Origin of the sequence: Bacteroides sp. AM23-12 (assembly GCF_003434395.1) — a bacterium.
GTDB classification, from domain to species: domain Bacteria; phylum Bacteroidota; class Bacteroidia; order Bacteroidales; family Bacteroidaceae; genus Bacteroides; species Bacteroides thetaiotaomicron.
On the sequence record NZ_QTLF01000001.1, the window covers coordinates 1 to 57671 of the forward strand.

The window sequence follows — 57671 nt, forward strand, 5'->3', positions numbered from 1 at the left end:
ATGCAGGATCACGGTGATGACGTTTGGTTCCGCAATATCCGCGTGAAAGTTCTGGACTGATCACATAAATAATTCAAAGATAGGCTGTGTCAAAAGTAACATCAACATGGCATTTAGTTCTGAATGACAGAATGATATGCCCGACGAACTTCTGACACAGCTTTTTTATTTTAATACATGAACCCCTTTATCTACAAACATGAAACTCCAAATAAATCTATGTGCGCTGGCTCTTCTTTTAATGATTCCGTTTACGGCCATGGCACAGTCTAAAACAAAAGCGAAAGCTAAAAAAGAAGTAGCGATTCAACTCTATTCTGTCAGGGATATATTGAATAAGGTAGACAATAAGGACGGCAAATGTGACGCCGCTTATATTACTCTTCTGAAGAACTTGGCGAAAATGGGATATACCAGTGTGGAAGCCGCCAATTATAATAATGGAAAGTTTTACGACAGAACTCCCGACCAATTTAAAAAAGATGTTGAATCTGCCGGGCTGAAGGTTTTATCCTCACATTGCACAAGAGGATTGTCGAAAGAAGAATTAGCTTCCGGTGATTTTTCAAGTTCACTTCAATGGTGGGACCAGTGTATTGCTGATCATAAAGCTGCCGGTATGAGTTACATTGTAGCTCCTTGGATGGATGTGCCTAAAACACTTAAGGAGTTGGATACATATTGTGCTTATTACAATGAAATAGGCAAACGTTGTAAACAGCAGGGGATGTCGTTCGGATACCATAATCATGCTCATGAATTTCAGAAGGTAGAAGATAAAGTGATGTATGATTACATGATTGAGCATACCAATCCTGAATATGTTTTCTTCCAGATGGATGTTTATTGGGTAGTTCGCGGACAAAACAGTCCGGTCGATTATTTTAATAAATACCCCGGTCGTTTTAAAATGTTCCATATCAAAGATCACAGAGAAATCGGGCAGAGCGGAATGGTTGGTTTCGACGCTATTTTCAAGAATGCAAAGACAGCTGGTGTGAAGCATCTTGTTGCAGAGATAGAAAGCTACAGCATGCCCGTAGAGAAAAGTGTCGAGGTAAGTCTGGATTATTTGCTGGATGCTCCCTTTGTGAAAAGCTCATACGCTAAATAAGGCATAAAAAAAAGTCTGTGCATGCTTTTAGCATGTCAGACTTTCAATTCTCTCTAGGCTGTTCTGAATTATTCAGCTACAGCTTCAGTTGCAGTGCTATCTGCATTCAAAGAGTCAGCTGCTGCCTGAGCTGCTGCTTGTTCTGCTTCAGCTGCTGCTGCTTCTACAGCTGCGATTGAGTCAGCGATGCGGATAGAATCTTGTTGAGCTTTTGCTGCGTCAGCTGCTTTGTTACCACAAGATGCGAATGATACTGCTACGATAGCTACGGCCATCAAAACTAATTTTTTCATTTTCTTTGCTTTTTAAAAACGTAATACAATCAATTGCTTTATTAAAACGCTGCAAAGTTATGTACTTTTTCAATATGTTGTTCTCGAAAAGCCAACTATTTTTATAATTTTTTTTAGAAGCTTGTTATATTACGCCTTCAATCCATGTTTTAAAACATACTAATCGACAGCTATACTGTTATATAGATACCTTTTGATGCTTCTTTTCGGGGTTTTCTCAAATTCCGTAGGATAAAGCTGAATCTTGCTGACTTTTTCATACGCAGCTACATTATTATTTAAGTTCTTCAGATTTTCATCCATGATGGTTTTCAGGTTATCCGGATTGTTCAATCCGAGAGAATCAAGCGCTTCGTAATCCGCATAGACCAGTGCCACCAGTTTCTTGTTACGTTCGATGACGAGGCTTTCAAGAATGAATGGCAGGTTATTGAGTTTGGCTTCCAGCTCTTCGGGGAAGATGTTCTGTCCGCTCGAACTCAGAATCATGCTTTTGAGTCGTCCGCGGATGAAGATATTTCCGCTGGCGTCCATAGTACCAAGGTCGCCGGTGCGCAGCCAGCCGTCTTCGGTAAACACTTCCTGCGTGGCTTCCGGATTCTTATAATATCCCACCATCACGTTTTCACCACGTACCTGAATCTCTCCGGTTTCCGCTTCCGGATTTTCTTTATAGATGCGTGCCTCCATGATATCCAGCACTTTGCCGGAAGAGCCTAAAATAAATTCATTCCAGGGAGCATAGCTGATCAGTGGTCCGCACTCGGTCATACCATAACCGATGGTGAAAGGGAACTTTATTTTGTAGAAGAACTCTTCCACTTCCTGATTCATGGCAGCGCCTCCGATGATGATTTCTTTGAAACGTCCGCCTAGGGCGTCTATCAGCTTTTTCCGTATCTGATTATAAATCTGGGTGTCGAGCAAAGGAATGTTTAATGCCCATTTCATACCTTTCTTATTAATGAGCGGCTGGATGACATTTTTATATATTTTCTCGATGACCAGCGGAACAGTGATAATCAGGTTCGGTTTTACCTCCTCAAAAGCCTTCATGATAATTTTGGGAGAAGGCGTTTTACCGAGCAGGGTGACATGAGTTCCGACAGCAGTTGCAGTCAGAAAGTCGAAAGCGCAACCGTAGGCGTGTGCCAGTGGCAGGAAAGAAAGCACTTTATCTCCTTTTTTAAGTAACTCCGTGCGGATGCCGAAAGTGACATTGCCGGCAAGATTGTTGCCCGTCAACATTACCCCTTTGCTGAAGCCGGTAGTTCCCGATGTGTAGTTCAACAGCATTACCTTATCATTGGATAACGTAGTGTATTGAATGTCCTCGCGCGTGAATCCTTTCGGATAGGCGGCGTACATTTCATCATTGAGGTGTACCAGAAACTTCTGAATAGTTTCTCCGTCCCGCTGATAGAGGCAGCGGAAGTCGGTGAGCGAAAAAACTCCGCGCAGTCCGGTCAGCTTTTCTTCTTCCAGGTTTTCCCAGATGCTGTCACTGGTAAAGAGGAAAACGGACTCGGAATGGTTGACGATATGATGCACATCGTTGGGCGTAAAGTCTTGCAGGATAGGGACGATGATGGCTCCGTAGGTGATGGTTGCCATGTAGGCGATGCACCAGTGGGCATTATTTTTGCCGATAACGGCTATTTTATCTCCTCTACGCAGGCTGCAGTGTTTGAAGAGCAGGTGCATACGGGCGATTTCTCCGGCTACCTGGCCATAAGTATAATGAACGGATTCACCATAATCGGTATAGCAAGGTAAATCCCAATTTTCCCGAAAACTATTTTCGTATAGTTTAATGAAATTCTCTTTAATCATTGCACGTTTTTTAGTGAATTGTGCAAAAATAGGAATAAACTTTCGTATCCTAAAGTGTTTTACTAATAATAATGTGTAACTTTGCAGGAAATATGCGTTATAACAGATTATGATAGATACCACTGTATTTCAAAATAAGACAGCCGTTTATTATACGTTAGGCTGCAAATTGAACTTTTCAGAGACTTCAACTATCGGCAAAATCCTGCGGGAGGCAGGAGTCCGGACTGCACGTAAAGGGGAAAAAGCAGACATCTGTGTAGTAAATACTTGTTCGGTGACGGAGATGGCAGACAAGAAATGTCGTCAGGCTATTCATCGGTTGGTCAAGCAGCATCCCGGAGCTTTTGTGGTAGTGACCGGATGTTACGCGCAGTTGAAACCCGGCGACGTGGCAAAGATAAAAGGAGTAGATGTAGTGCTGGGTGCCGAGCAGAAAGGAGACTTGTTGCAGTATCTCGGCGACCTCCATAAGCATGAAGAGGGAGAGGCATTTACTACCACCACCAAAGATATCCGTTCGTTTTCTCCTTCGTGTTCACGGGGCGACCGTACTCGTTTCTTCCTGAAAGTACAAGACGGATGCGATTATTTCTGTTCTTATTGTACCATTCCTTTTGCCCGTGGACGCAGCCGTAACGGTACTGTTGCCTCTATGGTGGAGCAGGCAAGGCAGGCTGCTGCCGAAGGCGGAAAAGAGATCGTACTGACAGGCGTGAATATCGGCGATTTTGGTAAGACTACCGGTGAGACTTTCTTTGATCTGGTGAAAGCGCTGGATCAGGTGGAAGGCATCGAACGTTACCGCATTTCTTCTATCGAGCCCAATCTGCTGACTGATGAAATCATCGAGTTCGTTTCCCGTTCCCGTAGATTTATGCCTCATTTTCATATCCCGTTGCAATCCGGTTGCGATGAAGTGCTGAAATTGATGCGCCGTCGTTATGATACGGCTCTTTTTGCCTCTAAAGTAAAGAAAATCAAGGAAGTGATGCCGGATGCCTTTATCGGAGTCGATGTGATTGTAGGTACTCGCGGAGAGACGGAAGAGTATTTTGAACAGGCTTATCAGTTTATTTCCGGACTGGATGTGACACAGTTGCATGTGTTCAGCTACTCCGAACGTCCGGGGACGCAGGCCTTGAAGATAGATTATGTGGTTTCGCCGGAAGAGAAACATCAGCGCAGCCAGCGCTTGCTGACACTTTCTGATGAAAAGACACGGGCTTTCTATACCCGTCATATCGGGCAGACCATGCAGGTATTGATGGAAAAATCAAAAGCAGGTACACCGATGCACGGGTTTACCGCTAACTATATCCGCGTAGAAGTGGAGAATGACGAATCATTGGACAATCAGATGATTAACGTCCGACTGGGAGAATTTAATGAAGACATGACAGCGCTTAAAGGCACAATTCTGATGAATTATGAAGTCTAGATTTATCTATTGGCTGGTATATAGCGGGATGTGGCTGTTTTCGGCGCTTCCCTTCCGGATATTGTACTTACTTTCGGATTTCAATTACCTGTTGATGTACCGTATAGGGAGGTATCGCCGGAAAGTAGTACGGGAGAATCTGAAGAAATCATTTCCCGAAAAAGACAAGAAAGAAAGGCTGCAGATCGAACGCCGTTTCTATCGTTACCTTTCCGACTATATGCTTGAAGACTTGAAAATGCTTCATATGTCACCCGAAGACCTTTATAAGCGGATGACTTATAAGAATACGGAACAATATCTGGAACTGACCGAGAAATATGGCGGAATCATCGTAATGATTCCTCATTATGCCAATTATGAATGGCTGATCGGGATGGGATCTATTATGAAACCGGGTGATGTACCGATGCAAGTCTATAAACCTCTGAAAGATAAATACTTGAACGAATTGTTCCAGCGCATCCGTTCCCGCTTCGGAGGATATAACGTTCCGAAACATTCTACGGCACGCGAAATTATCAAGTTGAAGCGTGAAGGCAAAAAGATGGTTGTCGGTCTGATTACTGACCAGTGGCCCAGCGGAAACGAAAAATACTGGACTACTTTTTTGGGGCAGGAAACCGCCTTTCTGAATGGTGCGGAGCGCATTGCGAAAATGATGAACTTCCCTGTGTTCTATTGTGATCTGACAAAACCCGGCAGAGGGTATTGTGTAGCTGAGTTTAAGCTGATGACAGAGAAACCGAAGGAGACGGGTGAAGGAGAAATTACGGAAATGTTTGCTGATTATCTGGAACAGACGATTCGCAGGGAACCGGCTTATTGGCTGTGGTCTCATAAACGTTGGAAAGCTTCTAAGGCTGAATGTGAAAGGGGGTAAGGATGAAAGTGTCAGTGGTTATTCTGAATTGGAACGGGTGCGATATGCTTCGTACTTTTCTTCCGTCCGTGATCCGCTATTCGAAGAGCGAAGAAGTAGAAGTCTGTGTGGCCGACAATGGCTCTACGGATGCTTCTGTGGAAATGCTTCGGGAAGAATTTCCTTGTGTCCGGATCATTGTGCTGGATCAGAATCATGGATTCGCAGATGGATATAACCTGGCTTTGCAGCAGGTAGAAGCGGAGTATGTGGTACTTCTGAATTCTGATGTTGAGGTGACCGAACATTGGCTTGAACCGATGATCTCCTATCTTGATGGCCATCCGGAGGTAGCTGCCTGTCAGCCGAAAATCCGTAGCCAGCGGCAAAAAGAGTATTTTGAATATGCCGGAGCAGCCGGAGGATTTATAGATAAGTACGGCTATCCGTTCTGTCGTGGGCGTATAATGGGAGTGGTTGAAAAGGATGAGGGACAGTATGATACGATCCTGCCAGTTTTCTGGGCAACGGGAGCCGCCCTGTTTATCCGTCATGCGGATTATCGTGAGGCGGGCGGACTGGACGGACGTTTCTTTGCCCACATGGAAGAGATTGATTTATGCTGGCGACTACGTTCCCGTGGTCGGGAAATCGTTTGCATTCCTCAAAGTACGGTCTATCACGTCGGTGGTGCAACTCTGAAAAAGGAGAATCCCCGCAAGACTTTTTTGAATTTTCGTAATAATCTTGTCATGCTCTATAAGAATCTTTCGGACGAAGAGTTAAATAAAGTGATGCGTATCCGGACTTGTCTCGATTACGTGGCTGCATTCACATTTCTGCTGAAGGGGCAGTTAGACAACGCCCGTGCGGTGATGCGTGCCCGGAAAGAATATAAACAGATTTGTCCTTCATTTTCTTCTTCCCGTAAAGAAAACTTAAGAAAAACTTCTTTGAATCCAATCCCTGAACGGATAAAAAGTAGTATCTTGTGGCAGTTTTATGTGGGAGGGTGCAAAAGATTCTCTCAATTGTCGGATTTAAAAGGATAACAAAATGGAACCAAAAGTAAGGAGAGGCATCGGGCTGGTAGCACATGATGCCATGAAAAAAGACCTCATCGAATGGGTGCTGTGGAACTCGGAACTGTTGATGGGAAATAAATTCTATTGTACAGGTACTACAGGTACTCTGATTCTGGAAGCACTGAAGGAGAAGCATCCTGAAGTGGAGTGGGACTTCACAATTCTGAAATCCGGTCCTTTGGGAGGTGACCAGCAGATGGGATCGCGTATTGTGGACGGTCAGATTGATTATCTATTCTTTTTCACTGACCCTATGACTTTGCAGCCACATGATACGGATGTTAAAGCATTAACCCGACTGGCCGGTGTTGAGAACATCGTTTTCTGTTGTAACCGTTCTACGGCGGATCATATCATTTCCAGCCCTCTGTTTATGGATCCCGATTACGAACGTACCCATCCGGACTATTCCAGTTATACGAAACGGTTCGAAAACAAATCCGTGGTAACGGAAGCTGTAGAATCGGTAAATAAAAGAAAAAGAAAGAAGAGATAGGTCGTTATAGACTGAAAATATGATAGTGTGAGGCTGCTTCAAGTAGAAATGAGGCAGCCTTACTTGTGCCATGCCTTTGGCACGACGATGCCACGCCTTTGGCACAACTGTGCCATGCCCTTGTCACAACTGTTTCCAAGCCTTTGTCACAACTGTGCCACACCCTTGTCACAACCGTGACACTCCTTTGGCATAACTGTGCCCATTACTTGGCACAAGCGGAATGATAGGGTGTTGTAAATAAGTTGACCGGATGTGGCAGTCCGGATGATAGGATGACAGACCAATGTGCTTCTTGATAATAACACAAACTGATAAAGCAAAGGTACTTATCTGCTGCAATGCAGTTCTACTCCGGCTGAGTCGATGTCTGCTCCCATAGGCGGATTCCGTTTGGAAAGACGAAGTTCTATTTCTTCAATGGCAGGAAATTCTGCCAGTAGTCTTTTAGCTATTCGTCCGCATACGTGTTCCAGCAACTTCGATGGGATGGACATTTCAGCTTTCACGGCTTCGTGTATTTCGGCATAGTTGACCGTATCCACCACGTCGTCTGTTTGAATAGCCTGACTGATATCTACCTTCAACTTCAAGTTGATAATATACTCATTTCCAATGATATTCTCTTGGGGGGCTACTCCATGATAAGCAAAGCAGCAGATGTCTTTCAGCAAAATATAGCTGTTGTTTATCTTCATATCTTTTGTTTTCTAAAAAAGTAAAGGTAAGGCTTTATTTCTTTTTATAAAGTGTTTTCGATCATTTTTGTTCGCTTATTAAATGAATGAAAGGCTTTATAAATGAGATTGTACTCATCAGCTATGTAATTCAACTGCCATTTTTAGTCCCATGGAAGACGTCGTGCGATATCTATAATATGGGGGACTTCTTTATTCAAAGGTTCGCCGTTCAGTACAGTTTCATATTTCTTTAAATAGGCTTCTGCCATGACACTTGAATTGAATAGATCTCTGGCATATTCGTGGCAGACTTTCGGAGAATATTGTGCTGACTGTATATGTTCGGCCATTTCCTGTCCGTGGGCGGTCAGAAAACCGACTTCCGGTGAAACGAGTTCGGGAAGCGCACCGTAGGGAGTACCGAATACGGGAGCTCCGAAGTATAAGGATTCAGTGATTGCAAGTCCGAAAGGTTCGTGCCATGTAACGGGGAAAATAAGCCCTTTTGACTGCTCAATAATAACTTTTTTCTTTGAATCATCTACCATTCCATGAAAATGAATCCGTGGATTCCATGTGAATCGGAAGCCCATTTTGAGATTGAGGCGATAACCGCCTAAAACGTCCAGTTGTGCGTTCTTGATGCTTTGGACAACGGCGATAGCTCCTTTGATATTTTTGACCTTCCAGGCTGCTTTGCCTAGAAAATGGTAGTTTTTTCTGGAAAGGGTGAGGTTGGCGGGACCGTAGTCATCCCAGTCCAGTCCATTGTAAACGAATGATTCGCTTCCAAGTCTTTGTGCATGATTACGTGAGACAAAAACGATGTTCCGGTCTGCGTTGGCCGGGATTCCATTGCCGTGTATGGTCAGTAAGTGCGGCTTGGTGATTCCTTCGGGAACGGGAATGTTGAAATGTACGATGTCCGCGTCTGTGGGGATTTGGGTGTTCAGATTTACGCTAGGGTCCAGTTCTATCACTTTAGCGAAAGGGCAGGAGGAACCTTTTCCTGCGATGAAGGTGACTTTGTGTCCGCGCTTATTGAGTTCTTTACCCAGATACCACATTACTCTTTGAGTTCCGCCGTATTTTATAGATGGAATTTTATCTCCTAAGACAATCGTTATATTCATTTGTTCTCGGTCTATAGTTCTTTGGAACAAAAGTAGTAAATTATTTGATAATTAAACTTAGAGTTAAGAAAAGTTTGGCTTGCACAATGTTTTATTATTTGACTTTTAATAAATCCTTCTGTGCTACCAACTGCGGAATTATCTTAAGCAGGATAGGGGTAAAGAGAATGCAGATAGCCAATGTCAGCAGGAGCAGTGCGCTTGCTTCTGCCCAGTCGTTATGAATATAATGCGAAACGATTGGTCTTGCAAAGTGTATAACCGGTCCATGAATGCTGAGTGTGATAATGGAATATCTCCCCAGATAAGAAACGATACTTATTCTTTTTATTTTCTTACAGATCAGCATAATCATAAAGATTCCGGCAAATGCGGCAATGTATACCTGGAATATGTTGCCGGGATAATTGTTGGTCCGCATACCCGGCGTGGTGGCGGTGAAGTACATTACGACCAGTGCCAGCAGGACAAATGCGGGAATAATCTTGTCGAACCGATGACTGGGGAACAGGAAGAAGTTATATCGGCGAACCCAAAAGCCTGCTACATAGAAGGGAAGGGCAGTCATCGCAACGTCTATATACAAAGGAAGTTCGATGTGAAATTTGCCCAGGAAGAATCCTGTGCATCCGATCAGTAACGTTGCTGCAAACATCAGAGATAAATGCTTTTCACGTAGATAATGAATCAGATAGAACAGAATATTGCAGTTGAACAGAGCAAGCAGAAACCAGATGGGAGGATTGAACTTGATGAGGTCGTGCCCGTGAAAGACAAACAGTAATTCTCTCCATGATACAGGGAGATGGAAAGTTCCCGGTGCAATCTTCCATACAATGTATTTTAGTAGAAAAGCGCTGACGTAGAAGAAGATAAAGGGAATGATTAGCTTATTGGTCTTTCGGATAATGAAACCGGATAATCCTTCGTAAGGCTTGAAGAAAATTCCTGAGATAAAGAAATAGAGAGGCATACGAAAGCAGGATAGCATGGAATGCTTGTCAAGCTGGTCGAAAGCGCCTCCGATATGCGCCATCACTACCAGAATAATGCAGACTCCCTTGGTTAAGTCCACAAAATCAATACGCTGATGCTGATTGTCTCCCATTTATTTTGCGTTGCGTTTTTGCGTTGCAAAGATACTTGATTAATTGGAAAAAACGGAATGAAGGAAGATAAAGAATTGCCGCATGGTAGAGAAACAGAGGTGTCAAAACCATCAGCTGATTTTATTCAGACACAAGATGACACGGATTTACAGTTTTAAGAGATTATAGGTCTAAAAAACGTGTTAATCCGTGTCACCTGTGCCTAAAGATATTTATTTCTTGGGAGCTCTGCCGGTGTATTTTATCAGCTCACGTATCTTGTCATTGAGTTCTGCTGCTTTCATCAACTGTTCCAGAGTGAGGTGCATCCGGTAACGCCAATAATTGCGCGGATTGGCTGGTACATTGATCCGTTCTTCCTGTACATTCGGATTTCTCCATTTGCCATCAATGCTCAGCCAGTCTTGCAAGGACAGAATACAAAGTATGGAATTGCTTTTCAGATGATTGCGCACCACTTCTTCGCACAAATCGGGAGTGGCGACCGTCGGTGCGGTTCCGTAATGTCCCAGCATCGTGTTGTAGTAACGCTGTGTCTGCAGGTAATCCTCTTCCCACCAGCCTCGCAAAGTAGACATATCATGAGTGGAGATGGTACAAACCGACCGATATGGATATTCATTTAAATAGCCGAACTCGTACATCGGATTCTTTGGCATCCGCTGAATCTCCAGACTGAGAATGCGAAGATCATTCATGACGGACGAAACACAATCCGGAATCATGCCCAGGTCTTCTCCGCAAACCAGCATACGTGTAGATTGTGTCAGTTGCGGCAGTTTCTTCATAGCCTGCTGGCGCCAGAAATCGTTGTGGCGGTGATAATAATACTGGTCATATAACTTGTTAAACGCATTCTGCTCCAGCTCATTGAGTGAACGGAAGATGAAATCGCGTTGTATTCCGATGCGCGGATGATATTTATCTTTTTCTTTCGTGTCCGGTACAAAAAGAACATCACTGATCAATGTGTATAGTCCGTCTCGAATCCAAAGACTGTTCTCATCATTTTTTCCTGCAAAGAAACTCTCCACTTCCCGTTGGGTGGCAAACTCCGGTTTCATGTGATAAATACCGGGTGCTTCGGCAGGAAGAAGAAAAGTCTGTTTCACATAATCGGTATGCGGACCGAATACTTGCCCGAGGAAGGATTCATGAATATATGGAATCAGATATTCTTTCCGAAAGGGGAGACCGTAACTTTCGATTTCCTCCCGACTCATAGGGATGGAGGGAATGAACTGTCCGAGTAATCCGTGTACGGCATGCATCGGGATTTCCCAGATACGGAAGAAACCAAGGATGTGGTCAATCCGGTAAGCGTCGAAGTACTCTGACATTTTTTGGAAACGCTTCATCCACCAGCGGTAGCCATCCTTTTCCATGACGTCCCAGTTGTACGTGGGGAATCCCCAGTTTTGTCCGTTCACGGAGAAATCATCGGGAGGGGCACCTGCCTGCCCGTTGAGATTGAAGTAATAAGGTTCGGTCCATGCTTCCACACTGTTACGGCTGATGCCGATAGGGATATCCCCTTTGAGTACGACACCGTGTTCGCGGGCGTATTTCGTAGCGGCTACCAATTGCAGGTGCAGGTGAAACTGGATATAATAATAGAGTGCGATATGCGGGTAATCCACAGATTCCGGCCGGCACATCTTCTCTATATCTTGTGCATTATAAACGGAATGTCTGGGCCATTCACGGAAATTAGGTGTCTGAAAGGCATCGCGCAGATAGCTGAAAACAGCGTAAGGTTGCAACCACTCCTTGTTGGCGTCAAAGAATTCGCCGAACTCTCCGGAGGCTAATACTTTTTCTCCTTCCTGCTTGAAGATCAGTCGGAAGTATTCCCATTTTGTTTGGTTGACAGCTTCGTAATCCATCGCCGGCAGACTGTTGAGCTCTTTCTGTTTTTTGTTGAACTTTGCTGCGGCTGACTTGTCTTTCAGTGTTCCCATCTGCTTTATATCCACATACATCGGGTGGAAAGCATAAATGGAGATACTATTATATGGATAAGAATCGGTCCACGCATGAGTCATGGTAGTATCATTGATCGGTAATATCTGTATTACCTTTTGTTGGGTACTTACAGCCCAGTCAATCATGCGTTTCAAATCTCCGAAATCTCCTACTCCGAAACTGTTCTCTGATTTCAGTGAAAAGACAGGGATGGCTATACCGGCCCCTTTCCATACCGGAATATCGAAATAGGCATATCGGTCGGAGATGACCAGCGTCTCATTTGTTTTCAGTTCCGGGTCGGCAAGATAGCGGTTGGGGTTATTTTCCCAGCAGTCCGCTTTCTTTTCTTCTTTATGGTAAAGGATGAATTTGTATTCCAGCGGGAATTTCAGCTTACTTGCATCCAGCTCGATCTGCCATTCCGGAAAGTTGGCATCGCTCATGGGAATCGCTTTGTCCGGGTCCCAGTTTCCCAATGCTTTCTGATTTCCGCAAATTGCCAGGCAATAGTCTTTGTTGATGCGTGGGGCGTATGCCTTGATGACCAGCCCTTTTCTGTGACAATGCGGAATTTCAGCTCTGTCGGGATGGGCTAACAAGGCTTCCGTGAAGGCCGAACTGTAGTAATACAATTGTTCTGGGATATTTTTCCAGCAGTCTTTAATCTGATACTTCTTTTTAGAGTTACCGGATAAAAAGAGACGTCTCGGAAAACTGTCCCATTCTTTGCGGATGATGATTTGGTTTTGTTCTATCTGATAGCTGTAATTGATAGTCATTCCTTCTTTGGGAACTTCCAGTTCCACGTCTGCCGTCCAGTATATGCCGTCTGTGGTATGCATGGGGATCGACTCCGGCAGCAGCCCGGCAATCCTGACTTCTTCTCCCCAACTGGTGCGATATTCGATGTTAAATGATACAGTCATATATATTAGATTTTGATTAGACACTAATGACTATGCAAGTATAAGACATTTTTTTGAATAAAAAATAAAAGGAGCCGTATTAGGACTCCTTTTAATCTTTTGTTTATATATTAATTAACATACGTCACATGTTAACCGCATCTGGAAGCACCGCAAGTGGTACAGATCAGACAGCCTTCCTGATAGACCAAAGTTTCATTACCGCAATTCGGGCATTTCTTTCCTTTGGCTTCCGTTCCGTCCTGAATATATTTCTTCAATGCACGTTCTACACCGTTCTTCCAAGTGTTGATGCTCTCGCTGTTTAGTTGCAGAGAACCTACCAGCTTGATAACCTGCTCGATCGGCATCCGGTAACGGAGTACACCGGAGATCAGTTTTGCATAGTTCCAGTATTCCTTGTTGAACTTCTCTGACAATCCTTCGATAGTCGTCTTGTATCCACGTTTATTTTCGAACTGGAAGTCGTAACGCTTGGTTCCATCATCGTCTATATTCTTGATAATACGTCCGCTGGTTACGCTTTTCGGCAACAGGATACCTTCATCGTCATCCTGCAAACCTGTGAATATCTCGTAAGGATGTCCATCCAGCAGTCCTACAAAAGCCACCCATTTCTCTTTGTTATTCTGGAAACGAACCACGTCGGCTTCCAGTATTCTTGGGCGTGTTTCTACTACCGTAGGCGGTTTGCAAGGAGGAAGAGTTTCTTTCTTATCCGATTTGGTTGAAATCAATACTCCGGAACGTGAGCCGTCGCGGTATACCGTACATCCTTTGCAACCGGATTTCCATGCTTCTACATACAGGCGGTTGACAAGATCCTCGTCTACATCGTTCGGCAGGTTGATGGTTACGCTGATAGAGTGGTCTACCCATTTTTGGATTCTTCCCTGCATCTTCACTTTCATCAACCAGTCTACGTCATTGGAAGTCGCTTTATAATAAGGTGACTTAGCCACCAGCTCGTCAATCTCTTCCTGCGAATAACGCTTGGCGGGATCGTATCCGTTAGCTTCCATCCATGTCACGAATTTATGATGGAATACGATATATTCTTCGAATGCGTCGCCTGTCTCGTCAACAAAGTCAACGTGTACATTCGTATCGTTCGGGTTTACTTTTCTTCTGCGCTTGTAAACGGGCAGGAAGACCGGTTCGATACCGGAAGTCGTCTGTGTCATCAGACTGGTTGTTCCTGTAGGAGCAATCGTCAGACATGCAATATTACGACGGCCATATTTCTTCATTTCTGCGTACAGTTCCGGATCAGCCTCGGCAAGACGCTGAATGAACGGATTGTTCTGTTCACGCTCATTGCTGTATATTTCGAAAGCACCGCGTTCTTTTGCCATTTCAACCGAAGAACGATAGGCACCGAGGGCCACTGTCTTATGTACTTTTTCAGAGAATTCGGTTGCTTCTTCGGTTCCGTAGCGCAGACCTAAAGCAGCAAGCATATCGCCTTCCGCAGTGATTCCCACACCTGTACGGCGACCTTGACCGCTCTTCTTATATATCTTGTTCCACAAGTTGCGTTCGGCATGTTTTACCTCTTCGCCTTCCGGGTCTTGATCGATCTTTTCCATGATACGTTCGATCTTCTCCAGTTCGAGGTCGATGATGTCGTCCATGATGCGTTGAGCCAGCGCAACGTGTTTTTTGAACAGTTCGAAATCAAAATAGGCATCCGGTTTAAACGGATTTACTACATAAGAATATAGATTGATAGCCAGCAGACGACAAGAGTCATAAGGACACAATGGAATTTCACCGCATGGATTGGTAGATACAGTCTTATAACCTAAATCTGCGTAGCAATCGGGCACAGATTCACGGATAATCGTATCCCAAAATAAAACACCGGGTTCTGCCGATTTCCATGCATTGTGCACAATCTTCTTCCATAATGTGGAAGCATCTATTTCTTTAGTGGTAGTCGGATTTGCCGATTCAATCGGATATTGTTGTATATAAGGTTTCTCGTCAACTGCCGCCTGCATGAAAGCGTCGTCCAGCTTTACGGAAACATTGGCTCCGGTAATTTTTCCTTCCGTCATTTTAGCGTCGATGAAGGCTTCCGAATCCGGATGCTTGATAGACACACTCAGCATCAGTGCACCACGACGACCGTCCTGAGCTACTTCGCGGGTAGAGTTGGAATAACGTTCCATGAACGGAACGAGACCAGTGGAAGTCAATGCCGAATTTTTAACGGGAGAACCTTTCGGGCGGATGTGAGACAAGTCATGACCTACTCCTCCACGCCTTTTCATGAGCTGTACTTGTTCCTCGTCGATTTTGATGATAGCGCCATAAGAGTCTGCTGCGCCGTCTACCCCGATTACGAAGCAGTTGGATAGTGAAGCGACCTGATAGTCATTACCGATACCCGTCATCGGGCTTCCTTGCGGAACGATGTACTTAAAATGATCCAGCAGATCATACAGTTCCTTTGCTGTCAGTGCATTCGGATACTTTGCCTCGATACGTGCTACTTCATTGGCAATTCTCCAATGCATATCTTCCGGAGATTTTTCATAGATGTTTCCGAAAGAATCCTTTACTGCGTACTTGTTTACCCAAACCCTTGCAGCAAGCTCGTCGCCTTGAAAATATCGTAAAGATTCTTCGTAGGCTTCGTCATAAGAATAAATTTGTTTTTCCACGATCCAATGTGTCTTAGATTTTATTATTTAATAAGTAATGTGTAGAAGTTTACTTATCAGTAACAAATGTGGCTGCAAAGCTAAGAATGTTTTTTTATCTATCAAAATAAAAATGCAACATTTTATCAACAGGCTTTAAGTTTTCCGTTTGTTATTGTTAAGTCTTTGATTAACAGATAACTTTGCTTTTTGTTCATGGCTTTAAGTTTTCCAAAAAGAAAATTAGATTATTTCATTGATATGGCAAAATAATATTTCTTTTTGTATCTTTGCAAAAAAAAGATATGTTTGAAACCGTAAAGAACAGAAGAACAATCCGGAAATACCAGCAAAAAGATATTACTCCTGATTTGTTAAATGATTTGCTCGAAACCTCTTTCCGCGCTTCTACGATGGGAGGGATGCAACTTTATAGTGTTATAGTGACTCGCGATGCAGAAATGAAAGAGAAACTTTCTCCTGCTCATTTCAATCAGCCGATGGTAAAAGGGGCACCTGTCGTGCTTACTTTTTGTGCCGATTTCCGCCGTTTCAGCAAGTGGTGTGAACAGAGAAACGCTGTTCCCGGCTACGATAATTTAATGTCTTTTATGAATGCGTCTATGGATACCTTGTTGGTTGCGCAAACCTTCTGCACGTTAGCTGAAGAGGCAGGCTTGGGTATCTGTTATCTGGGAACGACTACTTATAATCCGCAAATGATCATCGATACACTTCAACTGCCGAAACTGGTATTCCCTATTACGACGATCACAGTCGGCTATCCGGACGGTACTCCGGCCCAGGTGGACCGCTTGCCTCTCGAAGCTGCCGTGCATCAGGAAGTTTACCATGATTATACTCCGGAAGACATCGATCGCTTGTACGAGTATAAAGAATCACTGCCGGAAAATAAACAGTTTATAGAAGAAAATAAGAAAGAAACTCTGGCACAAGTATTTACGGATGTACGTTATACAAAGAAAGACAATGAATTTATGTCTGAGAACTTGTTGAAAGTGCTTCGTCAACAAGGATTCTAATGATAAGTAATAGGTAATAAGTAATAGGTAATAGCTATGCGGACTGCACTTGTTTATGCAGCTTCGATATTACCTATTACTTAATACCTATTACTTGAATTATGCTTTCTTCTTCAGCAACGACTCAATCTCCTGTACCTCAGCCTGAAAGCTTTTATCTACTTCCAACTGACCTTTTACAGTCTTGCAAGCATGCAGCACTGTCGCATGATCCTTATTGCCGATGAACTTACCGATTTTTGAAGTTGAGAAATCCGTATAATTCTTAGCCAGGTACATTGCAATCTGACGTGCCTGAACCACTTCTCTTTTTCTGGATTTGGTGTGAATAGCCGATGCTTCCAGATCAAAGTGCTTGCATACTACTTTCAGTATATCGTCAATGGTAACTGCTTTTGTTTCGTTGTGAACTACGCCGTGTACAATATGTTGGGCTAAATCCAAGTCTATTTCTTTGTTGAAAATAGTAGAGCGTGCCATAATGGCGATGACGATACCTTCCAGGTCTCGTACACTCTCATTTACATTTTCAGCGATATAGTCGATCACTTCCGGTGGGAATTGCAGACCGTCGCGGTGTATCTTGTTCCGCAGGATGTTTTTGCGGAGTTCGACAGTCGGTTTTTCCAGTTCTGCCACCATTCCCCATTTGAAACGGGTCAACAGACGTTCTTCCATACCCTGCAATAATACAGGGGCACGGTCGGAAGTCAGTATAAGCTGCTTTCCGTTTTGATGTAAATGATTGAAGATATGGAAGAAAGTATTTTGAGTTTTCGTTACTCCGGCAAATTCCTGAATATCATCAATGATTAATACATCAATTGTCTGGTAGAAGTTGATAAAGTCGTTGGTCGTGTTATTACGTACGGAGTCTGTATATTGCACTTGAAACAGATGTGCCGAAACATACAATACTCTTTTATCGGCATATAATTCTTTGATTTTAGTACCGATTGCGTTTGCCAGGTGTGTTTTCCCCACTCCGGACGCTCCGTAAAGGAACAATGGATTGAAGGCAGTACCTGCTGGATTTTGCGCAACCGCTTCTGCTACGCTTCTTGAAAGTTTGTTGCTGTATCCTTCTATAAAGTTCTCGAAGTTATAGTTCGGGTTCAAGTGCGGGTCTAAGTCCTGTACGGCAGGAGCTTTCAGGAAACTGGGCGCCTTGTTGCCACCGACGATGCTTTTAGGAGTAACAGCTGTAGAACGATTGCTTGCTTCGAGATTCACGGTTTGATTCGGAATCGAAGTCTTGTCGACCATGACGTTATACATTAACTTGGTGCCTTCGCCAATAGCTTTGTACAATGTCTTTCGCAGCAAATCCACGAATTTCTCTTCCAGTATTTCATAGAAAAACTGGCTCGGGATCTGTACGATCAATGTTTTGTCCTCATATTTTAATGGAACAATCGGGGCAAACCAAGTATTATATGTCGTCTCTGGAACATTGTCTTTAATTACTTCGAGACAGCGGTTCCAAAGTACAACATGATTTGATTCAATCATAGTGACTTTAATACATTTATTAAATTAAGCGAAACTTCTACGTTTGCAAAATTGGGAATCTTATTTGGAAAAAACAAATTAGCTTTTTCTTGTTTTTCTCGGGCAAACAATAATGTGTTTACTTTCAATGACTTATAGAATTGTGTTGGAACACTGTCTGTTTCCCCTCTCTTGCAAAATTATAAGTATCTGTATTTTAGTTGTTTATCGTTTTATTCTTACTCTTTTATACTTCCCGTACTTGTTTGTACGGGAATATTATTTCGGTCTGTAGATAGACTTTTGCAGAGGTTATACTCCCTTTTATATACCGCCTGCTTATTTAGATAAAATCTATATAAGAAAGATTTGCTACTTGTCTTTCTTCCCGAATAAAGAGAAATGAACGTACCGTTTGGGGTGTGCTTTCAGGTCTTCCAGTAAGCTCGCCGCATTCTCTGTGGTAGCGTTCAGATTGTTATATAAAGCAGGGTCGTTGAAGAGCAGTCCGATAGTGTTATCTTTGCTGTTCAACTTCTCTGTAATCATTTTTACGTTAGCGAGTGTTGCGTCAACTTTTTGGAAAATGGCGCTGTAGTCCACTTCCTTCAAGTTACCGCTGATCGCTACAAAATTATCTCCGATGGTATTGAGCTTGCCGGTCAGCTGGGGGATGTCCTTACTCATGAGTCCTTTCATCTGAGAGCTGACTACAGCAAGATTGGCGGTAGTCGTTTCGATAGAGTGCAGCGTAGAAGGGATGCTCTTGTCACCTACGATGTTGTTCAGTGAGGTGAGGATGGAATCCAGTTTCGGTAACATACTCTCAATTTGGGGCATGAGTTTCGCTACGCTTTCCATCATTCCGTTGTTCAATGTGCCGGGGATGGTGTCGCCTATGGCATATTTCTCACGCGGGTTGTTGGCGAGAAGAATATTCATGCGTACGCCTCCCATCAGTTCGGATACAAGTTCTGCGCTACTTCCTTTCGGGATGCGGAGTTCGGTGTCCAGTTCGACTTCAACGATCACATTTCCGGGATTTACATAGTCATATTCGATGTCGCGTACAATACCTACACGAACGCCATCAGCAAAAACAGGGCTCGACTTGGTCAGTCCGTTTACATTCTGAAACTTGGCATAGAAATAGCTTGAAGGCTGAAACATATGTATGCCTTTCAGCCAATTAATTCCATAGACAAGCACGCATAATGCTACGATACCTGCAATTCCTATTCGAACTTCTTTTGTAATGTACTTCATTTTATTTTCTATTTATTTCTTCTTTTTTTAAATTCGGCTATCGCTTCGTTGACATTCATCTTTTCGCCGTTTCGGAAGGCGATGATGAATGCGTCTTTGAATTGTGCCGAGATGGTACGCTTGGTGCGTAATACTTTATTGTAATCACTGGAAGCGCCATACGTATATTTGTACAGTCCTTTTTCTTTGTAATAATCCACATCCTTCAGTCCTTTCAGTCGTTTGTCATTCTTAGTAAGAGGCTTTGAGGAGGTGAGTATCTGTATCTTAAACGTTATTTCGCTGTCATTGGTTGCGCTTTCTGAGACAATAGGTCGTTTGGGAACTGTTTTTGTGGCGGTGGCGGGTGTTGTACTTGCTTCGGCCATCAGTTCCCTTTGTTCCGGAGCGCTTGTTGCCGGTTCTTCGGTTGGGATAATTGTTTTGCTGGCTCCGGTCAGGCGTATCTCCTGTTCTCTTTTGTAGTTTAAGAATGCGTGGTAGATGCCTTTGGCCATTGTGTTGGCTCCGGCTTCCGAGTTGAGATAGCGTTCTTCTTCCGGAGTTGAGATGAAGCCCAATTCTACCAGGATACTTGGCATGGCGCTTGCTTTCAGCACCAGGAATCCGGCTTGATGCACTCCGCGGTCTACCCGTTTGCAGGTATGGCGGAATTGCTTCTGTACAAGTGATGCCAGATGTACGCTTTGTTCCATGTATTTATCCTGCATAAATTCGAAGATAATGTAGGATTCCGCCGAGTTCGGGTTGAAGCCGGCGTATCTGGTCTGATAGTCGCTTTCATAGAGGATTACCGAGTTCTCTCGTTTGGCTACTTCCAGATTGGCATCGGATTTGGCCAGACCCAGTGTCCATGTAGAAGCTCCTTTGGCGGTGCGGTTTTTTGCCAGAGCGTTGGTGTGGACAGAGATAAAGAGATCGGCTTTTGCGTTATTGGCTATTTCTGCCCGTCGGTCCAGGGGGATAAAGACATCCCTGCTGCGGGTATAGATCACTTTGACGTCATCGCAGTTTTTTTTGATCAGGTTTCCCAGTTTCAGTGCGACGTTCAGATTGATGTTTTTCTCTTTGGATATTTTCCCGATGGCACCGGGGTCGTGACCGCCATGTCCGGCATCGATGACTACTACGAAATCTTTCCCCCATAAATCGCCGATACATAGGGGAGAAGCAAGTAGCCAGAGGCAGATTGATATATATAATATGTAGGTTCTATGCGGTTTCATATTTAAATACGATGCAAATGTAGTAGAATTTTGCAGAAAACTCATGATTTACACTTAAGTTTTGTGTTTTTTTCGGTTTAATGGTAGCTTTTCTCCCGAAATCTCTGTTACTTTGCACCTCCAAGAAAAAATATACGACGATGCTTAAGTTTTTGAAGAATTGGACGTTGCCTATTGCGATGCTGGTAGGTGCTGTCGGTTATCCGATATTTATCTACTTTTCTTTTCTGACTCCCTATCTTATCTTTACGATGTTACTGTTGACTTTCTGTAAGGTATCACCGCATGATTTGAAGCCTAAACCGTTGCACGCATGGTTGTTGCTGATTCAGATCGGGGGTGCTTTCCTTGCTTATTTATTGCTTTACCGTTTCAATAAGATTGTAGCGGAGGGGGTGATGGTATGTATTATTTGTCCTACGGCTACGGCTGCTGCGGTGATTACTTCCAAGTTGGGAGGGAGTGCGGCAAGTCTGACTACTTATACATTGTTGGGTAATATCGGTGCTGCTATTGCGGTGCCTATTCTCTTCCCTTTGATAGAGGTAAATCCGGATGTAAGTTTTTGGGGAGCATTTTGGGTTATTTTGAGTAAGGTGTTCCCCTTGTTGATCTGTCCTTTCCTTGCAGCATGGCTGTTGAGTAAATTCCTGCCGAAAGTGCATCAGAAGTTACTGGGATATCATGAACTCGCCTTTTATTTGTGGGCGGTCTCTTTGGCTATTGTGACGGCTCAGACCCTGTATTCGTTACTGAACGATCCTGCGGATGGTTTCACGGAAATAATGATTGCGGTCGGTGCCTTGATTGCCTGTTGCTTGCAGTTTTTTTGGGGAAAGACTATCGGCTCGGTCTATAATGACCGCATCAGTGGCGGGCAGGCACTGGGGCAGAAGAATACGATTCTTGCTATCTGGATGGCGCATACTTATCTGAACCCGTTATCGTCTGTTGCTCCCGGTTCGTATGTCCTGTGGCAAAATATCATCAATAGCTGGCAGTTGTGGAAGAAGAGAAAGAAAGAGATAAAATAGTGAATATAAGATATTGATATTTAGTTATTTGTTGTTTGTATCTCTCTTTTCCTTTGTTTTTCCTATTTTCCTACTTATATAGAGGAGCGTATAGATAGCTATCATTATGGTTCAACAGAATATGATTCGGCTGTAGGAGCATTGTTCCTTCCATGAACAGCAAAATATGTATGCTGGCGAAAAGAGAAAAACACCTTTGTTTTCTTTTCGCCAGCATTATTTTTGTACTTTTGTCGCATATAACAAAACGCAAATGGATATAAATCAGAATTATAGAGAAGCGGTAAAGACCATAAAAGAAGCTATTCTGCGCAGCCAGTACCGTGCAGCCACATCGGTGAACAAAGAACAGCTATCTCTTTATTACGGCATCGGACGTTACGTGTCGAAAAATTCCCGTATAGGCTTTTGGGGTAAAGGAGCAATAGAGCAAATATCTTCTCTGTTGCAAAAAGAATTGCCGGGGCTAAGGGGATTTTCAACTTCGAATATAAAGAATATGCGAGTTTTCTATGAAGAATGGGAACCTGTTCTAAATCGCCAGCCACTGGCTGGCGATTTGGTATTAGATGAAAAATTGCTGTTGAGCGTAATTCGCCAGCCACTGGCTGATGAATTTAACTGGTCAGACTTCTTTTCAATCGGCTTTAGTCATCATACCGAAATAATATCCAAAGCTAAAACTTTGGAAGCAAGGCTATTTTATATACATGAGTGCGCTATTCGCTATTGGAGTAAATACACTTTAAGGGATTACTTAAAAGCAGACCTGTACAGCCACCGGGGAACTTTGCCTAACAATTTCGCACAAACATTGCCTGATACTAAGCAAGCGCTAAAAGCTGTTTGTTCATTCAAAGATGAATACTTGCTTGATTTCATCAATGTGGAGGAACTGGATGAGCAGGAAGAGGATTTAGACGAAAAGATAGTAGAAAAGTCGATTGTTGCCAACGTGAAGAAGTTTATTATGACTTTTGGGCAGGATTTCAGTTTTATAGGCAATCAATATCGTGTTGAAGTGGCTGGAGAGGAAATGTTCATTGATTTGTTGTTTTTCAATCGGGAACTTAATTCTTTAGTGGCGGTTGAATTGAAGTCCGGGAAATTCCGCAGTTCGTATTTAGGACAACTGAATACTTATCTTTCCGCTTTGGATTCATATGTGAGAAAACCGCACGAGAATCCCTCTATCGGAATAATACTTTGCAGAGAAATGAATCAAACTTTTGTAGAATTTGCAGTTCGTGATTATAACAAGCCGATGGGAGTCGCTACTTACCGTACATCCAAAGATATGCCGGAACGACTTCGTAACGCCTTGCCTGACATTGAGGAACTGAGAAAGTTATTGTAGAGCGAAAGCCTATCTCTTTTTTGGCAGGTAATTTCCTTTTGTTGCCTTTGTACACGAAGCCCACCACTAAGCGATTTTCTTCGTTTTTTTGTTACCTGCTATTAGTAATAGGTGGATTTATTTGCTGATAATCAGATTTGTATGGTGATGTGTTAATATGTGGCAAAATATTATTAATAGCTGGCAATTGTGGAAGAAGAGAAAAACAAGAGACTGAAGCTACCTTACTGCTGATAGTTTCCTATTGTAGAAATTGTTTTTTGCTTGATGAAACTTTAGTTTCATCGTCTTGAAACTGGAGTTTCCTCTGCTTGAAACTTTGGTTTCTTCAGCTTGGAACTAAAGTTTCTGCGGCTTGAAACTATTGGTTTCAATGCTTTGGAACTATAGTTTCATCGCATGGAAACCAACTAGACTAAGCTATTCTTTGATTTATCATTCCAAGGAGCAATATATGATAGTAGCAGGATATGACAGCAAAGCGTGACGGCATTGTGACAACAAAATGTGCTGTCACAATGCTGTCACGCCCTGCTGTCACCTCTTTATTAGCTTATAATCAGTGTGTTATTTAGCTTTTGGTGACAGATGACAGCAATTTTAGATATTTAAATTCTCATGTAGAGGTGAATTTGTTAAAGGTTAAAAAAGGACATAATTTCCGATTTATGGGACACTATATTTATCTTTGCTACCAGTTTTTAAAATCGGAAAAATGAAGATTACGAAGAAGAAAATAGCTTGGGGCATCGTTCTCCTGATATTGATTGTCGGTGGTGTCATTTGTAAGATACGCTGGAAAGTCTGGTTCCACAATATCCCTGAAATACGCTATGTGCTGACGGAAGACCCGCAACGGGTATTTCTGACATTCGGAAATGACGGCGAACTGTCCCGTAATGTGAGCTGGGTGTGCGGAGGCGTTTCCAAGCAGGCAAAGCTGGAATATACAAAGATCGGTTCCGGAGATACTCTTCTCGTTGACGGCTCTTCCAAATTTCTCCGTACACTGGGCGGGTTCGGTTATGCCAACTGGGCAAAATTTAAAGAACTCTCTTATGGCGATTCCTACTCTTATCGGGTATGGAATGACGATCGCTCATCCGATTGGTATTCGTTCACGATGCAACCCGATTCGACTGATCATTTCTCCTTTGTATTTATAGGTGACGTGCAGGATACTTTGCGTGGAAAGACACGTGGCTTTATGGAAAATGTGCGCCATCGCTATCCGCAGGCGGACTTCTATATGTTTGCCGGTGACTTTGCAGAGCGTCCGATGAACTGTTACTGGGATGAAGCCTATCAGAGCGTGGATTCCATAGCTCCCACCAAACCGATATTGGTTTCTCCGGGAAATCATGAATATGTAAAAGGACTGGTACGTGTTTTGGAGAAACGATTTGCTTATGTCTTTTCTTATCTGCTCGAATCGAGGTATAAAAATAATAATGTATATTCTGTTGATTACAACGATGCCACTATCATCACGCTGGATAGTAACCGTGATCCTTGGTTCCTCTTCTCTCAACGGGAATGGCTGGAGAAAACGCTGAAGGCTTCGAAAAAGAAATGGAAGATCGTCATGCTCCATCACCCGGTATATTCTATAAAAGGTAAGACGAACAACCTTGCCGTGCGCTGGATGTTCGACGGGCTGTTCCGTGAATATGGAGTAGACTTAGTGCTTCAGGGACATGAGCATAACTATGCCCGTATGACTAATAAGAACGATGAGGGCGAAATGACCACCCCGTTGTATCTGGTAAGCCACGCTTCCCCGAAGAGTTACCGTCTATCTTTCAATGATAAGTATGATCGTTTCGGGACGAACCGCCGTTTCTACCAGCATATCGACGTGACGGGAGACACGCTCCGGATGCAAGCTTATCTGGAGAATGACTCACTGTACGATGATGTCTGTATTGTGAAGAACGCTTCCGGCACTCAAATCATTGATAATGCAAAAGACATTCCGGAGATACTTGAAATGCCTGCAAGGTTGAGTGGAAAGAAAGCCGAAGAGTTCGAACGGAATGCTGAGAAGTGGAGGAACCGTTCCTTAGTAAAGTAAATACTTCTGTCTCATATCACGGTAGGTCTGCAACTCCTTTTGCCAGCTGTCACGGATTTCCTCTTCCGATTCTCCTTTAAGGATCGCTTTGCGTACCGAATCCGTTCCCATCAGTAAGTCAAACCATCGGGGACGGGAGAAGAATGCTGCGCCTTCGCCGGATAAACGGTAGAAACGCAGAAAGTAACGGAGCGTGAAACCGTTTACGTCTGTTACGTTCCGTAAATCTTCGCCATAACAAGTGACTCCTTTGTGCATCGGATTTTTGTCGAATCCCGGCAGGGAGCGCGGAGTGAAGGCAAAATCGCCATACTTTTTGTTAGGTGCGCCTAACACCTGAAAAGGAAAGGTCGTTCCGCGTCCCACACTGACACGTGTTGCTTCAAAAGGGCAAAGTGAGGCATAAAGGCGGATGGATTGTGCATTGGGCAAGTTGGGAGACGGTTTCACGGGAAGTACATAGGGCTGTCCGTGTTTCCACCCTTTTACGGGAATCACAGTCAGCGGACAAGTCTTTGCCTGGGTAGTCATCCATCCTTCTCCATTGATCATCTGCGCCAGCTCTCCGATAGTACAACCGTGAAGAACCGGCAAAGGCAGCATTCCGACAAAACTTTTATATCCGGCTTTTAATACAGGTCCCTCTACGTAATCGCATGGATTGGGGCGGTCCAGTATAATCATCTCTTTTTTGTTTTCCGCACAAGCTTCCATTACATAATACATCGTACTGATATATGTATAGAAACGTGCGCCCACATCCTGGATGTCGAACAAGATTACATCGATATCTTTCAGTTGGGCGGCAGTCGGCTTTTTATTATCTCCGTAGAGCGAGACGATGGTTACTCCCGTACGGCTGTCTTTTCCGTCTTTTACTGTTTCACCGGCATCCGCGTTGCCGCGGAAACCGTGTTCCGGTGCAAAGACTTTCACTATATCGATTTTTTGTTTTAATAAAGTATCCAGCAGATGAATTGGCTCTGTGCCGACGATGGAAGTGTGGTTTACCACCATTCCTACCCGCTTTCCTTTGATTAACGGCAGGTATTGATCCATACGCTCGGCACCCGTAATTACTTTTCCACTGGCGTATGTAGAACACAGTATTATGAACAGAGAGAAAAGAATGAGGGAACTTCTGGCTTGCATATCAGTAAATTTTTGTAATATTGCACAAAAATATCATTTATCAGTAAGGGAACAAGTAATAACTAGTGAAAAAGTATGAATCCAATAGAAATCATCGACAAATTTTATCCGCAGGATACGGAACAACGACACATTCTACTAATACATAGCCTTTCTGTAGCCCAAAAAGCTTTGAAGATTGTAGATGCACATCCTAACTTACCTATCAACCGCAGCTTTGTCAGAGAAGCCGCGCTTCTGCACGATATAGGAATCTTTATGACCGATGCTCCCACCATCCAATGTTTCGGAGAGCATCCCTACATCGCACACGGTTATCTGGGTGCAGACCTTTTGCGAAAAGAAGGTTTTGAACGCCATGCACTGGTTTGCGAACGTCACACCGGAGCCGGACTGACACTGGAAGAAATCATAGAACGCCAGCTTCCTGTTCCTCATCGTGAGATGGTGCCCGTCACTCTGGAAGAGCAAATAATCTGTTTTGCCGATAAATTCTTTTCTAAAACTCATCTTGACGAAGAAAAGACAGTAGAAAAAGCCCGGAAAAGCATTGCAAAATATGGTGAAGAAGGTCTAAACCGCTTTGATGGGTGGTGCTCTTTGTTTTTATAGCACTAAAAAATAATTAAATAACGGAGATTCTCACGCATTATTGATGAAGATTGTGTACTTTTGCCACTTCAAGCGTAAAACTATTAGTTAATGGCGCCATTGAGAGCAAAAATAATTATATCATTCATATTGCTGATTGTCTTGCTGATGCTTCCTGATGAGGCTACGTCTCAGCGTCGAAGAAGAGGGATGATTGCCTCCAACACTGCACAAACGGATTCCCTTAACAGGAAAGATTCGTTAGGGGCGGATACAGTTGTGGTACGCGTCGACTCTGTAGCACCGACAAAGAAACAACCGCTCGATGCACCGGTTATTTATGAATCTAACGACTCCACCACTTTTACATTGGGAGGTGCCGCTACGCTTTATGGTAGCGGCAAAGTCAACTATCAGAACATTGAGCTGGCAGCGGAAGTGATTTCCATGAATCTGGACAGTAGTACAGTACACGCCTATGGTATTAAAGACACAACGGGAACGATCAAAGGTAAACCTGTCTTTAAAGAAGGTGAAACTGCATACGATACAGAAACAATCAGCTATAACTTCAAGAGCAAAAAAGCGGGAATCACCGATATTATCACTCAGCAGGGTGAAGGTTATGTGACCGGTAGCAGAGCCAAGAAGGGAGCAAATGATGAAATCTTTATGGAGCACGGTCGCTACACGACTTGTGATCATCATGACCATCCTCACTTCTACATGCAGCTGACAAGAGCCAAAGTGCGCCCCAAGAAGAATGTAGTGACAGGACCTGCCTATCTTGTGGTGGAAGATGTTCCCCTGCCGTTGGCTGTGCCGTTTTTCTTCTTCCCTTTCTCCAGCAGCTATTCTTCGGGTTTCATTATGCCGACGTATATGGATGATTCAAGCCGTGGTTTCGGTCTGGCGGAAGGCGGATATTACTTTGCTATGAGTGACATCATGGACTTGAAGCTGACAGGAGATATATTCACGAAAGGTTCATGGCGGCTTTCCGGATTGACCAATTATAATAAGAGGTACAAATACTCCGGTACATTGCAGGCGGATTATCAGGTGACCAAGACCGGAGACAAAGGAATGCCGGATTATACGGTTGCCAAAGACTTCAAGGTAGTGTGGAACCACCGTCAGGATGCCAAGGCAAGTCCGAACAGTACTTTCTCCGCCAGTGTGAACTTCTCTACCAGTAGTTACGAACGATCTAACATCAACAACCTTTATAACTCCCAGTTGTTGACTCAGAATACAAAGACATCAAGTATCAGTTACTCCCGTAGTTTCCCCGATATCGGTCTGACCTTGTCTGGAACGACCAATATTGCGCAGACCATGCGTGACTCATCCATTGCAGTAACGCTTCCTGACCTTAATATTACATTGAGCCGTCTGTTTCCCTTCAAGCGGAAGAAGGCTGCCGGAGCCGAGCGTTGGTATGAGAAGATTTCTGTCAGCTATACAGGACGTCTGACGAACAGTATCCGTACTAAAGACGACCGTCTGTTCAAGACCGGCATCAGCGGATGGGAAAATGCGATGAACCATAATATTCCTGTCAGTGCTACTTTTACACTGTTCAAGTATTTGCAGGTCAATCCTTCGGTGAATTATACGGAGCGTTGGTACACCCGCAAGATAAATCAGACGTATAATGAGGAAACAGGGCGTTTGGAACAGAATCTGAATGATACTATTAATGGCTTTTATCGTGTTTCCAACTATTCAGCCAGTTTGTCTTTAAGTACTAAACTGTATGGTATGTACAAACCTCTTTTCATGAAGAAGAAAGAGATACAGATTCGCCACGTTGTCACTCCGCAGGTTGGTATCAGTGGTGCTCCTGCATTTAGTAAATACTGGGAAGAGTATACGGATAATAACGGAAATACTCAGTATTATTCACCCTATACGGGACAGCCTTTTGGAGTCCCTTCACGTGAGGGTTCGGGAACGGTTAGTTTCTCGATTGCTAATAATCTGGAGATGAAATATTATGATGCTAAGAAGGATACATTAAAGAAAGTCAGCTTGATTGATGATTTGAGTGTGAATATGTCATATAATATGGCTGCAAAGGAAAAGCCATGGAGCCCCTTGAGTATGAATCTTCGACTGAAACTGACAAAGAATTATACTTTCAATATGAATGCATCATTTGCTACTTACGCTTATACGTTTGATAAAAGTGGTAATGTGGTCGAAGGTAATCGAACTGAATGGTCGTATGGACGTTTCGGACGTTTTCAGGGGTATGGTTCTTCTTTTAACTATACCTTTAATAACGATACCTGGAAAAAGTGGTTCGGTCCGAAGGAAGACGCTGAACAGGATAAGAATAAGAAGGATTCTGAAGATGGAGACGGAGAAGATTCTGAAGGAACGGAAGATGGAACTACGACCAAGAAGGTAGAGAAGGCGCAAGCCGACCCGGACGGTTATCAGGTATTCAAGATGCCTTGGTCTTTAAGTTTCAGTTATTCATTCAATATTCGTGAGGACAGGACTAAGCCTATCAACCGTTATTCAATGCGTTATCCGTTTACTTATACCCACAATATTAATATGAATGGTAATGTGAAGATTTCCAATAACTGGTCGCTTTCATTCAATTCGGGTTATGACTTTCAGGCAAAAGAGATTACGCAGACTTCCTGTACGATCTCACGTGACCTGCACTGCTTTAACCTTTCTGCCAGCCTTTCACCATTCGGACGCTGGAAATACTACAATGTTACCATTCGTGCCAATGCAAGTATCCTTCAGGACTTGAAGTATGAGCAGAGAAGTCAGACGCAAAGTAATATTCAGTGGTATTAATGAAGGAAATAAAGAATAGAGAATAAGTCCGGAAGGATAAGATATAAAAAAGCGGCTGCATGATCTTTTGTGATGATGCAGCCGTTTTTCTTTATGTCTCAATCCGGTCTATCGGATTTGGTATTACCATATTATTTCCGTTTCTCCGTTTGCTTTCAGATAATCGTTTGCACGGCTGAAGTGTTTGTTTCCGAAGAAACCATTGTAGGCAGAAAGGGGAGAGGGATGAGCAGAGCTAAGTACCAGATGCTTGTTGCGGTCGATGAAAGCTCCTTTTCGTTGAGCATAAGCTCCCCACAGGATAAATACAAGATGTTCCCGTTCTTCTGCTAATGCGCGGATAGCGGCATCTGTAAAAGCTTCCCATCCACGATTCTGATGAGAGCCTGCCTGATGAGCGCGTACAGTCAGAGTAGCGTTGAGCAATAATACTCCTTGCTCAGCCCAGCGAGTCAAGTTTCCGGTAGTAGGAGCGTCTGTACCTATGTCTGCCTTTATCTCTTTAAAGATGTTGACCAAAGAAGGAGGGAAGGGTACTCCGTCGTTTACAGAGAAACAGAGCCCGTGTGCCTGCCCCGGTCCGTGGTACGGGTCTTGTCCGATGATTACTACCTTCACTTTGTCGAAAGGACAGAGGTTGAAGGCGTTGAAAATAAGTTTTCCCGGAGGGAAAATCTGATACTGGCTATATTCACTTTTTACGAATTCTGTCAGTGTGCGAAAGTAATCTTTTTCAAATTCAGGCTGTAAGTGTGTTTTCCAGCTTTCTTCTATTTGTACGTTCATAGCTATTATATAAGGTGTATATCAAGTTCTTCACATTCTTTACGCATATCTTCGGGCCAGATACTGGCTTGTATTTCTCCGATATGAGCTTTGCGAAGGTAAAACATACACAAACGGGATTGACCGATACCGCCACCGATAGATAGTGGAAGTGTGTCGTCCATTAATCGTTTGTGGAAATAAAGTTTCAGTCTCTCTTCTTCGTTTTCTTCTTTGAGCTGGCGTTGTAGCGCTTCTCTGTCTACACGAACACCCATAGAGGATAGTTCGATGGAGCGTTGCAGTACATCATCCCAAAGTAAAAGGTCACCGTTCAGTCCGGGCAGGTTGTTCAGGCCGGTGGATGTGTAGTCATCATAGTCCGGTGCACGTCCGTCATGTTTTTTGCCGTCGCTTAGCTTGCAACCGATACCGATGATAAATACGGCACCGTATTTTTGGCAGATGGCATGCTCGCGGCATTTGGGTTCCAGGTTCGGATAGAGTTGGCGTAGTTCTTCCGAATGGATAAAATGTAATTTCTGGGGCAGACAAGGTTTGATCTGCGGATACATTTCATATACCATGTATTCTGTACGGATCATGGCAGCGTAGATACGATTTACGATCTCTTTCAGGAATTCTACGTTTCTGTCCTCGTTGGTGATGACACGTTCCCAGTCCCATTGGTCTACATAGAGCGAATGGAGGTTTCCGAGTTCTTCATCAGAACGGATGGCGTTCATGTCGGTATAGATACCGTATCCCGGTTCGATATTGTAATCGGCGAGAGTTAATCTTTTCCATTTGGCTAATGAATGAACGACTTCTGCTTGTGCGTCACCTAAATCCTTGATAGGGAATGAAACGGGACGTTCTATACCATTCAAATCGTCATTGATACCCATCCCTTTCAATACGAAAAGAGGGGCTGTCACGCGTCTGAGGCGTAATTCGGATGACAAGTTTAACTGGAAGAACTCTTTTATTTGTTTGATTCCCAACTCTGTTTGTTTTAAGTCGAGTAACGGTTTATAGTTCTTTGGTTTTATCAAGTAACTCATAGGATTGTTGATTGTTAATTGTCGGCAAAGATAGGAATAATATTGATATCTGTATTGGATAATCTCTAAAAGATTGTCAAATTGATAAAGTATATGCTCTAAAGCATTTCAAAATAACAGAATGTTAAGGGGCGATACTGACTTAAGAACTATAAAAAAAGATGAATCATTAGGAAGATGAGAAGATTTTTTATACTTTTGTCATCGCATTTAGGAAATGGCCCCGTAGCTTAGTGAATAGAGCGTCAGATTCCGGTTCTGAAGGTCGTGCGTTTGAATCGCACCGGGGTCACATAAAAATCCCTTGATAATCAGTGGTTATCAAGGGATTTTTGTTCTTATATAACTTTTTTCTTAGCTTCTCGATACCTGTAATCCTTTATCGGAAAGCGTCATTTCAACAAAGCGTGCACGCGGATTAGGAGCCTGTTCGGTCAATATCCGACGGATGCATCCGGCCGCTTGCGGATCTTTAGCCACCATATATAAGTAACCGCCACCTCCTGCACCGGGCAATTTATATCCTAGCGTATAATCTTTAATCTGTTCGATAATAGCTGCTACTGCCGGTGGATTCGTGCCACTGTCCAATGCTTGGTTTTGTATCCAGCTTTTGCCGACAAGATTGCCGAAAGTTTCGAAATTACCTCGCAGGATAGCTTCGCTCATATCCATCGCATGGGCTTTCATCTCTGCTAATAAACTAAGATGCTTTCCGGAGTTAAGGAACATGGAACTGACAATTTCAGCTAAGATGCCTTTGGCTGTACGGGTGATTCCGGTATAATAAAGCAGATGGCAATCCCGATATTCCGGCTGCACAAAGAGCTGGTCGGGTAACCACCGTACTAATGGATGTTGTTCGAAGCCGGATTCGGATTGCAACAGTTTTACGCCGGGGAATACGCCGCCGTATTGATCCTGCCATCCGCCGCCGGTGGTAAGTAATTGTTCCAATACCAGTGTATAATTGCAGATGTCGTTCCTATCCCATGCCAGTCCGCAAAAATCATTGATAGCTCCGAGTACGGTAGATGCAAGGATAGAACTGGTACCTAGTCCCGAACCTGCCGGAATGGCAGCCAGTAAAGTGATTTCCAGTCCTGAACCGAACGCTTTTAGATGTTCTTCCAATGACGCATGAGATTCCGCCGCAAATAATGGGGCAAATCCTGCCAAGGTAAGTGCTGCCTTCGGTATGGAGAAAGGCGAACCGACTTTCTTGTAATCCTGCAATTCCTCATAACTTCGGATAACCTCCACAGCTCCCATATCAATGGAACGAAGTACGATATGGAACTCGTGACATGGTTTGACGTATACTTGTAACGGCGGCTGCCCATTCAACTCAATCGCCAGATTGACTACACTTCCTCCCGAATAGAGAGAGTAAGGAGGTGTATCTGTCCATCCTCCTGCAACGTCAATGCGCACCGGACTACGTCCCCATACGATCTGATCCGAATAAACATTGAGCTTCGGATAGTTCTTTTTTCCGGCAACGGCTTCCAGTAATCCGTCACGGAGTAGCTGGAACGCAGCTTGTTCTTCTCCTTTGCAGCCTTCATTGCCTTGCAGCTTCAGGATACGTGCCCGAAGCATACGGTTATGTATACGCACCATGGGTGCGGCATCCTCTTTCAAGACAGCGGGAACATCCAGATTGAGCCGGACAAATTCATTGGCTGCGTCTTGCAAGTCAAGCTGATAGAATACACTCTTCTCATAATTGGCGGACAATCCTTTCCAGTTATCCCTGCGGAAAGCGCTGCGCTGTGCGTAAAGACGTTCCAGGTTCGCTTGTGCCGATATCTCGTCAGCGGATAGTTTTTCTGCTCTCAGCCATAGCTCTTTTCCTTCTTTTAGTTGTGGCTCAGCTGTCATCCAGCGTATTAAAATACCCAGTTCTTCGATGGAAGTCGTTACGGGGAAAACAGGAGCAGCTTGCAGATCATCTGTACGTCCTTTTATGTCTTCCAGTCCAATCTCTCTTTCCTTCATCCACTGTGTGAAAGAGTTCCCCAAGTAGGTGGTCGAGTCATTACTTAAATCACCTTTGAAAACATCATCCAGCCCATAAGGCCGTGCGACAAAGGCTGCGTCTCCCATAGGAACGATGTCGATGCAGACTCCGTCCGGCAGGTTTATATTCCAATGGTTTTCGGGAACTCCTGTAATAATCTGTCGTGAACCTAATTTCCATCCTTCTCCTACGTGGCTGTTCTCAATCCATAAATTGGCGTTCTCTGCAGATAACTTCACTTGGGTAAACGAGTTTTGTATAAAGATGGCAGGATTCGGTTTTACTTTCCGGTGCATGATACGCCTTTGGTCACGCACTTTATCCTGTATGGCGAGTGTGGAAGAAATCAGTTCCCGACTCGTTCCGAAATGATAAAACTCTCCGCCGGGTAAAGGCAGGATTGCTACCGAAAGTTTGTTTACTTCATCGTCTGTCGTTTGGGGATGCTCTCCCAGTGCCAGGCCATAATCCGAATATAAATCGTAGTAGCTGATATCATTCGTGCCTTCTTTCAATGACCGTTTCATCAATACCTCAACGGCACGGTCACTTAATATCCATATACCGATATCCATCAGGAAAAGATGGGTCTTTGATAATCCTTCCAATTCCTCTAAAGAAGGTTTCTGCAACATGAAGTCGAGCACTTCCGGCTTCTTGCGGTCCGATACGAATACTCCGTGGTGAGTAGCCAATGAAGGATTCACCCATAAACCATAACATACGACATCTACTTCCGGGATGTCTTGCAGCGGTTTTTCCGAACGGATATATACGTCTCCGCTGGCTATCAGCGTGTTCAAGCCTTTCGGAGCCTGCTTCATGATTCTTTCGTATAGCGGAAGTTGCAGCGACAGCAGATTCTGTCCCAGCTTTTGTCCTCTCTCCCAACTGAAAACCGGTATGGGAGTCAGTATTTTGCCCGAAGGAGCATAGCCGGGCAAGCGGCGGCTTTGTCCTCCCGCATGCAGCAAAATCTTTTTTTCGTTTCCAATCCATTTGCTGAAAGTCTCTTCCGGTGCAAAAGCCTGATGGCAGGCCTGCAACAGCCAGGTCGTTCCTCCTCCGGAGCCTAACTTGCTGCCTACAGGGTCTGATGTACAAAACCAGTCAGTATGATTCACTTCTTCCAGTTGATGAAAACTGTCAATTAAGTTGGGAGGTAAGGATAATAACTTTTGCATAGTAGAATCGGTATTTATAGGTTTATAACATGATTGTATCCCAGCTATCGCAGAGTGTCTGCATAGAAGGAAACAGCAGATCGGCTCCGGCATCCAGCAACACCTGTCCGTCCAACGGACCAGTATTGACCGCGATTGTGAAAATTCCGGCTTTATGTCCTGCTTCCACGCCCAATGGGGCATTTTCGATAACGATTGCTTCGTCAGCTTTGAACCCTCCTTTTCTTAATGCCATCAGATAAGGTTCCGGATTAGGTTTGCCATATTTCACGTCAAAAGCGGTCACCATCAGCTCTTTATGAAACATACCCGGAAAATTGTGTTCCAGACGTTCCAACAAAGAAAGCTGTCCCGAACCAGTGACTACCATAGGAGTCAGCCCTTCACTCTTTACTTTCTGCAAAAGTTCCCATGCGCCGGGCATACGTTCTGCTTCCGGATAAGAATTGAACAGGATACTTTTTTCGTGATATATACTTTCTATTTCCTCTTGTGTGGCCTCTTTTCCTAATTCACGTTGAAATACGATATTGATAGTCGATGCCCCCGTGCGTCCTTCGTGCATATATGCTTCTTCCCGGCTCAGATCAAGGCCGTGAGTTTTCATGACTTGATGCCATGCTTCGGAGTGATAGGGCATGGAGTTAAAGAGCACGCCGTCCATATCGAACAGGACGGCTTTCAGTTTCTTTCTCATAATTGGGTTAGATGGAATCTGTTTGATATTTATTCTTTTTTCAGCATATCTTTCAGTTCAGGCACGGTGATCACTACATCATGCTGAGCTTCCGATTGTTTGCCGATATATCTGTAGACTATATTTCTGTCACAATTCACACAACTTTTGATAAACAGTTGGGTAGCAAGATCGGTCTGATTGCCTAATGTTTCGATAATACCTTGTTTCACCTCTGCGGCATTTGCTTTAATCTGGTTCATATCACACAGATCTTCGTCAACACGACAGATATAAATCACTGCTTCATCGCTGAGTTCGATTTTCTCGATCAGAACGTCCTCACTTGCCTGTATCGGGAACTGTAAGTTTGCCATCTGTACCTGCGTTTCCAGTTTAGCCAGGTCGCTTTCGGTGGTGTCGACATCCTTATTGAGAATTTCCTTAATTTCATCTGTTGTCAGTTCGCAGACTACCTGCTCTCCCGAATCTTTACCTATATATATCATTTGCAGGCCCGCTTTACATTTTACAACAAGGTCCAGCAATGACTTTACTTCTTTATTCGGATTCTGGAACATGATTTTCAGGGAAGTCTTCATGCTTTCCGGATTTTTCTGCAGAGTCTTGATGTTGGCAGCCTCTTCGTTCAGATAAAAGGTATACACTACGTTCTCTCCATCATAGACGATGCTGGTGATTTTTCCGGTCTCTCCCATGTCTATCGGACATTGTTTGTTGGCAGCCTCGATGCCTGCTTTGAGTTTGATTTCCTGACAACCGGTGGTTAACATCATCAGTAGTGACAAGCTGATAAACAATATCACTGCATTCGGTCTTCTTACTAATTTTTCCATTGTTCTTTTATTTAGAATTCATTTATTCTTGGGATAAAAAGAGATATACGAAGCAAAGATAGTCATAAAAAATGAGAGATATAACAGAATGGAGGAGATAGTTGCTGGTTGTGTTTTGGATGATAAATCGTATGATAATTTGTCGTTTAGAAGATAATATGTATTTTTGTAGCATGATAAAACTAGTCAATAGCATGAAAAAGAAAGTATTGTTTCTGCTGCCATTGTTTCTGGGTGCTTGTTCGGATAGCGGAGAAAGCCCTGTTATCACGATAGAAAAGCTATATGTGAAAGTAGATCAAGGCGATGGAGAAACCATCCGCGAAGACTATGCAAACCGGATGAGTGAAATGCCTGCTTTGAAAGTGGGAGATAAGGTGGATGCGTTTTTGATCTTGGACGGCAATGGAGCCGAACTGAAATCTTTCCAGCTTCAGAATGGGGAAGAGATGAAGACTGAGCTCCGTTATGAAAAGACAGAAGTCACTACCGAAGGAAATCTGACAGACGAGGAAAAAGGGCAGTTGCGCTTCAAAGATGGCGTGACAAAGACTAAGGTGCTGGTTCATGCCACTATTGAGCATGTAGATAAAAATGGTGATGTACAATTATCTTTTTATCTCTCTTCAAAAGCGGAGTGTGAAGGAGCGCAGGAAGTGATTGACTTGAAAACAGAAGTCGTTGAGAATGAATGAATCCTGAAAGGGAGTGAGTCACTTTAATGTAACGAAGGAAATATAATAAAAAGAAGCGGTCTCCTAAAGAGGCCGCTTCTTTTTATTGTCAGTTATTGGATATTACAGTTTAGCCTGAATAGCCTTTGATTCTTCTTCGTATCCCGGTTTGTTCAGCAAAGCAAACATATTTTTCTTGTATGCTTCCACGCCCGGTTGGTTGAAAGGATTCACGCCCAACAGATAGCCGCTGATGCCGCAAGCCTTTTCGAAGAAGTACAGCAGACCGCCGATGTTGTATTCGCTCAGTTCCGGAAGAACGATGCGCATGTTGGGTACACCGCCGTCTACGTGAGCCAGCTGAGTTCCCAGTTCGGCCATTTTGTTCACTTCGTCCACCCGTTTGCCGGCAAGGAAGTTCAGGCCGTCCAGATTAGCTTCATCGAAAGGAACTTCCAGTTTATGGTCTACTTTATCCAGTGAGATCACAGTTTCGAAGATCGAACGTTCGCCTTCCTGAATCCATTGTCCCATAGAGTGCAGGTCGGTAGAAAAGTCAACAGATGCGGGGAAAATACCCTTGTTGTCTTTACCTTCGGATTCTCCGTAAAGCTGTTTCCACCATTCACTTACGTAGTGCAGTTTCGGGCAGAAGTTGACAAGGATTTCAATCTTCTTGCCTTGTCTGTACAGTTCGTTGCGGGTAGCAGCGTAGATAGCCGCAGGGTTTTCTGCAAACGGAACGTCAGAACCGCATGCCTTTTCCATATCGGCAGCACCGGCAACCAGTTTGTCGATGTCGAATCCGGCAACTGCGATCGGCAGCAAACCAACCGGAGTGAGCACAGAGAAACGTCCGCCTACGTTGTCCGGAATGATAAATGTCTTGTATCCTTCTTTGTCGGCAGTCACACGTGCAGCACCTTTCTTGGCGTCTGTCACGGCAACGATGACTTTCTTGGCGGTTTCTTTGCCGCGTTGGTCTTCACATTGCTTTTTCAGCAGACGGAAAGCAAGAGCGGTTTCGGTAGTCGTTCCCGATTTGGAGATATTGATAACGCCGAATTTCTTGTCTTTCAGATATTCGGTCAGTTCATACAGATAGTCTTCGCTGATGTTATGTCCAGCATAGATCATGACAGGAGCAGTTTTCTTGTCCTGCAACCATGTGAAACTGTTAGACAGCGCTTCGATTACGGCACGTGCGCCCAGATAGCTGCCACCGATACCTGCTACGATCACTACTTCGCAGTTGTCTCTTAATACTTTTGCAGTAGCGTTCAGGTCAGCCAGATGCTCTTTGCTGATGGACGAAGGCAGATGTAACCATCCCAGGAAGTCGTTACCTTCTCCTGTTCCTTTTTCCAGCATTTCCTGTGCAGCTTTTACCTCGGCTTCATAAGCAGAAACCTTTTCTTTGGAGATGAATCCAAATGTTTTTTCAATGTTCAAGCTAATCATATCTATCAATTTTAAGTAATATGTAATAGGTAATAGGTAATAGGTATTAAGTAATAAGTATTATGCATGAGACGTAAAGCTTAGGTGGCTACGGTTAATACCTAATACTTATTACTTATTACCTATTTTTCTCATCTAAAAGAATCAGTCAGCAATTTGATCTCTATCATGGGTGAGATGCGTTCATACAAGATATTGTATACGGCATCCAGTATCGGCATGTTGACGTGGTGATGCTTGTTGATCTCTTTGATGCACTTCGTGCCGTAGTATCCTTCCGCGATCATTTCCATTTCAATCTGCGCACTTTTAACGGAATATCCCTTGCCTATCATCGAACCGAACGTGCGGTTACGGCTGAAGTTGGAGTATCCTGTCACCAATAAGTCTCCTAAATAAACAGAATCATCTACATTTCTGTTCAGGGGATGTACTGTATTCAGGAAGCGGTTCATTTCCTGAATCGCATTGGATATCAGTACTGCCTGGAAGTTATCGCCGTATTTCAGTCCGCTGCAGATGCCGGCGGCAATGGCGTATACATTTTTAAGCACCGAACTGTATTCGATGCCGGCTACGTCGTCGCTGACGGAAGTCTTGATGAAGCTGCTTCCCAAACGGCGGGCGAAGATGCGCGCTTTGTCCTTGTCCGGGCAGGCGATGGTCAGATAAGAGAGGCGTTCCAGCGCTACTTCTTCTGCGTGGCAGGGACCTGCCAGTACTGCGATGTTTTCGGGTGGTACGCCATATTCTTTTGTGAAATATTCCGATACAATCACGTTGTCATCGGGTACGATTCCTTTGATAGCAGTGATAATAAACTTATCCTTAATCTTTGTTTTCAGCTTTTTCAGATGAGCTTTCAGATAAGGAGAGGGGGTGACGAAAATCAGTGTATCCGATTCCTTCACGACATCGTTGATGTTAGAACTGAAAGTGATACGCTTCGTGTCGAATTTCACCCCTGTCAGATAGGCGGGATTATGTCCAAGTCTCTTAAAATCAGCGATGCGGTCATCTCGTCGCATGTACCAATTAATAGAGTCTTCCTGAGCCAGACACATCTTTGCGATGGCTGTAGCCCAACTTCCTCCGCCCATTATCGCTATCTTACCGGGTAGTTTCATATTTAGTTGAAAGTTGAAAGTTGAAAGTTGAGAGTTGGTCATTAAAAAGGTTGTTCAAGTAACAACTTTCAATTCTCAACTCTCAACTCTCAACTTATTTAAGTTTATTTATCCACTCGGTCACGTCGTTCACGCTTGGATTGGTCAGTTCTAATTTGTATTTCTTATTGATTCCGCAGATGTCCTGGTGCAACTTTTGCGGATTAACATCCTGCATATCAGCTACTGTGTTGTAGCCGGCTTTCTGGATGACCGGCACCCAGTCTTCTGCAATACCCAGTTCCATGTATTTGGCGGCAGGGTCTTTCTTGATTACTTTCTCCGGACGCATTTGCGGGAAGAACAGTACTTCCTGAATGGTGGTCTGTCCTGTCATCAGCATCACCAGACGGTCGATACCGATACCGATGCCGGATGTAGGAGGCATGCCATATTGCAAAGCACGCAGGAAATCCTGGTCGATAATCATTGCTTCGTCGTCACCCTTGTCGGCAAGACGCATCTGTTCTTTGAAGCGTTCTTCCTGATCCAGCGGATCGTTCAATTCCGAGTAGGCATTGGCCAGTTCCTTGCCGTTTACCATCAGTTCGAAACGTTCGGTCAGTCCAGGTTTGGAACGGTGCATCTTTGTCAGAGGCGACATTTCCACCGGATAATCGGTGATGAAAGTCGGCTGGATGTAGCTGCCTTCACAGAATTCACCGAAGATTTCATCAATCAGTTTGCCTTTGCCCATGGTGTCGTCGATTTCTTCCATCTTCAGTTCTTTGCAGATCTGACGGATTTCTTCTTCGCTCTTGCCGTTGAGGTCATATCCTGTCTTTTCTTTGATGGCGTCGAGGATAGGCAGACGGCGGTAAGGAGCTTTAAAGCTGATTGTCTTTCCGTCTACAACGGTTTCGGTGCTTCCGTTTACGGCGATACAGATGCGTTCCAGCAACTTTTCGGTGAAGCTCATCATCCAGTTGTAATCCTTGTACTGTACATAAAGTTCCATACAAGTGAATTCGGGGTTGTGGGTTCTGTCCATTCCCTCGTTACGGAAGTTCTTTCCTATTTCGTATACACCTTCAAAACCACCTACGATGAGTCGTTTCAGATAAAGTTCCGTTGCGATGCGCAGGTAGAGGTCTATATCCAGTGAGTTGTGGTGAGTGATGAACGGACGTGCGCTTGCTCCGCCTGCGATGGATTGCAGGATCGGTGTTTCTACTTCCGTATATCCGGCTTCGTCGAGGGCGTTGCGCAGTGTTCTCACTACGGTGGCACGCTTTTCGAATGTCTCTTTGATGCCTTCGTTTACTACCAGGTCCACATAACGTTGGCGATAACGGAGTTCGGGATCTTCAAAAGAGTCGTAAGCTACGCCGTCTTTATATTTTACGATAGGCAGCGGTTTGATAGACTTGGCAAGTACGGTCAGTTTCTTGGCATGGATACTGATTTCGCCCATTTGTGTACGGAACACGAAACCTTCGATACCTACGAAGTCACCTAAGTCGAGCAGGCGTTTGAATACAGAGTTGTACAATTCCTTGTCTTCTCCCGGACAGATGTCATCACGTGTGATGTATACCTGTATACGACCTTTAGAGTCCTGCAGTTCGATGAACGAAGCCTTGCCCATCACGCGGCGGCTCATAATACGGCCCGCTACAGAAACTTGACGCGGTTCGTCTTCATCTTTGAATTCTGCTTTTATATCAGTAGAGAAAGCATTGGTTACATACTCTGCAGCGGGGTACGGATCGATACCCATTGCACGAAGCTCATTCAGACTATTGCGCCGAATAATTTCCTGTTCACTTAGTTCTAATATATTCATTTCGTTATGTATTAACTCAATTTTGGAGGCAAAAATACGAAACTTTTCTCATATATCCTGTAATCCGTCTCTTTTTTGTATCTTTGCGCCCTCAAAACAATAGGTATGACAGGACAAAAGACACCCACTGCGCTGGGTACGGAAAAGATCGGGAAGCTTTTAATGCAGTACGCCATTCCGGCAATTATCGCCATGACGGCATCTTCTCTTTATAATATGGTAGATAGTATTTTCATCGGTCACGGGGTGGGGGCAATGGCTATTTCGGGGCTGGCACTTACGTTTCCGCTGATGAACCTTGCAGCGGCTTTCGGTTCGCTGGTAGGTGTGGGAGCGGCTACACTGGTATCGGTGAAGCTGGGACAGAAAGATTATGATACGGCACAACGGGTACTTGGCAATGTGCTGGTATTAAATATTATCATCGGACTGGCTTTTACGGTTCTTACCCTGATCTTCCTCGATCCGATTCTTTACTTCTTCGGGGGAAGTGAGGCGACTGTCGGCTATGCCCGCGACTATATGGTGGTTATCCTCTGGGGAAATGTCATCACCCATCTTTACCTGGGCCTGAATGCGGTACTTCGTTCCGCAGGGCATCCACAGAAGGCGATGTATGCTACGATTGCTACCGTGGTCATTAATACGATACTCGATCCTATTTTTATTTACGGCTTTGGCTGGGGAATACAGGGTGCGGCTATCGCTACGATTACCGCACAGGTCATCGCACTTCTCTGGCAGTTCAAGCTGTTTAGTAATAAGGACGAACTCCTGCATTTTCATAAAGGCATTTTCCGACTGAAAAAGAAGATTGTTTTTGATTCTCTGGCCATTGGTATGGCTCCCTTTCTGATGAATCTTGCCGCCTGCTTTATCGTCATCCTTATTAATAAGGGGCTGAAACAGCACGGAGGGGATCTGGCTATCGGAGCTTTCGGCATTGTCAACCGTCTGGTATTCCTCTTCGTTATGATTGTGATGGGTTTGAATCAGGGAATGCAGCCCATTGCCGGCTATAACTTCGGCGCCAAACAGTATCCGCGCGTGACGCAAGTGCTGAAAATAACGATTTATGCCGCGACCATTGTTACAACCATCGGTTTTCTGATGGGAATGTTTATTCCGCAACTGGCTGTTTCTATCTTTACGACGCACGAAGAATTGGTGAATATCTCGGCAAAGGGCTTACGGATTGTTGTGATGTTTTTCCCGATTGTCGGTTTTCAGATGGTGACTTCCAACTTCTTCCAGAGTATCGGTATGGCGAGCAAGGCTATCTTTCTCTCTATTTCCCGTCAGGTGCTTGTACTGATTCCTTGCCTGTTGATTCTTCCCCGGTTTTACGGGCAGCTCGGCGTGTGGATCAGTATGCCTATCTCTGATTTGATAGCCAGTCTGATTGCAGGAGGGATGCTTTGGTGGCAGTTCCGTCAGTTCAGAAAGGCAACTGCCTGATCTGTTTATTCCGATACTCTTTCGGAGAGACACCTACGTATTGCTTGAAATACTTACCGAAGAAAGACTGAGTCGGGAAATTCAGCTTTGTTGCAATTTCCTTGATGGTGAGATCGGAGTTTTCGAGCAGTTGTTTGGCTTCGGTAATTACCATTTGTACAATCCATTGCAGGGCGGTACTACCGGATTTTTCTTTAATGACAGCAGAAAAGTACCGGGAAGAAAGGTACTGTTTACTGGCATAGAAGGTAACGTCCCGTTCCTGCTGATAATAGCGGAAGAGGGTAATGACGAAGTTCTGAAAGATTTTATCCTTTTTGTCTTGCGATAAAGGTTTGAGAGGCTGGTTGGTAAAATAAACGTTCAGCAATTCATAGCATAAGGTTTGCCCCCATGATTTGATGAGCTCGGATATCAGGTGCTGTCTTTGCAGCGGGATGTCATGTGCTTTTATATCCATTCGCTGTTGTAGGGCTTTGATTAATTGTTCCAGATAGTTGTATTGATATTCTGTAATTGAGAAACAGGGATTTTCCCGTAGATAGAGCAGGTTTTCTGAATTGACTATCTTATTAACGATCGGAATAATATAATTCAAATCCACCTCCAGCATAATCCCTTTTATATCCTTGCTGATACGCTGGATGCGCAAGAGACTGCCTGTCATATAAATGCAGACACTTCCTTTACTTATTAAATACGACTTGTCATTCAGGGCAACTTCCACTTCTCCTTTCTGGCAAAAAAAGAAACCACACTTGTCTATAGTAGATATCATACAGCCTTCTTTTTCCGTAGCATTCTCCGGAGATATTATAACATAACTAAAAGGTATCTGTTGTTCCATTTCCTCTTTTCTTTTGGGGTGGTTTCTGTTGCAAAGAAACGTATAAATAAATACAAATAGCAAAGTATTTGAGGATTTTAAGTTGAAAAAACTGCAAATTGGACAATTTATAGCTTAAATCAACCTTTTTACTTTTATCTGCTTGGGATACTTTTGCATGAACTAAATAACAAATGAAAATATGAAACGATTCAACTTTTTATTAACAGGAATTTTAGTCGTTTTGTTGGCGTCTTGCAGCCAACGTACACAGATTACAGATAGCAAACCTACAGTGAAGATTGATACTGTACTTTCTGCCGGTGGACAGACGGCTTTGCAATTTCCCGGACGGGTGAAGGCGGCGCAGGATATAAGTTTATCATTCCGTGTAAGCGGAACTATATTGCGTATGTACGTCAACGACGGAACGTATGTGCGCAAAGGACAGCTGCTTGCCGAACTGGACCCTGCTGATTATCAGATTCAGCTGGATGCTGCGGAAGCGGAGTATCAAAGTGTGAAGGCGGAGGCGGAGCGTGTGATGGCACTTTATAAGGAGAATGTAACGACTCCCGACGCCAATGATAAAGCGATGTACGGGTTGAAACAGATAACCGCCAAGTACAATCATGCGAAAGATCAGCTGGAATATACCCGTTTGTATGCTCCTTTCAGCGGATATGTACAGAAACGTCTTTTTGATTCCCATGAGACTATTGCGGCCGGTATGCCCGTTGTCTCCATTATCAGCGAGGGGACACCGGAGGTGGAAATTAATCTTCCGGCAGTAGAATATATCCGTCGCCAACAGTTCACCGGTTACACTTGTACGTTCGACATTTATCCTGGTCAGGAGTATGCGCTCGATCTGATAAATGTCACCCCTAAAGCGAATGCCAATCAACTGTATACGATGCGTTTGCAGTTGAAGAAAGGTGAAGCGCAGGCGCTTCCTTCCCCCGGAATGAATACAATGGTCACTATAGAATGTACCGAAGGGGAAGTGCGTCATCTGTCCGTTCCTACGGGTGCGGTTCTTCGTGATAAGGGGATGGCGAGTGTTTTCCTTTATGATGCTTCCAGCCGGACCATCCGTCGTTGTGATGTGACAGTCACCCGTCTGCTGGGCAGAGGCAGGTGCCTGGTGACTGCGGAGGGCTTGAAGCCCGGTGACTTGATTGTTGCTTCGGGAGTACATCATGTGAAAGACGGGGAGCAGGTAGAACCCCTTTTGCCAGCTTCTAAAACCAATGTGGGAGGATTGCTATGATCGATATAAGTAAATGGGCATTTGAAAATAAGAAGTTAATTTACTTCTTGATTGCGGTGCTGATAGTCGGAGGAGCTTATTCCAGCTATGAAATGAGTAAGTTGGAAGACCCGGAAGTAACGGTGAAAGTCGCCATGGTAGTGACTACCTATCCCGGAGCGTCCGCACATCAGGTGGAACTGGAAGTGACGGATGTACTTGAAAAGAATATCCGTACAATGGGGAATATAGATAATGTAGAAAGTTATTCTTACAATGATCTCTCCCTGATTCAGGTGGAACTGAAAACGACCGTCAAGGAGGCAGATGTGGAACAATGCTGGGATTTGTTGCGGCGTAAGGTAGCGAATGCACAGGCGGAACTTCCCGAAGGCGCTGCTACTCCCCTTGTGAAAGATGATTTCGGAAATGTGTACGGTATGTTTTATGCGCTGACAGGAGACGGATTGCAGGACAGGGAACTGTCTGATTATGCCGAACTGATAAAGCGGGAAGTCAGCGAACTGGACGGAGTGGAACGGGTTGACTTGTATGGAAAGCGTGAGGAATGCATCAACATCTCTTTACTGCAGGACCGGATGGCGAATCTGGGCGTGAAACCTGCCGAAGTTCTCGCTACCTTGAACGGACAGAATAAAACCACTTATACCGGATACTACGATAATGGCGATAATCGTATTCGGGTAACGGTGAGTGACAAGTTCAAGACGGTAGAAGATATCGGACGTATGCTGATTCAGGGGCACGATGATGACCAGTTACGTTTGAGTGACATCGCCCGAATTGAGAAAGATTATGAGAATCCTACCCGCAATGAACTCTTTTATGACCGGCAGCGTGCCATGGGAATACTGATTGCGGCTTCTTCCGGTTCGGATATCATCAAGATTGGCAAACGGGTAGAACAGAAACTGGACGAATTGAAAGCGGAGCGGCTTCCGACAGGAGTGGAGTGTCATAAAGTATTCTACCAGCCGGAACGTGTATCCGGTTCGTTGGGAACATTCATTCTTAATCTGATCGAATCGGTCATTATCGTAGTTGTCATTCTGATGATAACGATGGGATTCAAGAGTGGAGTTATTATCGGAATCAGTCTGGTGGTAACGGTGTTCGGCTCCTTTCTGTTCCTGTATTTTGTGGATGGCACGATGCAACGGGTTTCGCTGGCGTCATTTGTGCTTGCTATGGGGATGCTGGTTGATAATGCGATTGTTATTATTGACGGTATACTGGTCGATCTGAAAGCCGGCAAGAGCCGTATGGAGGCAATGACCGCTATCGGGCGGCAGACTGCGATGCCTTTGCTCGGAGCCACTTTGATTGCTATCATTGCTTTCCTGCCTATCTTCATGTCTCCCGATACTGCAGGGGTGTATACGCGCGACTTATTTATCGTGCTGGCGGTTTCGTTACTGCTTAGCTGGGTACTGGCTCTGGTGCACGTACCGTTGATGGCCAACCGAATTTTGCATCCCGAAGTTTCGAAAGAAGCGTCAACTACCGGAAAACGGGTGTATGAAGGAAAGATTTATGCCGTCCTACGTTCCTTGCTGCGGTTTAGTCTGGCTCATCGCTGGAGTTTTGTCTTTGCGATGGTAGCGTTGGTTGCTCTTTCAGCTTTCAGCTATCGGTTCATGAAACAGGGTTTCTTTCCGGATATGGTGTACGATCAGCTTTATATGGAATATAAATTGCCGGAAGGAACAAATTATACCCGTGTCACACGTGACTTGGAAGAGATTGAAGCCTATCTGAAAACTCGTCCGGAAGTGACCCATGTCACAGCTTCCGTCGGTGGTACCCCCGGTCGTTATAATTTGGTGCGTAACATAGCCAATCCTTCTTTGGCATACGGTGAATTGATTATAGACTTTACTTCTCCCGATGCATTGGTGGATAATATGCCCGAGATTCAGCAATATCTTTCGTCTCGTTACCCCGATGCCTACGTGAAACTGAACCGCTATAACCTGATGTTCAAGAAATATCCGATCGAGGCACAGTTTACGGGGCCGGACCCGGTTGTTTTGCATCAATTGGCAGACAGTGCCCGCAGCATTATGGAAAGCTGTCCGGATGTATATCTGATAACTACGGACTGGGAGCCGCAGATTCCCGTGCTGACCATTGAATATGACCAGCCGACTGCCCGCGCTATCGGACTGAGCCGTAATGATGTAAGCCTCTCGTTGCTTTCGGCCACCAGTGGCATTCCCATCGGTTCTTTCCACGAAGGAATCCATCGGGACAATATCTATCTGCGCTGCCTTGACGAACAGGGAAGACCGATTGAGGATTTGGATAACACACAAATATTTTCTTCTCTTCCTTCTTTGAATGGCTTGTTGACGCAGGAGATGATGATGAAACTGAAAACGGGAACGCTTTCGAAAGACGAACTGGTAGAAACCTTGATGGGAACTACTCCGTTGAAACAGATCAGCAAGCGGATCGATGTACAGTGGGAAGATCCCGTCGTCCCCCGCTATAACGGGCAGCGTAGCCAGCGTGTACAGTGTTCGCCTGTTCCGGGAATAGAAACAGAGAAGGCACGCCAGTCCATTGCCGCACAGATAGAGCAGATCCCATTGCCCGACGGTTATAAACTGCAATGGCAGGGTGAAAGGAATGCCAGTACGAAATCTATGCAGTATTTGTTCAAGAACTTCCCGTTTGCCATTATTCTGATGATCTCGATACTGATTATGCTGTTTAAAGACTATCGTAAGCCGATTATCATTTTCTGCTGCATACCGTTGGTTTTTGTCGGTGTAGTCGCCGTGATGTTGCTGACCGGGAAGACATTCAATTTTGTGGCGATTGTCGGCACATTGGGATTGATCGGTATGATTATAAAGAACGGAATTGTGCTGATGGATGAAATTACGTTGCAGATCAGCCAGGGAGTAGAACCGGTCACTGCGTTGATCGATAGCTCCCAGAGTCGTCTCCGTCCGGTGATGATGGCTTCGCTGACCACTATTCTTGGAATGATTCCGCTGTTGCCCGATGCTATGTTCGGTTCGTTGGCAGCTTCTATCATGGGAGGATTGCTGTTTGGCACGCTCATCACGTTGCTCTTTATCCCGATTCTGTATGCATTATTCTTTCATATCAAAAAGACAGACAAATGAAAAAAGAATTTCTCGTAGCTGTTAGTGTTTTGTTTGGAATGGCGGCTTCTCTTTCTGTTTCGGCACAAGAGAAGCTCAGCCTGAAACAATGCCGTGAAATGGCTCTAAAATATAACAAGGAAATGGCTGCTGCCGATAAACAGACGGAGGCAGCCCGGCTGCTGTCTCTCAGCTATAAAGCTAACTTCTTCCCCAATTTTACAGCAAGCGGAACCGGACTGTATAGTACGGCAGACGGCAGCTTGGGCATTCGGGGAGGAAATCTGCCGGTATTCCTGCCCGATCCCGTTACTGGAGAGTTGGCAACAAGCGGTTACGCTTATTTCCCCGGATTGAATCTGGACTATAAAGTCGGGACCGTCTATACAGGCGGAGTACAAGTGGAACAACCGCTTTATATGGGCGGAAAGATTCGCGCCGCCTATAAAATGTCATTGCTCGGCAAGGAAATGGCACATCTGAATGAGGAACTGACTGCATCCGGAGTGATTCTGAATACAGACAAGGCTTATGTGCAACTAGTGAAAGCCAAAGAAATGAAGAAAGTAGCGGAGAAATATCATGTGTTGCTCAATGAGCTGTTTCGGAATGTGAAGAGTGCCCACCAGCATGGCATGAAACCTCAGAATGATGTGTTGAAGGTACAAGTGAAACTTAATGAGAGTGAGCTGGCATTGCGCAAGGCGGATAATGCGCTCCGTCTTGCCGGCATGAATCTTTGCCATTATATCGGTCGGCCTCTGACAGCGGGGATTGATATCTCGGATGAATTTCCGGAAGTGGAGCAAGAGTGGAAGACACAGGTTGCCGATATCAGTGCCCGTCCCGAATATGGTATTTTGAATAAACAGATCGCCATGGCCGAGCAGCAGGTAAAGCTGAATCGGAGTGAACTGCTGCCACGTGTGGGAGTGAAGGGAAGTTATGACTATTTCCATGGATTGGAAATCAATGACGAAACTTTGATGAAAAAAGGATCATTCTCCGTCTTTCTGAATGTTTCAGTACCTCTGTTTCATTTTGGCGAACGTATGAATAAGGTGCGCTCTGCCAAGGTAAAACTGGAACAGACTCGTCTTGAACAGGAAAATGCCAATGAAAAGATGTTGCTTGAATTGACGCAGGCCACTAATAATTTGGATGAGGCCCGACTGGAATGCGAGCTTTCAGAACGTTCGCTGGAACAGGCGGAAGAGAATATGAAAGTCAGCGGCAAACAGTATGAGGTGGGATTGGAAACTCTTTCGGATTATCTGGAAGCGCAAGTTATGTGGCAACAGGCGTATCAGACGAAAGTGGATGCCCATTTTCAGTTGTATGTAAACTATGTGGCTTACTTGAAAGCGGCGGGGCAACTGCAATAAAGTTCTCAAACTATTCTCATCGCCTTGAGAAAAAATTCTCACCACAGTGAGAAAAAATACTCATGCCTATGAGAATATTTTCTCAAAGGGGTGAGAATAATTCTGCTTCTACCAATCGTATTTCTCGATGTATATATCGAAGGTCGGTTCGTATTTTATTCCGTGTTTTATGAAGATAGCGGCAATCTCTTTTTGATATAAAGAAATATAGAGAAGATATAGTGAGTGTATTTGAGACATATATGTCTCGAAGATAAATTCCTGGTTACTTGCACTTCCCGATTTATTAGGTTACTTTTGTAGCGTATTAAATGAAGAAAGGAGATAGGTGAGTATGGCAAGACCGATTAAAGAAACTCCGATACTTTTCGGAGAAGATGCACGGCGGTTTGAAGAGCGGATGAAAGAAAAACGCAGGGAGACCTCCGAGCAGCGGGCAAAAAGATTGAAAGACTACGAACTGGCAATGAAAATATTTAAAAAATAGATATGGATCGTCAGTTAATAGAGACAACGTATGAGATGCGTAAACTAGATACCTCAGAAAAAATAGAATCGTTCGATTGCGGAGATACCGACTTGAACGATTTTATTTTGAATGAATCTTTCCTGTATCGGGAAGCTTTGCTGGCTGTCAGTTATGTACTTGAGAATAAAGTTAATCAGCGATCGGTTGCTTATTTCAGTCTTGCCAATGACAGGATCTCTTTGTCTGATTTTGAAAATAAAACTGAATTCAATCGTTTCCGCAAACATCGGTTTGTGAATGAGAAGCGTTTAAAAAGCTATCCTGCTGCAAAGATTTGTCGTTTGGGTGTTGACTTGTCTGTAAAAGGTCAATCAATAGGCTCATTCCTATTGAATTTTATTAAAAGTTATTTTATTATTGAGAATAAAACAGGTTGCCGTTTTTTAACTGTTGATGCGTATGCGGCTGCTGTGCCTTTTTATATGAAAAACGGTTTTGTCCCATTGAATGATGAAGATGTGGATTCTGCTACACGTTTGCTCTACTTTGATCTGAATGATATTGTGAAATAATTCAGATTCTGTTCTACTTTTATATAATATAAAATGATGGATTGGTAATGTTAATTGTTACAACATAGTCTTTTGAATTTATATAATAGTGACGATTGCTTTGTTTCTAATTTTCCCCAAACATTTATTAGCCTCTTTTGTTATTTTCCGAAAACTATTTGTAACTTTGTCATCGGAACGTAGCATACCGTTTAAAGGTGTGCGATTGCGCGTTTCCTCGGCTAATAGGAAATTGTAACGGATTTTTTTGATGTATGCCGGGAAGACGCCTGTACTTCTATGACTTCTCATAGGGTACGGGCTGTCTGCCCGTATACATCAGGTAGCCGTTACTACCTCCTATTAGCGGGATGTGACAGCTCCGTACTCTTTTATAATATAAAAGGTACGGAACTAGGTAAGAGTATTAACTTAGTTCCGTTTTTTTATGTCCTATTGGCTCACAACAAAACAAATGTCTGAAAGACATGGCGTTCAGGAAGCAACTCTGCGAAACTGGGCGAATCTCGGTTACATTACCAGTTGCCGGATGGGCAACCAACTGTTCTTGGATGACGAAAGTCTGACTGCCTATCTCGAAGCTCACAAAAGGCTTGGATTGCAAGCGGATTATCTGGCAAAGATTGTGGAAGAGAAAAAGCTGGAACGCGACTTTATTATTTCCAGATATGATGATCTGCTATATGTATTGCGAACACAGAAAACGTGTAAACCTCTATATGAAATTATTATTCGTGAACTTTCCCAATTGATTGTTCATCCCGGAGCCCGTGATATTTTCTACTCCATCTCTATGGGGGAGTCAATAGAGAAAGTTGCCGGTCGGCATCGAATTACTTATGACAGGGCGTTACAGATTTATAATTCTCATCTCAGAGGACTGAAAGTGAGAAAGAATGTGTTGGCTACTTATCGGAAACATATCATAGATGCCCGTTTTCAGTCTTTGGCGGATAAAAGCAAGAATATAAATTTGAATCAGGAAGAAAGGGTACTCCAATTGTCTGTCGGCAAAGTGGCCGATACGAGGCTGACTAATGTCTTGTATAAAGAAGAAATCCGGACGGTAGGGCAACTGCTGGAATTAGTATCGGGAAAGGGATGGAGATGGCTGCTGAAAATGGAAGGAGTAGGGAGGATTTCTTATGACCGCTTGCTGTCCAATCTTCAGTTGGCGGGAGTGGTCGATGAAAGTTTGGAGCAGATACTTTCCGGTCGTTCTGACAGATGATGAGGGGCAAAAGTCAATAGTATTAGGAGAGTTGCTACTGACTTTTGACATCTCCTCGTCTCTTTGTGGTGATGATTCTTCCGTTTTTTAGGGTAGACTACGCATTTGATTCTTTTGATTAAAAACGTTTTATCTTTATAAATTTATTCTGGTACCCCTCAAATATATGCTCTGACGTTTCATTTTCCAATTTCTCTTCAATAGCGTTTACTATTGTGAAGGGGATGGTTTGCCCGTCTTCATTTAAAATCCTGAGGTTGGTTCTCTTTCCATCTATCTCTCTAATATTCAGTAGTATATAACCTTCTTCTTTAGAGGGGGTACATGAAGTCATCAGGAAATTGTCTTTCTCAAAATGGAAGGCTGAGTACTCTGTGGGTTTATGATTCTCTGTTCCTGTCGGCATTACCCGGGCATATAGAGGAATACGTGAGCTCCAGCCAAACTTGGTAGCAAGGTTGCTAGATGGGTCAACGGAAGAGGTCAGATGGTAACTCCAACGGAACTCTCCTTCTTGGGAAGCTTTGAAGTTGGTATTCCAGTAATTATTCATCACCCACGAGTAGACATGAGGCCTTTCGTATTGTTTCTGATATTGAAATTTACCGAGATTTATGTCTCCTAGTTGATAGAGGGGGATGAGGCTGCTTCCTATAATAATTTGCGCCTGATTATTTTGTACCGATACAAAGTTTTGAACAGTATTCCAGTCTGTAGATGTCCCTTCCAGTTGATTCTTGCCAGATATAACTGTTCCGCCCTGAACGTCGAATGCCAGTTTTCCTTCGGGCAGTTGGAAGGGAAAAGCAACGTATATCCCTGAGGGATCCGTTTCCGGCAGACGCTTGATTGCGTACTCCAGTTCTATTCGTTTGGTATCATGATATAATTTAATTTCCAGATTGACCCCGAATGCTTCGTCTGTTCCCGGAGATTTTCCCTGCAACAGGATACGTTGATAAATAGGTCCATTCGAACTGTCGATGATCCGGCACTCACTCAATCCTGTTCTGTTGTAATCATCCAGGCGATATTGGGCCAATTGGTCACGATTACCTAATTTCTCATAGATAAAAGCACCCAGTTCCCATGGAGACGAACTATCGACCAGTTCACAATTCAATTCTTTATCATACAAACTTTGGATCGTTCCTTTGTCCGGGTTGAGTTGTAGTTTGTAGAAATGATTTTCGATACTGGCATTGTTTATTGTAATAGTTCCTGTATCAGTAGACGGTTGTTTGAAGACAATTTCAAACGTCTTGTATCCCATAGGCGGAATATCCTCTGCGAAAATTGCATAGTAGCACCCTTCTCTGCGATAACGGATCGGTTGAACTTTCAACGAATGTCCTTGAAAGTCTGTTATTTCGAAGAATTGGTTTCGGGGGATCACTTCAAAATCAATATATACAGTCAGCATCTCCGAACGTTTCCAGTTCAACGTATTGAAAATCGTAAGGGTCGGGTTCTTGCCTCTGCGGAGGTCTCCTTGAAGTAAACCGACGGAGGTTTCATACAGCATTTGTGTTCTTTTGACTGCTTCCCATGCATAGGCTGACTTTTCTCCCCATTGCACCTGACTGTTTTCGCACAACGGATCACTGACGCTTTCGGATGCTCCGAACGTGTGTTCATCATAAAATAGCAGGCTTTCATGTATGTGCTCTATTCGTTGGTGAGTGGTCTGTGGCAGGCATTTGTCTTTTAATACAGCCATAGACAGTAGCCCTTCTACCGCTGTCATATCCGAATGAGTTTTGCGTGAAGCTGCTGTTTCTCTTGCGGCAGAACCGAAACCGTCTGTCCACCAGTCTGGATATGCGGCTCTGTATGCGGGAATTTTATCCTCGTATCGCTTCGTTACATAATCCAGAAATTCGGATGCAGTGGCACTTCGTAGCTTAGGATATGCGTACTTTTCATTCCACTCTCTGATGAGTTTGCATTCAATGATGGAGGGCGGTGAATTATCCGTGAAATAACCGGAGTATTGTACGCCTACTGCATCAAACGGATAATGCTTACGCTCCAGTTCTGATAAATAATGTAGTAACTTCGGTTCTGTCTTTTGAATGTCTCCCTGCTCTATTCCCCAGAAATTGCCGGTATTATAATGGTCGGCACGGTAAGTCAGGATCGGTTTACCTGACGGAGATTCCCATTGGAAGACAGTCGGCATATTAAACGGAACCTGCGATTTGTAATGGTGTTCTCCCATCCACAGGTATTTTATCCCGAGGTCCGGCAGATAATCTGCCAGACACCATGCAATTCCGTTGACGTCATTCTGCATGGCCAGCGCAGAGGGAATTCCATGTTTTCTGAATTCTTTGACAGGCTGAAGGAAAGTCTTGAAAGAGTTTTCGTCTACAATCTCCGACATATTGAAATACATGGATGCAACTTCTATTTGTCCTTCGGCAATGTATTTTTTTAGTTTGTTCACTTGTTCTTCCGGTCTGTTTTTCAAATACTCGTCTACAGCCCACGCCGATTCGCAGGTCCATCTGAACTTCGCATCATCTGTGTAGTCTTTTGTTTGTTCGCAGTATTCAATGGCATAATCTATATACCGGAGATGTTCCGACAGGATTTCGGTTTGAGGTTTGGTGTAGCCTATATCTGTGTGAGTATGCTGAACGAGATATACTGTCCATTTCTTGACAGGAGTTGCCTTTTCATTGATTTTGCTGACGGTTTTTCCTTGTTCTTTCAGTATGATCGGTAACTCACATGGAGCGGTGACTTCCGGAATGGATGTCTCAATGTTATTTATTCCGGGGGACAATACGTATCTTTCCGGTGGGAAATTACCGACTTGCAGTTCCACCGGTCTCTTTTTATGATGCCAGTTGACTGCTTTTATTTTGACCGGCTGTCTCAGTTCTTTTTTCTTTCCGACCACCAATACAGGAGAGAAGGCGGAAGATACGAGACTGGCTTTGGTCGTAAGATTGTTTGTTTGCAGAGGAGAGTCAGATGTCAGCTTTATCTGGTCGAATGCTACCCAACTGCCTGATATATTTCGGATCGTGAGTGTGTTGTTTCCTGCTCTGAACTCATCAGCCGGAATGTCAAGCGTGACGGATAACTCTTTTGAAGTTGTTTCTTTTGTGTCCAGATATTCAGGGTTTGTGCCTTTGGGTGTTTGGATGGATTTCTCGAAGCTGTTGAGCCTCACCTCCAGTCGGGGAGGTGAGGAAGGATGAGTTTCTGCAAATAGAAGTCGTAGTTGTATTTGGGTTGTCGGAGAAGGAGCTTCGGCCAATGAAAAGCCAATAACAGCCTGCCCTGATATGCCACCTGCCCAGGCATCACTAGGCCCCGGCAGAAAGTAAGGAAAATCAGCAGAATGATTTCTCCCTACTTCGTATAGATAAACATCATTGATGTAGTTCCGATAATCGTTTTTATAGAACTTGAACTCTTTGGCGGATTTATCTTTGTTTCCTATTTGCCAGACTGTATTTTGAGAATGAGCTGTGAGAGTTCCCAACAATCCGATGATACAAACGATTTCTTTAATTTTTATCTTTCTCATGTGAGTTCCTTTTAGAAAATGATATGCCGTTGCTATATCTTAATTAGAATTCGTATGTATCAGGTGACCAGCTATCCAGCCATTGAATAGCCATGCTTCCGTCTTCACGGAACTGTATAGGCAACCAGATATAGGTTGAGTGAATTAGGTCTGTTTTATTCCATTTGTCAAACATGGCTATGTATGCGTCTTTCTTTCCTTGAATCGGCAGTACATGGGTACTTTGTCCATAGAAGGTTTTGTCGGCATCTTTTCCTACACAAGGATTTCCTTTTACGGTCCATGGTCCTAAAATTTGGGTAGCCACTGCATATTCCGCTTCATTGGGACTCCAGCCGGTACATCCCGAACTGATGACGTAGTATAGTCCGTTGTGTTTGAACACAGCAGGGGCTTCCCGGAATTTACCTGCGAAATTGCGTGTGAAAGTGCCGGAAGGTTTCAGGTAATCGTCGGACAGCAAACTGATATATAATGTAGAATTCTGTTCGGAAGAGTAGATATGATAAGCTTTGCCGTCGTCATCTTTGAATAGGGTCATGTCCCGGCTGATTTGCCCGTTCGGGTGCATCGAACCCAGATAGGTGAAAACACCAGTCGGTGAATCGGAAACAGCGACTCCGGCAGCAGCTTTATTGTAGTCGTCACTGTCCACGTGCAGCCACATTACAAATTTCTTGGTTTTGTCATTGTATATAACTTTAGGTCTCTCCAGCACTTTGGAAGGATGGAGATCGGATTGTGTGTCAGATATTTCCGGTTGGAGAACGAGTCCTTCATATTTCCAGTTGAGAAGGTCCTTGGAAGAGTAACAATTTACTCCACCGGCTTCCGTACGATAACATTCCCAACCGGGAACATTGGGATTCCAGTAAGTGGAATCACTTTTACATTCGCCATACCAGTAGTAAATTCCCTCGTGATATAATATACCGCCTCCGTGAGCATTTATTTTCTCGTTGTTGGTGTCGAGCCATTCTACTCCCGGAGTGATGGCTGTATACTTGTGTGATGTGTCACGTGATGACTGACATGATAATAAAACGGCTGCTGTGATAAGACTGAGTAAGATCTTTTTCATTTGTTACTATTTTTTTTATGATGTTATTTGATTCCCCAATTTTTATTCGGACGATCTCCCATTTCAAGTTCCAATGTGCCGCCTTTGAGCAGTTCTTTTGCCGGAAACTTGAAAGAGTTCAACTTCTTGCCGTTTAGTTTGGCGGACTGGATGTACTTATTTTCCCGCGAAGTATTGCTAGCTTTGATGATAAATTGCTTTCCTCTACCGAAATGTTTTCCCAAATCTATTTTTATTTTTTCAAACAGAGGACTCCCCAGTTCATAAACAGGTTCTGCGTTACAACCTCCGTCCGTCTGGAATAATCCCAATGCAGCCATGACAAACCAAGCGCTCATTTGTCCTTGGTCTTCGTCTCCCAAATAGGCATTTGATGTGTCAAAGCCATAATAGCGGTCGATAATGGAACGGCTCCACCGTTGCGTTTGCCACGGTTGGCCTGCCCAGTTGAATAGAAAGGCGAAGTGCATGGATTGCTGGTTACCTTGTACTACTGGAAAGTCCCAATACTGGTCTCCCGGGGCATTATACCTCCATGGCTCACTGGCTTTGAATCCCCATGACAGCCGGTCGATGAAGAGCTCTTTACCGATAATTTCGGTGAGTGCGGGAACGTTCTGAGGTACAAAAAAAGTAAGTTGCCAGGCGTTTCCCTCTACATAATGATGGTTAGCTCCTGATTTGAACGGATCAAAGTTCTTTTCCCATTCTCCATTGCTGTAGCGCATTTGGGCATAACCTGTCGCCGGGTTGATTGCGTTTTTCCACCAGTTGCCTCTGTTGGAGAATGTTCGGTAATATTCCTCTTTTCCCAGTGCTTTTGCTAGTTGAGAGACTGTCCAGTCGTCATAAGAGTATTCTAATGTGTTAGAAAAACGTCCTTTGTCGGCAGGTACATATTGATGTTGCAGATAAGTTTCCAAATCTCTGTTGCCGGCAAACCCATTGGCTACACGTTGAGCTGGGGTAGTTTGCATCTTTACGATTGCCCGGAACATTTTTTCTGCATCGTAATTCCGTATTCCCATTTGGTAAGTACTTACTAAAAGGGGAATCTCATGTTCGGCCACCATTACAGGTATGTATTTCATTCCGCTGGGGCCTTTTGCCAGCCATCCGTTGGCGTCATACATAGCCAACTGCGATTTTACCCATCTGGATGACCACTCGGGAGCAATCAGATTCCATACCTGATTCAGATTCCAAAAAGTATTCCAGAAGGCATCGCATCCCAAAGCGACAGCATCCGGGTCGTCCAGCTTTTGAATGTTGCCTGCTGCATCCACCCATCTGCGGTCTGCATCACTGAAAGTATTCCGGCAGAAAGCACGGTATAAATTGGTGTAAAATCTTACCTTTTCCCGATAATCGTTGCTGTATATCCGGACTCTGTTTAAAATATTATTCCAACTATC

At 44.0% G+C, this 57671-nt stretch carries 42 protein-coding genes and 1 tRNA gene (1 of these 43 running past the window's edge); 20 read left to right on the forward strand and 23 right to left on the reverse strand.

The window, feature by feature from the left end; translation table 11 throughout:
* Positions 1-199 precede the first annotated feature (199 nt).
* Positions 200-1114, forward strand: coding sequence for a sugar phosphate isomerase/epimerase (locus DW640_RS00005; RefSeq protein ID WP_008763945.1), 915 nt, complete (start codon positions 200-202; stop codon positions 1112-1114).
* Positions 1115-1182: 68 nt separating this feature from the next.
* Here the strand turns inward: DW640_RS00005 and DW640_RS00010 are convergent, their stop codons facing one another.
* Together DW640_RS00010 and DW640_RS00015 are read right to left on the reverse strand one after the other, a co-directional pair.
* Complete coding sequence (locus tag DW640_RS00010) at positions 1183-1407, reverse strand: hypothetical protein (protein ID WP_008759748.1); 225 nt, start codon at positions 1405-1407, stop codon at positions 1183-1185.
* A 159-nt stretch (positions 1408-1566) separates the two neighbouring features.
* Entirely contained in the window at positions 1567-3240 is a 1674-nt protein-coding gene (locus tag DW640_RS00015; protein WP_054960538.1) for a long-chain fatty acid--CoA ligase, read from the reverse strand.
* 109 nt (positions 3241-3349) lie between these two features.
* Here DW640_RS00015 and mtaB point away from each other — a divergent pair, with 109 nt between their 5' ends.
* The 4 genes from mtaB to DW640_RS00035 are packed head-to-tail and all read left to right on the forward strand — an operon-like array spanning position 3350 to position 7124.
* The gene (gene mtaB, locus DW640_RS00020) at positions 3350-4681 is read left to right on the forward strand and encodes a tRNA (N(6)-L-threonylcarbamoyladenosine(37)-C(2))-methylthiotransferase MtaB (RefSeq protein ID WP_008763943.1); all 1332 of its coding nucleotides are present in this window, start codon (positions 3350-3352) and stop codon (positions 4679-4681) included.
* On the forward strand, positions 4671-5564 hold the full coding sequence (locus DW640_RS00025) for a lysophospholipid acyltransferase family protein (RefSeq protein WP_008759751.1): 894 nt from the start codon (positions 4671-4673) through the stop codon (positions 5562-5564). Before mtaB ends, DW640_RS00025 begins: the two co-directional genes overlap by 11 nt.
* Positions 5565-5566: 2 nt before the next feature.
* Positions 5567-6595, forward strand: a complete 1029-nt coding sequence (locus DW640_RS00030) for a glycosyltransferase family 2 protein (protein WP_008759752.1) — start codon at positions 5567-5569, stop codon at positions 6593-6595.
* Positions 6596-6599: 4 nt separating this feature from the next.
* The gene (locus DW640_RS00035) at positions 6600-7124 is read left to right on the forward strand and encodes a methylglyoxal synthase (protein ID WP_008759753.1); all 525 of its coding nucleotides are present in this window, start codon (positions 6600-6602) and stop codon (positions 7122-7124) included.
* Positions 7125-7453: 329 nt separating this feature from the next.
* On the opposite strand, the gene folB is transcribed toward DW640_RS00035, so the two are convergent.
* The 5 genes from folB to DW640_RS00060 all read right to left on the reverse strand — a co-directional run bounded on the left by folB (position 7454) and on the right by DW640_RS00060 (position 15609).
* Positions 7454-7822 (reverse strand): dihydroneopterin aldolase, encoded by a 369-nt coding sequence (gene folB, locus DW640_RS00040; protein ID WP_008759754.1) that lies wholly within the window; start codon positions 7820-7822, stop codon positions 7454-7456.
* Between the two features lie 143 nt (positions 7823-7965).
* On the reverse strand, positions 7966-8937 hold the full coding sequence (locus tag DW640_RS00045; RefSeq protein ID WP_008759755.1) for a glycosyltransferase family 4 protein: 972 nt from the start codon (positions 8935-8937) through the stop codon (positions 7966-7968).
* 94 nt (positions 8938-9031) lie between these two features.
* Positions 9032-10045 (reverse strand): acyltransferase family protein, encoded by a 1014-nt coding sequence (locus DW640_RS00050; RefSeq protein WP_117576805.1) that lies wholly within the window; start codon positions 10043-10045, stop codon positions 9032-9034.
* A gap of 213 nt (positions 10046-10258) precedes the next feature.
* A complete protein-coding gene (locus DW640_RS00055) occupies positions 10259-12940 on the reverse strand; it encodes a 4-alpha-glucanotransferase (RefSeq protein ID WP_117576807.1) in 2682 nt (893 codons plus the stop codon).
* A 131-nt stretch (positions 12941-13071) separates the two neighbouring features.
* On the reverse strand, positions 13072-15609 hold the full coding sequence (locus tag DW640_RS00060) for an adenosylcobalamin-dependent ribonucleoside-diphosphate reductase (protein WP_117576809.1): 2538 nt from the start codon (positions 15607-15609) through the stop codon (positions 13072-13074).
* 284 nt (positions 15610-15893) lie between these two features.
* On the opposite strand from DW640_RS00060, the gene DW640_RS00065 reads away from it, so the two are divergent.
* Positions 15894-16631, forward strand: a complete 738-nt coding sequence (locus tag DW640_RS00065) for an NADPH-dependent oxidoreductase (RefSeq protein WP_061473422.1) — start codon at positions 15894-15896, stop codon at positions 16629-16631.
* A 99-nt stretch (positions 16632-16730) separates the two neighbouring features.
* On the opposite strand, the gene dnaA is transcribed toward DW640_RS00065, so the two are convergent.
* The 3 genes from dnaA to DW640_RS00080 all read right to left on the reverse strand — a co-directional run bounded on the left by dnaA (position 16731) and on the right by DW640_RS00080 (position 20614).
* Complete coding sequence (gene dnaA, locus DW640_RS00070; protein ID WP_008759760.1) at positions 16731-18143, reverse strand: chromosomal replication initiator protein DnaA; 1413 nt, start codon at positions 18141-18143, stop codon at positions 16731-16733.
* Positions 18144-18494: 351 nt separating this feature from the next.
* Positions 18495-19388, reverse strand: a complete 894-nt coding sequence (locus DW640_RS00075; protein ID WP_008759761.1) for an MlaD family protein — start codon at positions 19386-19388, stop codon at positions 18495-18497.
* 8 nt (positions 19389-19396) lie between these two features.
* Complete coding sequence (locus DW640_RS00080; RefSeq protein ID WP_199610176.1) at positions 19397-20614, reverse strand: N-acetylmuramoyl-L-alanine amidase; 1218 nt, start codon at positions 20612-20614, stop codon at positions 19397-19399.
* A gap of 80 nt (positions 20615-20694) precedes the next feature.
* Between DW640_RS00080 and DW640_RS00085 the strand changes: the two genes are divergently transcribed.
* The 3 genes from DW640_RS00085 (at position 20695) to DW640_RS00095 (ending at position 25079) form a co-directional block, all read left to right on the forward strand.
* Positions 20695-21648: a bile acid:sodium symporter family protein gene (locus DW640_RS00085; protein WP_199610178.1), complete on the forward strand. Its 954-nt coding sequence runs from the start codon at positions 20695-20697 to the stop codon at positions 21646-21648.
* 253 nt (positions 21649-21901) lie between these two features.
* Positions 21902-23005, forward strand: coding sequence for a YhcG family protein (locus DW640_RS00090; protein ID WP_011108152.1), 1104 nt, complete (start codon positions 21902-21904; stop codon positions 23003-23005).
* A 715-nt stretch (positions 23006-23720) separates the two neighbouring features.
* On the forward strand, positions 23721-25079 hold the full coding sequence (locus DW640_RS00095; RefSeq protein ID WP_117576815.1) for a metallophosphoesterase family protein: 1359 nt from the start codon (positions 23721-23723) through the stop codon (positions 25077-25079).
* Here the strand turns inward: DW640_RS00095 and DW640_RS00100 are convergent.
* Positions 25068-26231: an exo-beta-N-acetylmuramidase NamZ domain-containing protein gene (locus DW640_RS00100; RefSeq protein WP_008759766.1), complete on the reverse strand. Its 1164-nt coding sequence runs from the start codon at positions 26229-26231 to the stop codon at positions 25068-25070. The genes DW640_RS00095 and DW640_RS00100 overlap by 12 nt on opposite strands.
* A 75-nt stretch (positions 26232-26306) precedes the next feature.
* Here DW640_RS00100 and DW640_RS00105 point away from each other — a divergent pair, with 75 nt between their 5' ends.
* Both DW640_RS00105 and DW640_RS00110 read left to right on the forward strand, forming a co-directional pair.
* Positions 26307-26843, forward strand: a complete 537-nt coding sequence (locus DW640_RS00105) for an HD domain-containing protein (protein WP_011108149.1) — start codon at positions 26307-26309, stop codon at positions 26841-26843.
* 90 nt (positions 26844-26933) lie between these two features.
* Positions 26934-29645, forward strand: coding sequence for a putative LPS assembly protein LptD (locus DW640_RS00110; protein WP_117576817.1), 2712 nt, complete (start codon positions 26934-26936; stop codon positions 29643-29645).
* Positions 29646-29768: 123 nt separating this feature from the next.
* On the opposite strand, the gene ung is transcribed toward DW640_RS00110, so the two are convergent.
* Positions 29769-30431, reverse strand: a complete 663-nt coding sequence (gene ung, locus DW640_RS00115) for a uracil-DNA glycosylase (RefSeq protein WP_008759768.1) — start codon at positions 30429-30431, stop codon at positions 29769-29771.
* Between the two features lie 5 nt (positions 30432-30436).
* The gene (gene asnA / locus DW640_RS00120) at positions 30437-31474 is read right to left on the reverse strand and encodes an aspartate--ammonia ligase (protein WP_011108145.1); all 1038 of its coding nucleotides are present in this window, start codon (positions 31472-31474) and stop codon (positions 30437-30439) included.
* Positions 31475-31693: 219 nt separating this feature from the next.
* On the opposite strand from asnA, the gene DW640_RS00125 reads away from it, so the two are divergent.
* A tRNA-Arg gene (locus DW640_RS00125) sits at positions 31694-31766 on the forward strand.
* 62 nt (positions 31767-31828) lie between these two features.
* On the opposite strand, the gene DW640_RS00130 is transcribed toward DW640_RS00125, so the two are convergent.
* The 3 genes from DW640_RS00130 to DW640_RS00140 are packed head-to-tail and all read right to left on the reverse strand — an operon-like array spanning position 31829 to position 36214.
* Complete coding sequence (locus DW640_RS00130; protein WP_011108144.1) at positions 31829-34774, reverse strand: bifunctional fucokinase/fucose-1-phosphate guanylyltransferase; 2946 nt, start codon at positions 34772-34774, stop codon at positions 31829-31831.
* Positions 34704-35378, reverse strand: a complete 675-nt coding sequence (locus tag DW640_RS00135; RefSeq protein WP_016268608.1) for an HAD family hydrolase — start codon at positions 35376-35378, stop codon at positions 34704-34706. The genes DW640_RS00130 and DW640_RS00135 overlap by 71 nt, the downstream gene beginning before the upstream one ends.
* Before the next feature lie 29 nt (positions 35379-35407).
* Positions 35408-36214, reverse strand: a complete 807-nt coding sequence (locus tag DW640_RS00140) for a hypothetical protein (RefSeq protein WP_008766610.1) — start codon at positions 36212-36214, stop codon at positions 35408-35410.
* Between the two features lie 194 nt (positions 36215-36408).
* On the opposite strand from DW640_RS00140, the gene DW640_RS00145 reads away from it, so the two are divergent.
* A complete protein-coding gene (locus tag DW640_RS00145; RefSeq protein ID WP_008766609.1) occupies positions 36409-36909 on the forward strand; it encodes a DUF5035 domain-containing protein in 501 nt (166 codons plus the stop codon).
* Between the two features lie 102 nt (positions 36910-37011).
* Here DW640_RS00145 and DW640_RS00150 read toward each other — a convergent pair whose 3' ends face one another.
* From DW640_RS00150 to lysS, 3 genes are all read right to left on the reverse strand, one after another.
* Positions 37012-38349, reverse strand: coding sequence for a glucose-6-phosphate isomerase (locus DW640_RS00150; RefSeq protein WP_008759774.1), 1338 nt, complete (start codon positions 38347-38349; stop codon positions 37012-37014).
* A gap of 131 nt (positions 38350-38480) precedes the next feature.
* Entirely contained in the window at positions 38481-39476 is a 996-nt protein-coding gene (locus tag DW640_RS00155; RefSeq protein WP_008759775.1) for an NAD(P)H-dependent glycerol-3-phosphate dehydrogenase, read from the reverse strand.
* Positions 39477-39570: 94 nt separating this feature from the next.
* Positions 39571-41301, reverse strand: a complete 1731-nt coding sequence (gene lysS, locus DW640_RS00160) for a lysine--tRNA ligase (protein ID WP_008759776.1) — start codon at positions 41299-41301, stop codon at positions 39571-39573.
* A 75-nt stretch (positions 41302-41376) separates the two neighbouring features.
* Here lysS and DW640_RS00165 point away from each other — a divergent pair, with 75 nt between their 5' ends.
* A complete protein-coding gene (locus DW640_RS00165) occupies positions 41377-42759 on the forward strand; it encodes an MATE family efflux transporter (protein ID WP_008766607.1) in 1383 nt (460 codons plus the stop codon).
* Here DW640_RS00165 and DW640_RS00170 read toward each other — a convergent pair.
* Positions 42740-43606 (reverse strand): AraC family transcriptional regulator, encoded by an 867-nt coding sequence (locus DW640_RS00170; protein WP_061473413.1) that lies wholly within the window; start codon positions 43604-43606, stop codon positions 42740-42742. The genes DW640_RS00165 and DW640_RS00170 overlap by 20 nt on opposite strands.
* Before the next feature lie 181 nt (positions 43607-43787).
* Between DW640_RS00170 and DW640_RS00175 the strand changes: the two genes are divergently transcribed.
* The 6 genes from DW640_RS00175 to DW640_RS00200 all read left to right on the forward strand — a co-directional run bounded on the left by DW640_RS00175 (position 43788) and on the right by DW640_RS00200 (position 51631).
* Positions 43788-44858 (forward strand): efflux RND transporter periplasmic adaptor subunit, encoded by a 1071-nt coding sequence (locus tag DW640_RS00175; protein ID WP_061473412.1) that lies wholly within the window; start codon positions 43788-43790, stop codon positions 44856-44858.
* Positions 44855-47995 (forward strand): efflux RND transporter permease subunit, encoded by a 3141-nt coding sequence (locus DW640_RS00180; RefSeq protein WP_008766604.1) that lies wholly within the window; start codon positions 44855-44857, stop codon positions 47993-47995. The genes DW640_RS00175 and DW640_RS00180 overlap by 4 nt, the downstream gene beginning before the upstream one ends.
* The gene (locus DW640_RS00185) at positions 47992-49359 is read left to right on the forward strand and encodes a TolC family protein (RefSeq protein ID WP_008766603.1); all 1368 of its coding nucleotides are present in this window, start codon (positions 47992-47994) and stop codon (positions 49357-49359) included. Before DW640_RS00180 ends, DW640_RS00185 begins: the two co-directional genes overlap by 4 nt.
* Before the next feature lie 334 nt (positions 49360-49693).
* Positions 49694-49846 (forward strand): hypothetical protein, encoded by a 153-nt coding sequence (locus tag DW640_RS23620; RefSeq protein ID WP_008766602.1) that lies wholly within the window; start codon positions 49694-49696, stop codon positions 49844-49846.
* Positions 49847-49848: 2 nt separating this feature from the next.
* Positions 49849-50400, forward strand: coding sequence for a GNAT family N-acetyltransferase (locus DW640_RS00190; protein WP_008766601.1), 552 nt, complete (start codon positions 49849-49851; stop codon positions 50398-50400).
* A 454-nt stretch (positions 50401-50854) separates the two neighbouring features.
* The gene (locus tag DW640_RS00200; RefSeq protein ID WP_011108139.1) at positions 50855-51631 is read left to right on the forward strand and encodes a hypothetical protein; all 777 of its coding nucleotides are present in this window, start codon (positions 50855-50857) and stop codon (positions 51629-51631) included.
* 118 nt (positions 51632-51749) lie between these two features.
* Here DW640_RS00200 and DW640_RS00205 read toward each other — a convergent pair whose 3' ends face one another.
* The 3 genes in view from DW640_RS00205 to DW640_RS00215 are tightly spaced (at most 43 nt apart) and all read right to left on the reverse strand, a layout consistent with a single transcriptional unit that may run on beyond the window.
* Positions 51750-55175, reverse strand: coding sequence for a glycoside hydrolase family 38 C-terminal domain-containing protein (locus tag DW640_RS00205; RefSeq protein ID WP_016268604.1), 3426 nt, complete (start codon positions 55173-55175; stop codon positions 51750-51752).
* A 43-nt stretch (positions 55176-55218) separates the two neighbouring features.
* Positions 55219-56256: a glycoside hydrolase family 43 protein gene (locus DW640_RS00210; protein WP_008766598.1), complete on the reverse strand. Its 1038-nt coding sequence runs from the start codon at positions 56254-56256 to the stop codon at positions 55219-55221.
* 23 nt (positions 56257-56279) lie between these two features.
* Positions 56280-57671: the 3' end of a GH92 family glycosyl hydrolase gene (locus DW640_RS00215; RefSeq protein ID WP_103877839.1), read on the reverse strand. It continues 1737 nt past the right edge of the window; 1392 of the gene's 3129 nt are visible here — the last part of the coding sequence; the start codon falls outside the window, past its right edge; it ends in the stop codon at positions 56280-56282.

What these genes read in the sequence shown, in the direction of transcription:
- DW640_RS00180 (WP_008766604.1), top strand. Translation starts at nt 44,855, where the DNA reads ATGATCGATATAAGTAAATGGGCATTTGAAAATAAGAAGTTAATTTAC.
- DW640_RS00005 (WP_008763945.1), top strand. Translation starts at nt 200, where the DNA reads ATGAAACTCCAAATAAATCTATGTGCGCTGGCTCTTCTTTTAATGATT.
- DW640_RS00135 (WP_016268608.1), bottom strand. Translation starts at nt 35,378, where the DNA reads ATGAGAAAGAAACTGAAAGCCGTCCTGTTCGATATGGACGGCGTGCTC.
- DW640_RS00110 (WP_117576817.1), top strand. Translation starts at nt 26,934, where the DNA reads ATGGCGCCATTGAGAGCAAAAATAATTATATCATTCATATTGCTGATT.
- DW640_RS00015 (WP_054960538.1), bottom strand. Translation starts at nt 3,240, where the DNA reads ATGATTAAAGAGAATTTCATTAAACTATACGAAAATAGTTTTCGGGAA.
- DW640_RS00025 (WP_008759751.1), top strand. Translation starts at nt 4,671, where the DNA reads ATGAAGTCTAGATTTATCTATTGGCTGGTATATAGCGGGATGTGGCTG.
- DW640_RS00175 (WP_061473412.1), top strand. Translation starts at nt 43,788, where the DNA reads ATGAAACGATTCAACTTTTTATTAACAGGAATTTTAGTCGTTTTGTTG.
- DW640_RS00075 (WP_008759761.1), bottom strand. Translation starts at nt 19,388, where the DNA reads ATGAAGTACATTACAAAAGAAGTTCGAATAGGAATTGCAGGTATCGTA.
- DW640_RS00205 (WP_016268604.1), bottom strand. Translation starts at nt 55,175, where the DNA reads ATGAGAAAGATAAAAATTAAAGAAATCGTTTGTATCATCGGATTGTTG.
- DW640_RS23620 (WP_008766602.1), top strand. Translation starts at nt 49,694, where the DNA reads ATGGCAAGACCGATTAAAGAAACTCCGATACTTTTCGGAGAAGATGCA.
- DW640_RS00050 (WP_117576805.1), bottom strand. Translation starts at nt 10,045, where the DNA reads ATGGGAGACAATCAGCATCAGCGTATTGATTTTGTGGACTTAACCAAG.
- DW640_RS00080 (WP_199610176.1), bottom strand. Translation starts at nt 20,614, where the DNA reads ATGAAACCGCATAGAACCTACATATTATATATATCAATCTGCCTCTGG.
- DW640_RS00185 (WP_008766603.1), top strand. Translation starts at nt 47,992, where the DNA reads ATGAAAAAAGAATTTCTCGTAGCTGTTAGTGTTTTGTTTGGAATGGCG.
- DW640_RS00100 (WP_008759766.1), bottom strand. Translation starts at nt 26,231, where the DNA reads ATGCAAGCCAGAAGTTCCCTCATTCTTTTCTCTCTGTTCATAATACTG.
- DW640_RS00010 (WP_008759748.1), bottom strand. Translation starts at nt 1,407, where the DNA reads ATGAAAAAATTAGTTTTGATGGCCGTAGCTATCGTAGCAGTATCATTC.
- DW640_RS00140 (WP_008766610.1), bottom strand. Translation starts at nt 36,214, where the DNA reads ATGGAAAAATTAGTAAGAAGACCGAATGCAGTGATATTGTTTATCAGC.
- DW640_RS00130 (WP_011108144.1), bottom strand. Translation starts at nt 34,774, where the DNA reads ATGCCGGAGCCGATCTGCTGTTTCCTTCTATGCAGACACTCTGCGATA.
- DW640_RS00190 (WP_008766601.1), top strand. Translation starts at nt 49,849, where the DNA reads ATGGATCGTCAGTTAATAGAGACAACGTATGAGATGCGTAAACTAGAT.
- asnA (WP_011108145.1), bottom strand. Translation starts at nt 31,474, where the DNA reads ATGAGTTACTTGATAAAACCAAAGAACTATAAACCGTTACTCGACTTA.
- DW640_RS00145 (WP_008766609.1), top strand. Translation starts at nt 36,409, where the DNA reads ATGAAAAAGAAAGTATTGTTTCTGCTGCCATTGTTTCTGGGTGCTTGT.
- DW640_RS00085 (WP_199610178.1), top strand. Translation starts at nt 20,695, where the DNA reads ATGGTAGCTTTTCTCCCGAAATCTCTGTTACTTTGCACCTCCAAGAAA.
- DW640_RS00170 (WP_061473413.1), bottom strand. Translation starts at nt 43,606, where the DNA reads ATGGAACAACAGATACCTTTTAGTTATGTTATAATATCTCCGGAGAAT.
- DW640_RS00090 (WP_011108152.1), top strand. Translation starts at nt 21,902, where the DNA reads ATGGATATAAATCAGAATTATAGAGAAGCGGTAAAGACCATAAAAGAA.
- DW640_RS00035 (WP_008759753.1), top strand. Translation starts at nt 6,600, where the DNA reads ATGGAACCAAAAGTAAGGAGAGGCATCGGGCTGGTAGCACATGATGCC.
- DW640_RS00105 (WP_011108149.1), top strand. Translation starts at nt 26,307, where the DNA reads ATGAATCCAATAGAAATCATCGACAAATTTTATCCGCAGGATACGGAA.
- folB (WP_008759754.1), bottom strand. Translation starts at nt 7,822, where the DNA reads ATGAAGATAAACAACAGCTATATTTTGCTGAAAGACATCTGCTGCTTT.
- DW640_RS00030 (WP_008759752.1), top strand. Translation starts at nt 5,567, where the DNA reads ATGAAAGTGTCAGTGGTTATTCTGAATTGGAACGGGTGCGATATGCTT.
- DW640_RS00095 (WP_117576815.1), top strand. Translation starts at nt 23,721, where the DNA reads ATGAAGATTACGAAGAAGAAAATAGCTTGGGGCATCGTTCTCCTGATA.
- dnaA (WP_008759760.1), bottom strand. Translation starts at nt 18,143, where the DNA reads ATGATTGAATCAAATCATGTTGTACTTTGGAACCGCTGTCTCGAAGTA.
- DW640_RS00045 (WP_008759755.1), bottom strand. Translation starts at nt 8,937, where the DNA reads ATGAATATAACGATTGTCTTAGGAGATAAAATTCCATCTATAAAATAC.
- ung (WP_008759768.1), bottom strand. Translation starts at nt 30,431, where the DNA reads ATGAACGTACAAATAGAAGAAAGCTGGAAAACACACTTACAGCCTGAA.
- lysS (WP_008759776.1), bottom strand. Translation starts at nt 41,301, where the DNA reads ATGAATATATTAGAACTAAGTGAACAGGAAATTATTCGGCGCAATAGT.
- DW640_RS00150 (WP_008759774.1), bottom strand. Translation starts at nt 38,349, where the DNA reads ATGATTAGCTTGAACATTGAAAAAACATTTGGATTCATCTCCAAAGAA.
- DW640_RS00200 (WP_011108139.1), top strand. Translation starts at nt 50,855, where the DNA reads ATGTCTGAAAGACATGGCGTTCAGGAAGCAACTCTGCGAAACTGGGCG.
- DW640_RS00055 (WP_117576807.1), bottom strand. Translation starts at nt 12,940, where the DNA reads ATGACTGTATCATTTAACATCGAATATCGCACCAGTTGGGGAGAAGAA.
- DW640_RS00155 (WP_008759775.1), bottom strand. Translation starts at nt 39,476, where the DNA reads ATGAAACTACCCGGTAAGATAGCGATAATGGGCGGAGGAAGTTGGGCT.
- DW640_RS00065 (WP_061473422.1), top strand. Translation starts at nt 15,894, where the DNA reads ATGTTTGAAACCGTAAAGAACAGAAGAACAATCCGGAAATACCAGCAA.
- mtaB (WP_008763943.1), top strand. Translation starts at nt 3,350, where the DNA reads ATGATAGATACCACTGTATTTCAAAATAAGACAGCCGTTTATTATACG.
- DW640_RS00210 (WP_008766598.1), bottom strand. Translation starts at nt 56,256, where the DNA reads ATGAAAAAGATCTTACTCAGTCTTATCACAGCAGCCGTTTTATTATCA.